The sequence below is a fragment of the Photobacterium proteolyticum genome, from assembly GCF_001939735.1.
Taxonomy (GTDB): Bacteria; Pseudomonadota; Gammaproteobacteria; order Enterobacterales; family Vibrionaceae; genus Photobacterium; species Photobacterium proteolyticum.
This window is the reverse complement of sequence record NZ_MJIL01000089.1, coordinates 1-57,671: the sequence shown is the minus strand read 5'-3', so window position 1 is coordinate 57,671 and position 57,671 is coordinate 1. Positions and strand designations below refer to the sequence as shown.

The 57,671-nt window shown below is 47.4% G+C and carries 46 protein-coding genes, 1 tRNA gene and 3 pseudogenes (1 of these 50 running past the window's edge); 30 read left to right on the top strand and 20 right to left on the bottom strand.

Translation table 11 applies throughout. From position 1 onward, the window contains the following. On the top strand, nt 1-1,290 hold the 3' portion of the coding sequence (locus tag BIT28_RS20165) for a TonB-dependent receptor (RefSeq protein WP_075766742.1). Its footprint begins 873 nt before the window's first position; only the last 1,290 of its 2,163 coding nucleotides appear in the window; its start codon lies off the left edge, out of view; its stop codon occupies nt 1,288-1,290. A gap of 301 nt (nt 1,291-1,591) precedes the next feature. On the opposite strand, the gene BIT28_RS20160 is transcribed toward BIT28_RS20165, so the two are convergent. The 9 genes from BIT28_RS20160 to sctN form a co-directional block, all read right to left on the bottom strand. Beyond that, nucleotides 1,592-1,939, bottom strand: coding sequence for a DUF6404 family protein (locus tag BIT28_RS20160; protein WP_075766741.1), 348 nt, complete (start codon nt 1,937-1,939; stop codon nt 1,592-1,594). A gap of 152 nt (nt 1,940-2,091) precedes the next feature. Beyond that, nucleotides 2,092-3,126 carry a type III secretion system export apparatus subunit SctU gene (gene sctU, locus BIT28_RS20155; RefSeq protein WP_075766740.1) on the bottom strand — a complete coding sequence of 345 codons (1,035 nt, stop codon included), beginning with the start codon at nt 3,124-3,126 and terminating at the stop codon, nt 2,092-2,094. Then, nucleotides 3,123-3,899 carry a type III secretion system export apparatus subunit SctT gene (sctT, locus tag BIT28_RS20150; protein WP_075766739.1) on the bottom strand — a complete coding sequence of 259 codons (777 nt, stop codon included), beginning with the start codon at nt 3,897-3,899 and terminating at the stop codon, nt 3,123-3,125. Before sctT ends, sctU begins: the two co-directional genes overlap by 4 nt. Before the next feature lie 12 nt (nt 3,900-3,911). Continuing rightward, the gene (sctS, locus tag BIT28_RS20145) at nt 3,912-4,178 is read right to left on the bottom strand and encodes a type III secretion system export apparatus subunit SctS (RefSeq protein WP_075766738.1); all 267 of its coding nucleotides are present in this window, start codon (nt 4,176-4,178) and stop codon (nt 3,912-3,914) included. A gap of 24 nt (nt 4,179-4,202) precedes the next feature. Beyond that, entirely contained in the window at nt 4,203-4,859 is a 657-nt protein-coding gene (gene sctR / locus BIT28_RS20140; protein ID WP_075766737.1) for a type III secretion system export apparatus subunit SctR, read from the bottom strand. A gap of 3 nt (nt 4,860-4,862) precedes the next feature. Beyond that, nucleotides 4,863-5,951 carry a hypothetical protein gene (locus BIT28_RS20135; RefSeq protein ID WP_075766736.1) on the bottom strand — a complete coding sequence of 363 codons (1,089 nt, stop codon included), beginning with the start codon at nt 5,949-5,951 and terminating at the stop codon, nt 4,863-4,865. Further along, on the bottom strand, nt 5,948-6,442 hold the full coding sequence (locus BIT28_RS20130; protein ID WP_075766735.1) for a hypothetical protein: 495 nt from the start codon (nt 6,440-6,442) through the stop codon (nt 5,948-5,950). Before BIT28_RS20130 ends, BIT28_RS20135 begins: the two co-directional genes overlap by 4 nt. 100 nt (nt 6,443-6,542) lie before the next feature. Continuing rightward, a complete protein-coding gene (locus BIT28_RS20125; protein WP_075766734.1) occupies nt 6,543-7,013 on the bottom strand; it encodes a flagellar FliJ family protein in 471 nt (156 codons plus the stop codon). Nucleotides 7,014-7,015: 2 nt separating this feature from the next. After that, nucleotides 7,016-8,314, bottom strand: coding sequence for a type III secretion system ATPase SctN (gene sctN, locus BIT28_RS20120; RefSeq protein WP_075766750.1), 1,299 nt, complete (start codon nt 8,312-8,314; stop codon nt 7,016-7,018). 338 nt (nt 8,315-8,652) lie between these two features. Here sctN and BIT28_RS20115 point away from each other — a divergent pair, with 338 nt between their 5' ends. From BIT28_RS20115 to BIT28_RS20060, 12 genes are all read left to right on the top strand, one after another. Next, nucleotides 8,653-9,747 carry a TyeA family type III secretion system gatekeeper subunit gene (locus BIT28_RS20115; RefSeq protein WP_139310498.1) on the top strand — a complete coding sequence of 365 codons (1,095 nt, stop codon included), beginning with the start codon at nt 8,653-8,655 and terminating at the stop codon, nt 9,745-9,747. Next, entirely contained in the window at nt 9,737-10,159 is a 423-nt protein-coding gene (locus BIT28_RS20110) for a hypothetical protein (protein ID WP_075766732.1), read from the top strand. Before BIT28_RS20115 ends, BIT28_RS20110 begins: the two co-directional genes overlap by 11 nt. Continuing rightward, the gene (locus tag BIT28_RS20105) at nt 10,152-10,604 is read left to right on the top strand and encodes a hypothetical protein (protein ID WP_139310497.1); all 453 of its coding nucleotides are present in this window, start codon (nt 10,152-10,154) and stop codon (nt 10,602-10,604) included. Before BIT28_RS20110 ends, BIT28_RS20105 begins: the two co-directional genes overlap by 8 nt. Before the next feature lie 15 nt (nt 10,605-10,619). After that, nucleotides 10,620-10,952, top strand: a complete 333-nt coding sequence (locus tag BIT28_RS20100; protein WP_139310496.1) for a hypothetical protein — start codon at nt 10,620-10,622, stop codon at nt 10,950-10,952. Then, nucleotides 10,949-13,030: a type III secretion system export apparatus subunit SctV gene (sctV, locus tag BIT28_RS20095; protein WP_075766729.1), complete on the top strand. Its 2,082-nt coding sequence runs from the start codon at nt 10,949-10,951 to the stop codon at nt 13,028-13,030. The genes BIT28_RS20100 and sctV overlap by 4 nt, the downstream gene beginning before the upstream one ends. Before the next feature lie 153 nt (nt 13,031-13,183). Then, entirely contained in the window at nt 13,184-13,495 is a 312-nt protein-coding gene (locus BIT28_RS29660) for a hypothetical protein (protein ID WP_075766728.1), read from the top strand. Between the two features lie 28 nt (nt 13,496-13,523). Further along, entirely contained in the window at nt 13,524-14,525 is a 1,002-nt protein-coding gene (locus BIT28_RS20085) for a DUF1521 domain-containing protein (RefSeq protein WP_075766727.1), read from the top strand. Between the two features lie 9 nt (nt 14,526-14,534). After that, nucleotides 14,535-14,813 carry a hypothetical protein gene (locus BIT28_RS20080; RefSeq protein ID WP_075766726.1) on the top strand — a complete coding sequence of 93 codons (279 nt, stop codon included), beginning with the start codon at nt 14,535-14,537 and terminating at the stop codon, nt 14,811-14,813. 12 nt (nt 14,814-14,825) lie between these two features. Next, nucleotides 14,826-15,326, top strand: a complete 501-nt coding sequence (locus tag BIT28_RS20075) for a hypothetical protein (protein WP_075766725.1) — start codon at nt 14,826-14,828, stop codon at nt 15,324-15,326. Between the two features lie 15 nt (nt 15,327-15,341). After that, a complete protein-coding gene (locus BIT28_RS20070; protein WP_075766724.1) occupies nt 15,342-15,854 on the top strand; it encodes a SycD/LcrH family type III secretion system chaperone in 513 nt (170 codons plus the stop codon). Beyond that, the gene (sctE, locus tag BIT28_RS20065) at nt 15,829-16,812 is read left to right on the top strand and encodes a type III secretion system translocon subunit SseC family protein (RefSeq protein WP_075766723.1); all 984 of its coding nucleotides are present in this window, start codon (nt 15,829-15,831) and stop codon (nt 16,810-16,812) included. Before BIT28_RS20070 ends, sctE begins: the two co-directional genes overlap by 26 nt. Before the next feature lie 10 nt (nt 16,813-16,822). Beyond that, nucleotides 16,823-17,599, top strand: coding sequence for a hypothetical protein (locus tag BIT28_RS20060; protein ID WP_075766722.1), 777 nt, complete (start codon nt 16,823-16,825; stop codon nt 17,597-17,599). Between the two features lie 109 nt (nt 17,600-17,708). Here the strand turns inward: BIT28_RS20060 and BIT28_RS20055 are convergent, their stop codons facing one another. Both BIT28_RS20055 and BIT28_RS20050 read right to left on the bottom strand, forming a co-directional pair. Further along, entirely contained in the window at nt 17,709-18,104 is a 396-nt protein-coding gene (locus BIT28_RS20055; RefSeq protein ID WP_175577570.1) for a hypothetical protein, read from the bottom strand. Nucleotides 18,105-18,177: 73 nt separating this feature from the next. Then, nucleotides 18,178-18,993: a winged helix-turn-helix domain-containing protein gene (locus BIT28_RS20050; RefSeq protein WP_075766720.1), complete on the bottom strand. Its 816-nt coding sequence runs from the start codon at nt 18,991-18,993 to the stop codon at nt 18,178-18,180. 1,382 nt (nt 18,994-20,375) lie between these two features. On the opposite strand from BIT28_RS20050, the gene gltS reads away from it, so the two are divergent. The 7 genes from gltS to BIT28_RS20005 all read left to right on the top strand — a co-directional run bounded on the left by gltS (nt 20,376) and on the right by BIT28_RS20005 (nt 35,459). Continuing rightward, a complete protein-coding gene (gene gltS / locus BIT28_RS20045) occupies nt 20,376-21,605 on the top strand; it encodes a sodium/glutamate symporter (RefSeq protein ID WP_075766749.1) in 1,230 nt (409 codons plus the stop codon). Between the two features lie 1,353 nt (nt 21,606-22,958). Further along, a complete protein-coding gene (locus BIT28_RS20040; protein WP_075766719.1) occupies nt 22,959-25,022 on the top strand; it encodes a type I secretion system permease/ATPase in 2,064 nt (687 codons plus the stop codon). After that, complete coding sequence (locus BIT28_RS20035; RefSeq protein WP_075766718.1) at nt 25,016-26,401, top strand: HlyD family type I secretion periplasmic adaptor subunit; 1,386 nt, start codon at nt 25,016-25,018, stop codon at nt 26,399-26,401. Before BIT28_RS20040 ends, BIT28_RS20035 begins: the two co-directional genes overlap by 7 nt. After that, nucleotides 26,401-28,557 (top strand): type I secretion system permease/ATPase, encoded by a 2,157-nt coding sequence (locus BIT28_RS20030; protein ID WP_075766717.1) that lies wholly within the window; start codon nt 26,401-26,403, stop codon nt 28,555-28,557. The genes BIT28_RS20035 and BIT28_RS20030 overlap by 1 nt, the downstream gene beginning before the upstream one ends. 179 nt (nt 28,558-28,736) lie before the next feature. Continuing rightward, entirely contained in the window at nt 28,737-34,097 is a 5,361-nt protein-coding gene (locus tag BIT28_RS29050; protein WP_083651981.1) for a hypothetical protein, read from the top strand. A gap of 182 nt (nt 34,098-34,279) precedes the next feature. After that, entirely contained in the window at nt 34,280-34,582 is a 303-nt protein-coding gene (locus BIT28_RS20010; protein WP_075766716.1) for a PTS fructose transporter subunit IIB, read from the top strand. Between the two features lie 37 nt (nt 34,583-34,619). Continuing rightward, on the top strand, nt 34,620-35,459 hold the full coding sequence (locus BIT28_RS20005) for a PTS sugar transporter subunit IIA (RefSeq protein WP_075766715.1): 840 nt from the start codon (nt 34,620-34,622) through the stop codon (nt 35,457-35,459). On the opposite strand, the gene BIT28_RS20000 is transcribed toward BIT28_RS20005, so the two are convergent. Beyond that, nucleotides 35,428-36,273 (bottom strand): AraC family transcriptional regulator, encoded by an 846-nt coding sequence (locus tag BIT28_RS20000; RefSeq protein WP_075766714.1) that lies wholly within the window; start codon nt 36,271-36,273, stop codon nt 35,428-35,430. The two genes, BIT28_RS20005 and BIT28_RS20000, sit on opposite strands and share 32 nt — an antisense overlap. 453 nt (nt 36,274-36,726) lie before the next feature. Here BIT28_RS20000 and BIT28_RS19995 point away from each other — a divergent pair, with 453 nt between their 5' ends. Beyond that, nucleotides 36,727-38,628, top strand: a complete 1,902-nt coding sequence (locus BIT28_RS19995; RefSeq protein WP_075766713.1) for a PTS fructose transporter subunit IIABC — start codon at nt 36,727-36,729, stop codon at nt 38,626-38,628. A gap of 320 nt (nt 38,629-38,948) precedes the next feature. Then, the gene (gene manA, locus BIT28_RS19990) at nt 38,949-40,148 is read left to right on the top strand and encodes a mannose-6-phosphate isomerase, class I (RefSeq protein ID WP_075766712.1); all 1,200 of its coding nucleotides are present in this window, start codon (nt 38,949-38,951) and stop codon (nt 40,146-40,148) included. Between the two features lie 96 nt (nt 40,149-40,244). On the opposite strand, the gene amyS is transcribed toward manA, so the two are convergent. Next, nucleotides 40,245-41,777 carry an alpha-amylase gene (gene amyS / locus BIT28_RS19985; RefSeq protein ID WP_075766711.1) on the bottom strand — a complete coding sequence of 511 codons (1,533 nt, stop codon included), beginning with the start codon at nt 41,775-41,777 and terminating at the stop codon, nt 40,245-40,247. An 818-nt stretch (nt 41,778-42,595) separates the two neighbouring features. On the opposite strand from amyS, the gene BIT28_RS19980 reads away from it, so the two are divergent. Both BIT28_RS19980 and BIT28_RS19975 read left to right on the top strand, forming a co-directional pair. Continuing rightward, the gene (locus BIT28_RS19980) at nt 42,596-42,970 is read left to right on the top strand and encodes a DUF2784 domain-containing protein (RefSeq protein WP_075766710.1); all 375 of its coding nucleotides are present in this window, start codon (nt 42,596-42,598) and stop codon (nt 42,968-42,970) included. A 4-nt stretch (nt 42,971-42,974) separates the two neighbouring features. After that, a complete protein-coding gene (locus tag BIT28_RS19975) occupies nt 42,975-43,730 on the top strand; it encodes an alpha/beta hydrolase (RefSeq protein ID WP_075766709.1) in 756 nt (251 codons plus the stop codon). On the opposite strand, the gene BIT28_RS19970 is transcribed toward BIT28_RS19975, so the two are convergent. Then, the gene (locus tag BIT28_RS19970; RefSeq protein WP_075766708.1) at nt 43,727-44,959 is read right to left on the bottom strand and encodes an iron-containing alcohol dehydrogenase; all 1,233 of its coding nucleotides are present in this window, start codon (nt 44,957-44,959) and stop codon (nt 43,727-43,729) included. The genes BIT28_RS19975 and BIT28_RS19970 overlap by 4 nt on opposite strands. A gap of 260 nt (nt 44,960-45,219) precedes the next feature. On the opposite strand from BIT28_RS19970, the gene BIT28_RS19965 reads away from it, so the two are divergent. The 3 genes from BIT28_RS19965 (at nt 45,220) to cspE (ending at nt 47,031) form a co-directional block, all read left to right on the top strand. After that, the gene (locus BIT28_RS19965) at nt 45,220-45,768 is read left to right on the top strand and encodes a zf-TFIIB domain-containing protein (RefSeq protein ID WP_075766707.1); all 549 of its coding nucleotides are present in this window, start codon (nt 45,220-45,222) and stop codon (nt 45,766-45,768) included. A gap of 94 nt (nt 45,769-45,862) precedes the next feature. Continuing rightward, nucleotides 45,863-46,528: an SDR family NAD(P)-dependent oxidoreductase gene (locus BIT28_RS19960; protein WP_075766706.1), complete on the top strand. Its 666-nt coding sequence runs from the start codon at nt 45,863-45,865 to the stop codon at nt 46,526-46,528. A gap of 290 nt (nt 46,529-46,818) precedes the next feature. After that, nucleotides 46,819-47,031 (top strand): transcription antiterminator/RNA stability regulator CspE, encoded by a 213-nt coding sequence (gene cspE / locus BIT28_RS19955; RefSeq protein ID WP_075766705.1) that lies wholly within the window; start codon nt 46,819-46,821, stop codon nt 47,029-47,031. A gap of 54 nt (nt 47,032-47,085) precedes the next feature. Here cspE and BIT28_RS29045 read toward each other — a convergent pair. Then, a pseudogene (locus BIT28_RS29045) lies at nt 47,086-47,856 on the bottom strand (IS4 family transposase); the annotation flags it as partial. Nucleotides 47,857-48,583: 727 nt separating this feature from the next. On the opposite strand from BIT28_RS29045, the gene BIT28_RS19935 reads away from it, so the two are divergent. Further along, on the top strand, nt 48,584-50,851 hold the full coding sequence (locus BIT28_RS19935; protein WP_075766703.1) for a hypothetical protein: 2,268 nt from the start codon (nt 48,584-48,586) through the stop codon (nt 50,849-50,851). Nucleotides 50,852-50,902: 51 nt separating this feature from the next. Here the strand turns inward: BIT28_RS19935 and BIT28_RS29355 are convergent. The 3 genes and pseudogenes from BIT28_RS29355 to BIT28_RS19925 all read right to left on the bottom strand — a co-directional run. Further along, nucleotides 50,903-51,055, bottom strand: a pseudogene (locus tag BIT28_RS29355) (DMT family transporter); the annotation flags it as partial. A gap of 27 nt (nt 51,056-51,082) precedes the next feature. Further along, nucleotides 51,083-51,472: pseudogene (locus tag BIT28_RS19930) on the bottom strand (ISAs1 family transposase); the annotation flags it as partial. Nucleotides 51,473-51,846: 374 nt separating this feature from the next. Then, the gene (locus tag BIT28_RS19925) at nt 51,847-53,214 is read right to left on the bottom strand and encodes an aminotransferase-like domain-containing protein (RefSeq protein WP_075766702.1); all 1,368 of its coding nucleotides are present in this window, start codon (nt 53,212-53,214) and stop codon (nt 51,847-51,849) included. Between the two features lie 163 nt (nt 53,215-53,377). On the opposite strand from BIT28_RS19925, the gene BIT28_RS19920 reads away from it, so the two are divergent. Then, nucleotides 53,378-53,986, top strand: a complete 609-nt coding sequence (locus tag BIT28_RS19920; RefSeq protein WP_075766701.1) for a LysE family translocator — start codon at nt 53,378-53,380, stop codon at nt 53,984-53,986. Nucleotides 53,987-54,199: 213 nt separating this feature from the next. Next, nucleotides 54,200-54,290, top strand: a tRNA-Ser gene (locus BIT28_RS19915). 560 nt (nt 54,291-54,850) lie between these two features. Here the strand turns inward: BIT28_RS19915 and BIT28_RS19910 are convergent. Then, nucleotides 54,851-56,329 carry a coiled-coil domain-containing protein gene (locus BIT28_RS19910; protein WP_075766700.1) on the bottom strand — a complete coding sequence of 493 codons (1,479 nt, stop codon included), beginning with the start codon at nt 56,327-56,329 and terminating at the stop codon, nt 54,851-54,853. A gap of 61 nt (nt 56,330-56,390) precedes the next feature. Beyond that, the gene (locus BIT28_RS19905; RefSeq protein ID WP_139310494.1) at nt 56,391-57,587 is read right to left on the bottom strand and encodes a hypothetical protein; all 1,197 of its coding nucleotides are present in this window, start codon (nt 57,585-57,587) and stop codon (nt 56,391-56,393) included. Nucleotides 57,588-57,671 lie beyond the last annotated feature (84 nt).

Genomic DNA, 57,671 nt, shown 5'->3' with positions numbered 1-57,671 from the left:
GAACGCATTATGCTTAGCGCATCTTACGTCGATGAGCGGTTCTTCGGTCACCAGCTGATTGCGGAAGCTTCATACCGTGAGGAAGATCAGACCTACACACCTTACTACCAATCTTCAGGTCAACAAATTACCGATGTTATTTCGCTAAAGACGGCATTGGCGAAGAGCTTCAACAGGTTTAACATTGTTTATGGTGTAGACGCTTATCAAGACAAACTCGATAGTAATCAAGCGCTTTATGACCCAACGATTGCTAATAATTCAGGTAACTTGATCAACAGAACCTATACGCATGTAGGTCGCTACCCAGGTGTTGAAGTGAGCTCTATTGCTGGCTTTGTACAAGCTGACTACGCAATTTCCGATGACTGGACCATTGAAAGTGGTTTTCGCTATCAGTACATGTCTAACAAAATTGACGATTTCGTCGGATATAGCCAGCAGAAGAAAATTGCTGCTGGCAAAGGCAAGACAGCAGACGCTGTCCCTGGTGGTAAAACAGACTACACTGTTGGTCTATTTAACCTAGGCACGGTTTACCACCTAAATAGTGATTCTCAAGTTTGGGCTAATTTTTCCCAAGGTTTCGATCTTGCCGATCCTGCTAAATATTACGGACAAGGCAACTACACGCTTGTTGGCGATCACTGGCAACTTGACGACAGCATCAACGTTAACGAATCGAAAATGTCTGGTATCAAAACCGACAGTTTCGAGCTTGGTTACCGTCTAGATACGGGGGATTTAAAGCTACAAACAGCGGCGTACTACTCACAATCTGACAAGTCAGTGAAGTACAACAAAGAAACACTGCTTATCGAAGAGATCGAAGACAAGAAACGTGTCTACGGTTTAGAGGCGATGGCGTCTTACTGGGTACATGACCACATTCAGCTTGGTGCATCTGGTCATTACGTTGTTTCTGAAGTCAAAGGTGATGACGGCTGGGAAGACTTTACAGCAGGCGAAGCGAGTACTTCAAAAGCCAACGCTTGGGCTGGCTGGTATGACTCAGATCTAGCGGTAAAAGTACAAAGCCAAACTATGTTTGACTATGAAGACGACGCTCAAAACAAGCTTGACGGCTATACAGTGTTTGATTTGGTGGGTAGCTACCAACTACCAGTGGGTAGCCTAGGTTTTGGTATTCAGAACCTGCTTGATAAAGATTATACGACTATTTGGGGTCAGCGCGCTCAAATCTTGTACTCATCTCACTATGATTCAGCCGCTTACGACTACAAAGGCCGTGGTCGTACTTACACTTTGAATTACCAAGTTAAGTTTTAATTAGTGATTTAAGAAAACCGACCCAGAAGGTAACTCAGCTCACCAAAGTGGTGGGCTGTTCTCCGTTTAGTTGAGCTTAGTATTTGGGTGACTATATATGGATGTACCTCCAACAATGTCAGTGCGCCAGAATTTAGTCCTTATAAGCACTATGGCCTAATGCTCGTAGTCGTTGGCTTTACTCGTGTTTCCGTTATTGACGATAACTAGCCACATTAACAGTTCAAATCCTTTACTGAGCAGAACGTGAAATCCAGCCGGTAAGGCCAAATACGATAAGGTTTCGTAGAAATGTGTACATCTATAGCTCGTCCCATCTCGTCAACTTACATTGTTTAAATTTCCAGCTGTAATACAAAGCCGTTGTCAGTCCGTATAGCAGGCCTCCCACCAGAACTGTAATTGTGGTTTCTGTTAGTGATTTCCCGCTTGCCTGCCAACCAAAAAAGTACATCAGTACTCCCCACACCGGTGTGAAAAATACAAATGAGGTGAGAAAATTCGACTGGAAGCTTCGATAGTAAGGAGGGGGTGATTCAACGCCTAACTTTCTTAAAATACGGAACAACGGAGGATTAAAGTTTGATTTCCAGACGCCCGCTTGCTCCAACTCTTCATGTGCTGCTATAAGCTTACCGTGATAAGACATTGAATAACCTGATGTAAATTAACATTGATAATGATTGGGTAAATATGTATGACAAAACATATCCCATCTCATCCTCAACAGTTTATGAGCTTTGTCACAAGTTTTTGATGTGGAATATGCCTGTGTAGTATATATGATGGATTTCGTTACCTTTATTCAAGGCTCTTCATCCAGCGGATCACTTCCGCGACAGGTTCAAATAAGTGGGACGGGATCGTCTCGTACAGTTCGGCCTCGGCATGAAGGGTGCGGGCGAGGGGGATATTTTCCAGTACCGGGATACCTTGTTTTTCGGCCAGCTTTCTGAGCTTTCTTGCCTGAACTCCACGATATTTAAGAGAGACGGCGGGGATTTTACAGTCTTCGTCGTCGTACCACAGACCGACGACCAAGTGGGTTGGGTTGGCTACTACGACCGATGTCTTCTTTAACTGCTTGGGCATTGTGTTGGCCTGTAGCTCGCGATGAAACTCTTTGCGTTTGCCTTTAATCTCCGGATTTCCCTCGCTGTCTTTGTATTCCCGTTTCACCTCGTCCTTGCTCATTTTAAGTTCTTTTTCGTGGTTGTAGCGCTGGTAGAGCAGATCCAGCATAGCGATCAAAATTAACGGTGATATCACGAACAGGCACAGCAACAGAAATAGCTGCCCGGCCACAGGAAGCAATGCCTGAATCGGGTTGTAGGGCAGCAGCAAAATATCTCGGAGGTGAAAGCGCAATACTAGTGTCACCATTAAGCCGAGGATTAAGATTTTCAGCAGAGATATGACAAATTCGACGACGTTCTTGACCGAGAAAATCCGTTTTGCCCCAGATGCGGGATTGAGCTTGTTCAGGTCGATCTTCAGGGCTTCCGAGGCAAATACGGGGCCGAACTGGCCGATATTGGCAATGATCCCGACAACGGCAATTGCCATTAGAAAGGGGGCGAGTAACTCGAAGATCAAGGTAAAAGTGTGTTCAAGAGCGATTTCGGCAGCTTTATTGAATGGCAGATCCAGCAGGCGGGTAGGCAGCGTGAACAAGGCTTCGAGCTTGCCCATGATCCTGCCATGGTCAATGACCAGCCACATCATAGTGACCAGCATGATTGCCAGCGATGGGATCTCCTTGCTCTTGGCAACCTGTCCTTTCTTTCGGGCGTCGCGAACTTTTTTGGGAGTCGGTTTTTCCGTTTTTTCGCTCATGGTAGCCAGGCCTTAAGTTGCTCGGTAAGCAGGAAGATATCGGCCAGTTCGAGCAAGAAGGCATCAAAAAACAGGCTGATGTAGAGCAGCAGAACCAGCAGGGCAATCCCGCTTTTGATTGGCATCGCAAGAAAGAAGACATTCATTTGTGGTGTGAACCGGTTCATTAGGCCAAGGCCGAATTCACTCAGGAACATAGTGATGACAGCCGGTGCGGCCAATCGCCAGGTGATATTCATTAGTTCTGAGAAACTCTCGAAAACCAGTGTGACAGAGTGAAAAACCAGCTGTGGCGGGAAGTCGGTCATGGGCCAGAGCAGAAAGGTTTTGTAAAAGGCGCTGAGCCACAACAAGACACTGCCGGTGATAAAAAACAAACTGGTACCGGCATGGTTGAAAAGGATACCTAGCGGCGAGGTTTGGTCCCCCGAAAGCGGGTTAAGGGTGCTGGCCATCGAGGCGCCTCGCTGGTTGTCGATAACAAAGCCGGCACTTTCAATGGCCCAGAACGGTATCGCACTGATGAATCCGATAAAGAGGCCAATAACGGCTTCTTTGGCGATGAGTCCGATCAGCATGGCGTTGGATTGCACCTCGTCAAGATGGGGGATCACGCTTGGCAGCAGCGGGAGGGCAAGTGCTGCGGCAATACTGTTACGTATAACGGCCCCACCGAGCAGTTGTTTGGCAAAGCCGGGTATTAAGATCAGGGCAACAAAGAAACGTGGCAGGCAGAGGCTGAAAGCCAGGATCAGATCGGATAGTCCATTCATAGCCAGTTATCTCTAGAGTACATCGGGAAGGGAGTCAAAGAGATGGAGGCTGTACTGATAGAGCTGTCCGCCGAGCCAGTGTGCCGTGAAGAACAACACCATGATCACTGCGATCAACTTGATCACAAACGACAGCGTCTGTTCCTGTACCTGAGTCAGCGCCTGAAGGAGGGCGACCAAGGTGCCCACTAATGCGGCTGCCACAATAGGAGGCAGTGAGAGCAGCAATACCAGCTGAATCGCCTGCGCCGTCATTGCAACTAATTCAGCTTGTCCCATGTTTTTCTCCTCGCATGATTAACATCAACTCAACTGGTAGCTCAGAACAATGCCGTGAGTCAGGCGGGGCCAGCCGTCGAGCAACACAAACAGCAGCAGCTTAAAGGGCAGCGAGATGGTCATCGGGGAGACCATCATCATGCCCATTGCCAGCAGGATGTTCGAGACGATTAAATCGATGGCAATAAAAGGCAGATAGAGCAGGAAACCAGCCTTGAAGGCGGCGGTAAGCTCGCCGACGGTATAGGCCGGGATCAGCACCAGAAAGTTTTGCTCGGTGATCACATCTTGCTGATTGGCGGGCCACAGCTGCTTGGCGGTATCGGCAAAGAAGCTGACTTCCGACGGGCTGACTTTATTGAGGAGGAACTGACGGTAGGGTTCAAGTATGGTGCCGATGGCACCTAAGGCCTGCTCGGTATTCTCCCAGTCGACAGTGAGATCTAACGCTTCGTAATAACACTGGTAGCCGACCGGCGCCATGATGAAGATAGTCAGAATAAGGGCCAGACCGTGCAGGGCCATGTTAGGCGGGACCTGTTGTACCCCCAGCGCATTGCGGATCAACGAAAAGATGACGACCAGTTTGACAAAGGAGGTGGCCATCATGGCGATAAACGGAACCAGCCCCAGCATTGCCAACCCGGCAATCAGAGTAAAGGGATCAGGTATATTGAGCATCTGTCAGCTCCTTGTTGTTCTGGCTAGTGGATACCATTGGATGAGCTGCAGAGCTAACTGACCACCATACTCGACGATTTCGGCCTGCCCGCAGTTTTGCTTATTGGTGCCTGAAACCAGGTATAAATCCACGACGGTTTTTGGGCGTGAGTGATTGCCATGAAAGGGAGGAATTCCTTGAGTCTCTGAGGTTAACCCCTCTGCTTGCTTGGCTGTTAACAGCAATGACGCTGACTCCATGAGCAGCCAGTAGCTGTCTGGCTCCGGGGGGCTCAAGGAGAGATGAGAGAGATCGAGTACTTGTATGTTTGAGCTGCCAGACTGCTCTGAAACTAAGTACCCTTTGTAGTCCCTATCGTTGTTGGTTTTATTATCTCCTTCGATGCAAATAAGAGGCTGCGGGTAGAAGTACACTCCTTGGCACAATATGGCTCCGGCGTGTAGCTGCTCACATTCATGCTGTGTGAGCCATTGATATCCGGCCAGTAAGTTGGCTCGAACCGGAGGTTGAGGATGATCTGTGATAGGTCGAGGCGGCCAGCCTGAAAACAGCGCCGTTAACAATGGGTTGGTGTTTACCTCATCAGGCAAAAAGAAAAACTTCGCGGTGCTCGTTTGTACATTAACCGAAGTGTCAGTATTCAGCAGGGAGGCAGACAGGCAGAGAAGTGAATCTGTTGTGTCGCCGCTGAGAGACAGGCATGTTTCAACGATGACAGACTGTGGCTCCGATTGGGCCGGGACTGAGACTGAGGCAGGGTTAGTGACGGTGGCTGTCGCAGTGGCACTAAACCAAACCTCGCAGGCTTGCTGTACCAATAACATCTGAAATGCCGTCGGCAAGGCGGTGAACACATCATGAGTGACGGCGGGCTTGATAAAGCTGAGCAACGCTTGCGGGTCGCAATGAATTTCAAAGGCTGCGTTATTGGCTGATCCGCTGACCAACCAGCATGGTGATTGTTTTGCTATCGAAAGCTGCCAATGCCACTGAGAGCCACTTGATGTGATTTCGCTGTAATAGTTTTGTGTATATTGCCCGATCCACTGTTTGAGGTGTTGTTGGTTATTGCGATGAGAGAGCTGACTCATACCTGTATCTCCTCAATATCATCTTCTGACGATAGCGAAGAATCATAGGCAGGCGGCTGTTGGTATAGCCCTTGGTTTAGCTCCTGGTCTAGCTCTTGGTATTTGATGCAGGTTCTGACATGTTGGAGGCCGGGCTTGCGATCCAGATGACGTTTCTCTGCTCGCATCTTGTCGGTGAATGCCGGGTCGGCACAGTAAATCGTAATATTGACGAGTCCTTGCTCAACGGCTGATTTGACTGTGACTGGTGCCGAGCCAATCGATGTTGTCAGTATCAAATTATCCCGCTGTGCATTGAGCCACAGGCGATCAGCCCATTGCCTGATTTGTTGAATGCCCTGATTTTCTTTTACCGCTTGATTGGCTGTTAGCGCGGGTTCTGCTTCACTTCGAGCGTTTGCCACAGGTGTTATTGATTGTGGTGTCGTCACGCCTTCTGGACTATTGATCAGTCGCGAAAAAAGGCCGACATCGGCAGGGTGATTGTCCATTGCCTCACTCTTTTTGTCGTCCCGGTTCTCATTATGTTGCTTGGCATCACATTGCTTTTGGTTATATTGATTTCCCGGTTTTTTGGAGGCTGCTTTTTGACTAGCTCTCGAAGCCTGCTGAGCGTCGGCGAAAGGTGAGTTCGTCGAGGGCGTTGTCTTCCTGCTGGCGTTGCTGGGCAATATCGGCATTTTCATATAGCTGTTTGATCTCTTTTGATTTCTCGAGCTTAAATTGAGCTTGTTGGTAATCAGCCCGACGCTGGTCTAGCTGTGTTTGCAATCGGGAAATCTGCTGCTGCTGTTCACTTATCTGTTGGGTAAGCGCATTAATATGTTGTTGCTCAATCGCCAGTTGTTGTCGCCAGTTATCAAGGGCGTGCTGCGACATCAAGGCTTGTTCGCTGAACGGGGCAACGGCCAGTACCTGATAGCTCTGCTGTAGTTGTGATTTCTGTTGCTCAAGTACTGCGAGGTTTGCCTGGGCCTCTGTAAGTTGGGAGGTCGCTTGGCTAACCAATAACTTGGCGGCTTGTTTGCGTCGGTTTTTGATATCAACAAGGGTTTGCCACATGCTTAGCGGCTCAGATTGAGTAGCTGCTGCAGGCTATCGGTGAATGAACTGCGCTCATGGGTGGCCTGACATAACAAGCTCCGAATATCGGGTTGTTTGCTTATCGCCATATCGGTAGCAGGATCGGTACCGCGTTGATATTCACCCAGTCGAATTAATAGCTCGCTCTTTTCATAGGTCGCCATCCAGTGTCGAATTTTCTCGGTTGCCTGGCGGTGCTCTGGCGTGGTGATTTGGTTGATCACCCGGCTGGCACTTCGTAGTACATCAATTGCCGGGTAATGGGCTGCGGCAGCGAGTTCGCGAGACAGGATAATATGCCCGTCAAGGATGGAGCGTGTTTCGTCAGCAACGGGCTCAGTCATGTCGTCGCCTTCGACCAGCACGGTATACAGCGCGCTTATTGACCCTTGCTCTGTGTTGCCGGGACGCTCTAACAGCAGCGGCAACTGCTCAAAGACTGAAGGTGGAAAGCCACGTCGTGTCGGGGGCTCGCCTGCCGCCAATCCCATTTCACGCATCGCTCGGGCAAATCGGGTGAGTGAGTCCATCATCAATAAGACTTTTCGCCCTTGCTCGCGGTAGTGTTCGGCAATGGTTGTTGCAACAAGCGCAGCCCGGGCTCGCTCCATGGAAGGGCGATCGGAGGTTGCAATCACCAAAACCGCTTTCTTCCGCACCTCTTCACTCATGTGTAACTCGACGAATTCCCGGACCTCACGGCCACGTTCCCCAATTAAAGCCAGTACGATGATGTCGGCCTCGGTGTTGGCAAGAATCATCGAGAGCAGCGTACTTTTACCCCCTCCGGCAGCGGCAAACAGCCCCATTCGTTGTCCTTCGCCCATGGTGAGCATGGCATCAATCGCCCTGACCCCTAAGGCGAGCGGTGCTTTGATAGGGGGCCTTGTCATCGGGTTGGGCGCGGCATTAAAAACCGGGCGCCATTGGCCGTTGGCATTGAGGCTTGAAGGGGCATGATGAAGTGAGCTGCCGTCCATCGGCATACCGAGCCCATTGAGCATTTTTCCCAGTACGGCATCGCTGACCCAAATTTCATGCTGGCGTTTTTCATTGATGACCAGGGTTTGATTCGATATCCCTCGTGATTCACCTAACGGGGTCAGCAGGGCATAAGGGGATTGGATCCCGACAACCTCGGCATACAGGGTTGGTTGATGTGGTGTTTCAAGACGGCACATATGACCGATCGCAGCATCGGGCAGCACTGAGCGGATGATATTGCCGGTTACCCCCGTTACTTTGCCTGCGCTCTGGCAAGAGTAGGGACGCGTAACAATGTGGCGAAGAGATGCGAGTTGTTCAGCAAGGGTCTTAGGTAGCTTGTCTGTCTTTGTTTGCTCTCTTGGTAAGACACTCGGCTGCTCTCTCGGTATCGCACATGGTAATGAGTTTGTCGGGTTCTGGTGGTTTGGCAATCGGTGATCCCATCAACAAAACGTGGTTCTTGGACGCGATTGTGGCTCAGTTGGAAAATAGAGTCTTAATAAAACTGTGAATCACTCCTGAAGCGCAATAACAGTGATTTTTGAGGTTTTTTTTAGGCTTTTTACCTGCTTATTTCATACAACATGGAAGTTATGTAGAGGATATTGTGTAGATTGAGCAAGGGGTTGGCGTGGCAGACATTTCAGGACACATGCCGGGTAATTTTGCTGCTGGCGGTGTACAGGCCGGGCAGCAGAGGGCTGTTTCCGGTAATCAGGCACCTGCTGGCAGTGTCGCGGTGTTAGCAAACACTAGCCTGGCTGACTCGGCTGAAGAGTTGAGCTTTGCTCTGGCGGAAAAACGCCCCAAGTCGATGGCGGAAAGAAAGTCGGATAAAAACGATCAGGCGCGTCTGGCTTGGATACAGAAAATTCAGCAGTATCTGGAACAAGCCCCCGATTTGCAAAAGCAGCATAAGTTGGTGGATTTTGTTTCTGCCAATCTGGGCCGCTCGCAAACGACAGAATCTTTCATTCAAAGTCTCAAGTCATTCAGCCAAGATGAATCGCTGCAGTATTTGGCCGGTCAGGTGCTGGTCGAGGCCAGTGATCCTCAAGATAAAGAGCATTATGAAAATGCCCTCAGTGAATTCAAGGCTAAAAATGCCAAAACCATCTTGGCTGGCCTGAATACCTCTCATGTTTTCTCCGAGGCTTTACCGGTGGAGCAGCTGTCTTCAGCGAGGCAGTCGTACCGGGAGCTTATTGATTACCAGAGCCACGGTAAGGTGTGGCGTCAGCTTGTCGGTATGATGAAGCAGTACGGCACCTTTGACAATGCTGTCGATGTTCAGCAACGGGCCTTGTCGGCAGATTACCATGCGCTGGAACCCAGCCAGGAACGAGGAGTGCTGGCTATGGTGATGCAGAATCTCAATCAGCTAAAACAGCTAAAGGGGATTTTTGAGCAGGTGAGTGATTTGGCTCGCCAAGTACAAAATCAGTTTTTTTCTCCCATAGAAGCAGAGCAACTGATGGAGCAGGTGCTTTCTATTCCTGATAGCCAGTTTGTAACAACCCGTCAGATGGATCAGGCGATGCAGCGTCTGAATGTTGCCTCTTTGTCTGCACAGGTTGTGATGCAACAAGGTATCAAAGCACTCGCCGCTGAATTGCCGGATGCCCTGTACCCCTCGCAAGAACAGCGGAGTCGGGTTATGGACAGTTTGCAGCAGTGCATCGACGAGACCATAGACAAAGAAGAGATGTGGTTGGATGGACAGTAATGCTCAGCTTGCAGTTAAGGAGTTTCTGGCTGGATTGGAAAATGTCATTCCGGATCACCAGTCTGCACTATTCGATCAGCCCTCGGGCGTTCTTAGTATCACACTGCCTGATAGCTACTCGACTTGCCCTTCGGTCAATAATCATATCGAACTACGTTGGGAGCAGAATTGGCTGTCTCTGCTGGCTCCCGTCAATGACAGCGGACCGGAAAAGAAAGTGGCAGATTTACTGCTCTTGCTTGCTGCTTCACCTCTGCCTGTCCAGGTTGTGATCGACAGGCAGGAGCGACTGTGGCTGGTAAGCCAACTTCCCTTAATAAACTTGCGTACTAGCTTCCTTTGTCGCCATTTCCAGTGGCTGACAGAGAAGGCTGCCAGTTTGCAGAACAGGTCACACACGACGTATGGTTAACTTGCCTCTCCGGTTCCGTTTTTTCCGTTCAGATGCGCCTGGGCAAGCCGGGCAAAGTGTACCAGTTGGGCAAGTTGATTCAGTTGGACAAGGTGGAGCAGGCAGACACGATCGAATAAAGACGTTACCTGTTTCCCGCATGCCGTCTGCAGTCCGTCTTACTTCAATTCAAACTCAAGGACAAGTTCAAAACCAGACTCAAGGACAAGTTCAAAACCAGGCCAAAGTCCTCTCTCCGTTGTCCAGTATTGCTTTGGGCCAATGGTACCGGGCAGAGCAAGACACAACCCCTGCCACGATCAGTGCTTTGCATTGTCAGCAGCTTGGTCAGTTTCTGACAACCCAGACCACGCCAGAGGCCAAGCAGGCGCTTGAGGTTGTTCAGGCATTATGGCTTGTGCAACGAGAAATCCACTTGATCAAATCTGGCTTGATGGGGCCTTAGCTAATGGGAGTTAACGTGGTCACCAGTCAAATGGACGTTGAACAAGCAAAGTCTGCGATGCAAACCTTGCTGACAAACTTTCTCGAGCAGCAGCAATGGGCGTTGGCGATGCCTGTTGCGCATTGGTTAGCCGCTAATGGTGATGACATGGCCTGTGCCTTACGTCCACAGCTCCATAACTATCTTGATGAGTATGAGTCGGCGCTGGAAGCCTTGTCTGTGGTACCTATTGCCTTGCGGCATCGTCTTGTGGTTCGCAGGGCTGAAGCTTCTGCCCTATATGCACTGGGATATCACCAGTTGGCCAGAGAGGTATTGCTTCGTTGTCCCCCTGAGGAGCTGTTGTGAAAATTCTGCTTAGCCGCCTGACCGGCCGTAATGATCTGCTGTTGGCACTGCTGTTGATAGCCGTGGTCTTTATGATGATCCTGCCAATGCCAACGGAGCTGGTGGACGTACTCATTGCTATCAACCTGGGCATTGCGGTTATCTTGATGATGATGGCGATCTACATCCACACCCCGCTGGAATTTACTGTCTTTCCATCACTGCTGTTGCTGACCACATTGTTTCGCCTGTCGCTTTCAATTACCACCACACGATTAATCCTGCTACAGGCGGATGCCGGGCAGATAGTCTATACCTTTGGCAATTTTGTGGTGGGTGGCAATCTGGTCGTGGGCGCGGTGATCTTCTTAATCATCACGATTGTGCAGTTTCTGGTGATCACCAAAGGGGCTGAGCGGGTTGCCGAGGTGTCGGCACGTTTCAGTCTGGATGCGATGCCGGGCAAACAGATGAGTATCGATGGTGATATGCGCGCCGGGGTTATTGATATGGAGGAGGCCCAGCTTCGGCGCAATCGAGTAGAGAAAGAATCGCAGCTATACGGCGCTATGGATGGTGCCATGAAGTTTGTTAAAGGGGATGCGATTGCCGGTTTGATTATCATTGTGGTGAACTTGCTCGGCGGGATCACGATTGGTGTCGTGCAGCGTGGTTTGCCTGCTGGGGAAGCCCTGTCAATATATGCCATTTTGACCATAGGTGATGGCTTGATTTCACAGATACCGGCGCTGTTTATTGCGATAACCTCTGGCATGATTGTGACTCGGGTATCGGCTGAGGTATCGGCTGATCTGGGTAAAGACATCGGTAGCCAGATCACCAATCAACCCAATGCCCTGATGATTGCCAGTATCATCTTGCTGTTGTTTGCGCTGGTGCCCGGCTTTCCTACCGTCACTTTTCTGGTATTGGCGGCCGGGCTGGGAGTGGCGTCACAATGGCTAAAAAAACAATCAAAAAACGCTCAAAAGAGTGGCCAACAGCTATCCTCTTCAGCACCTGATTCACCTGCCAATGAAAGTGGTCAAGAAGGCTTCTCCCTGACCGTGCCACTGTCGCTATCTATTGTTGAACTTGAAGGCCATGGGTTTCAAGCTGATGCTCTGTCTTCCTCACTGGCTGAGTTGCGTCAAAACCTGACCAAGGAACTCGGCGTTCCTTATCCGACCATTCATTTGTATTGCCAGCCCGGCATGGTCGCCGATAATGCTCCCGATGAAGGTGTGAGGTCCAAAGGCGAGTTTCAACTACATGTGCACGAGATCCCCGTTTTGTCGGGAGAGTTACTGGGCGATGCGGTGCTGGTATATGCCGAAGAGCAGCAACTGCAGATCCTCGGCCTGAATTATGAACAGGCGCGGTTTAACCGCCGGCAGTTATTCTGGATAAAAGGCAAAACAGACCAGGAAGTGATTGGTCTTGGGTTGGTCAGCGTGTCGGTTATTGATGCTGTGCTGGCTGATATTCACCAGGTGTTGATCAAGCATGCGCAGGATTTTATTGGTGTACAGGAAACGCGTCAGTTGCTTGAGCACATGGAAGGCGAATTTGAGGAATTGGTGCGTGAAGTGCAGCGTCAGTTGCCGGTATTCAAACTGACCGAGATCCTGCAGCGGCTGGTGTCAGAACAAATTTCGATCCGTAATCTGCGGGCCATATTGGAAGCTGTGGTCGAATGGAGTCAAAAAGAGAAGTCGGTGATTCAGCTTACCGAGTATGTTCGTATCTCACTGAAGCGCTATATCAGCCATAAATACAGTAATGAACAAAATATGCTGCCCGCTTTTATGCTGACGCCGGAAGCCGAGGAAACTATTCGCGCGGCAATTCGTCAAACATCTGCCGGGAGTTATCTTGCGATGGATCCTGCGCAGTCGGAAACCCTTACCAATAACCTCGTAACCATTATCGGCGATCTGCAATCCCGCCCTCACATGCCGGTGGTCATCACAGCGATGGATATTCGCCGCTACGTAAAAAAACTGATTGAACCTAAGGCCTATGAGCTGCCAGTGCTATCGTTTCAGGAACTCAGCGATAGCGTCAATGTTCAGGCTTTAAATCGAATAGGATTGTGAGCAGATTAATTCCTCAAATTTGCTTTTTTTCATGTTTTTCATTTCCCGATTCTGCACTGTTCTCATGACTAAATACCTTTTGCGTCATTGATAAGTAAACCCAGATAAGCAAATCCAGATAAGTGAATCCAATTGATTTCAGGGAGGCCGAGAATGCCAATTGATGGGGCCAATTTTGAACCCGAACCGCTGGCTTCCACCTTAACCAGTAGTGAGAACTTGCTTGCTGAAGCTGCCCAACAGCTGAGGCAAGGGGAAAGGGTTGTGGCGAATTGTCCGGTGACGATTTCGCGTGCAACCCAACTATTAAACACTCACACCGCTTCGAATGACTTGCAACAGGCGACAGCACAGGTTGATGCAATGGCTGGTACTGAACCTGTCAGCGCAATGCAGCAAAAGGCAGACTCGCAAAAGCCTGTTCGTCAACGCTGTGGACGAAGTGGTGCGCGAGTGTTTATCTAATATTTCCATCTATAAAAAGGAGCACAAAATGGCAACTGTAAATGCCCTTGCTGGGGCGCAGTCCGTCAGCATGTATGCGAATGAGCAAAAACCGGAACTGAATGATTTGATGATGGCGGTGATGATTGACCGGACCAATATTTTGGACGGCCAGATCCGCGACGGGATCAGCAATATCAACGATCAGAACCAGAAAATGCGAGAACTACAGCAGCATATGGCTGAAGCACGTCAGGCTCAACAAGGTACCAATATTGTTGAAAACCCGACATGGTCGGTCGATGACAAAACCATCAAGCTGGATAACGGCTATGAAATTTCTCTTAGCGGGGCCAGGCAGGAATGGACAATCAAAGATTCGGCAGGTAACTCGACCCGGATATGGGGCGACCCGCATGTGGCTGAAAAAGATGGCGGTAATTGGGACTTTAAGGATGGCGTGACGTTTGCCTTGGGTGATGGCACCAAGATTACCGTCGGTACCACGGGTGACAATAACGGCATGACTTATTCGGATACGCTGACGATCACCAAAGGCAACCAGCATATCCAGGTAACAGGAATTTATGAGAATGCCCCCCAAATATCGGGCCCTAGCCTTGATGGGTTGAGTGTCGATAGAAATACCAATGACGGCACCGTCTTCTATGAAGCCGGTAATGCCAGCGATTGGAATACCAAAGCTGGTACGGAAATTACGTCGGATCAGGCTATGGCCGGGCGTACTGTCATTAATGAAGACACATCAATCGGGGCATCGCCGCAAATGAGTGAAGCAATGAAGAGCTTCCTCGAGGCAAACAATATTGAGATCCCGACCAATGAAGATGGCTACCTGAGCAAAGATGACTGGAAAAATGTCCTGAGCTCCATGCAGTCTTTCGGTGACAGTCTGACCTCTGTATCACAGCTGGATATGGCCAAGCTGCAATCCTCGATGAACAAGTATAACCAGTCGTACGACATGCTCTCTAACTTCACCAGCAAGTATGCCTCAAGCATTGATTCACTGGTTGGTAATCTTCGTTAAGGTCACAACATGATGGAAGAGACACGTTCAATTGATGCTTTTCTCGCCGATCAAGATGCTAAATTAGCCGAAATAGCCGATACCCTGCAACAACACCAGACTCTGGTCGAGCGGTACAAGCTGGATCGCCTCCAGGCCATTCTTGATGGGCAGTTGACAGCCAAGCAGAAAAATCAGCGAGAGGCCGAGCAACGTCAGTTCTTGCAACAGCTTGAAACGACAACGGTCATTTCAAGTGCTCAATCTACTAATCATTTACCGCGTCGTATGCGTGGTATTTCAATTTAAGGAAGAATCAATATGACTGCGATTACACCTACGTCGGGCGTTACCGGCAATACATTCAACCCGTCCGAAGCCTCGTTGGATTCTTTGATGATGATGGTAATGATGGATCGCTCGAACCTGCTCGATGCCCAGGTACGTGAAAAAATCGAGAACATTAACTCGAAGAACAAAGATCTTCAGGGCCTGAACGGCATTATGACTAAACTCCGCAACGATATGAGTAAGGTTGGTACCAAGGACGACGATACCGGCTCAATGAGCCCTGAAGTTGTGTCATATCTGGAAAACAACTTCGCCAAGTTTGAAACCAAGGATAGTTATACCCGTAAGGACATGGAGCTACAGCTTTCCAACCTGAAAGACAAGGCCGAGAGCCTGACATCATCGTCTCAGCTTGATATGGCTCAGCTGCAATCGACGATGGGCAAGTACAACAACAGCTTCGAGATGCTATCTAACTTTGTGTCTAAGTATGGCTCTTCTATCGATTCTATTGTCGGTAACTTGCGTTAATTCGAGGTGAGTGAGATGACGACAGCAGCTGAAACAAATCAGGCCCTGCTTGGCGAGATCGAAAAGTATCTGAGCGGAGGTGGCACCTTCGGTGAGATATATGACCTGAGTCCGGAAACTATCGAGACGTTCTATCAGGTGGGCTATGGCTTGTATCAAGGAGGAAGCTATTCAGAGGCGGAAAAAGTCTTTCGTTTTCTGTGCCTTTTTGATCATTACGGCCTGCGCCATTTTATTGCGCTGGGCTCATGCCTTCAGATGCAGAAAGAGTATCAATTGGCTATTGAGTCATATAGTTATGCCGGTCTGCTGGATGGCAAAGACCCAAGATCGCCGTATCACGCTGCCGAATGCTATTTGGCTCTTGGACAGCGCGAGAAGGCAAGCAGCGGCTTTTATGCGGCTAGTCAGTTATCAGAAAAGCACTCGAAATTTGATGAATTGTGCAACAAGGCTGCCACGATATATCAGCAGCTAAGTGCATCACTTCAGGAGACAGAGAATGAATCCCATGAATCCGCTGAGTGACAAGTTTGCGGCTCCGGGGTTGCAAACCAATCAACAAGCATTGGTTGAAAACCTCAAGCAAGCGGTGACTCAAGCATCTGTACCCCAGGCCGTAGAGGTGAGTAGGGGAACGGACAAGGCGCAGGCTCCCTCTGCGACCCGGCCGCCCATACTTGATATGCCACTGGCCGATCAGGAAGACGTCAGCCGCGCGCTGATGGAAGTGCAGATGAAACTGCAAGATCAACAACTCAAACTCAGTACCAACGATATCAAAGGTATGCAGGCCAAGAACAAGGCCATGCATGAACAACGTATTGAAAAGCTTCAAGAGTCTATTGAAAAAATGGCTGAAGCGAAGAAAGGCGGTCTTTTCGCCAAGATTTTCGGCTGGATTGCAACAATTGCAACAGTCATTGCTTCGGTTGCCCTGATTGCAACGGGAGTGGGTGCCCCTGCAGCGGCGATGATGCTGGCAGGTGCGGCATTGATGCTGACACAGCAAATTTCCTCAGAGACAGGGAATTGGATGAACGATGCTGTGGCAGAGGTATTTCAGGCGTTTGGTATGGATGAGAAGTCGGCACAAATTGCGGCCAATGTGGCAATTATGGTTGCTGGTATTGCCCTGAGTCTTGGCGCGGGGGCCACAACAGCAGCGGCTGCAGCCACGACGACGGCGATGAAAGTTGCCAAAATCGTCAGCCAGGGGGCCAAGATTGCCGCCGGGGTGTCGGCTATCGGGCAAGGGACGGCGCAGGCTGTTTCGACAGAGGCAAAATACCAGTCCGATATGAGCAGAGCCGATGCCAAAGAGATCAGTGCCTACCTCAAGCGTTTGCAGCTTATGATGCAAGAGGAAATGGACCGGGTGCAGGAACTCCTTCAGAAAATGCAGGATAACGTTTCTGACGTGATGGCGATTTTATCCAGTGGTCAGGATTCAAGGTCACAGATGGCGCGCTATATCAACGCATAAGGAGGAAGGTATGATAACAGCAGTAAATACACAGAGCCCAAGTCTCCATCAGCAGGGTTTGGCTCTTGATGAGACAGCCTCCTTAGCTGGCAGTAGTACGGCTAAGGCGGCTAATACAGCACCTGTTCTTTTGCAGCACACAAGCACGGTGACAGCAAACCGGCCAAATGGGGCTGTGTCGCTGGAGTTGCCAGTAGCGAGAAACGATGCTGACTACTCGATGGCTATCAAGGATATAAGCAGACTGGATCATGAAGATACGATGGTCCAGATCAGTGATATTTTGACCTTGATGCACCAACTTGCGACGACGCAGCGTCAGCAGGCACGCGAAAGCAGGATGACTGAACGAGAGGCGGCCGTCGGTAGTATTCTGGGGCAGGCTGATAAGATACGCGAACAGGCTGAGTTAGAGCGCCTGTCAGGCTGGATCTCAGCCGGTATTTCGATTGCTTCTGGTGCAATGCAGGTGAGCGGCGGTGTGAAAGCACTGAAGATGGACATTTCTGATGCAAAGCTGCAGACGGTGAATAGCATTCAACAGGCTAAAACCCAGATCCTGACCGGCGTTGGCCAGTTACTGACGACGCAGATTGATTATCATGCCAAGCAGAAACAGGCTGACGGCAAGGTGTTGGAGGCCGATCAGAAGGTGCATGAGACGGCAATGGAAGATGAAGGCCAGCAAATGCAGTTCTACCTTGATGTCATCCGGGATGCCCGTCAAAAGCTGGAAGAAGTCATGCGAAGCCAGCAGGAATCGATGAAGAGTATCGTCAGAGCATAAAGTGGCTTATTTACCAAGAAGTTGGTGAGTAAGCATTGATAATACTATGTGACAACGTCACACAAGACACCTCATTAGAGGTGTCTTATTTTTTAGGCAGGTTGTTCATCTAGTTGACTTGGTAACGATTCAGCGCCATCAAGTGCCCGTCACCATGGTTGGTTGCAATCACAATGTAGTTCTCTGTTGATTCCACCACCTTCCACTTATTATGGCCTGGAAGCTTCCTTGCAGCACTGAGTAAGTCATTATACATGCGGATGTCACTTGCAGAGGCAATCAATCCTTTACTGTAGTTTTCATCGGTAATGCTCATTGAATATTGGCCATTGTTGTCCTTTGTGATGGTTCCCTTCGTATGCACTTCTACGATGTTCTTTAGCCCTGACTCTGAGAATATCGTTGTAATATCGATATTCTGATCTTCAATGAACACTTCGATATTTTTTTTTCCGTGGTAAGAGCTGCCTGTAGATTTTAAGTCATAGGCCCCACTGTATGCCATCGCTGGCTTCTTATTCATGAAATCCCAACTACTGATACTAAATACTGCCATTGAACTGGCAAGGAAAAAACTTTTAAGATACAAAACGATCGACCTCTTTAATTGTAAGATTTTCTATTTCAGATATAGATTCGTTGTTTTCAAGAAGGATAATCATATTGTGTGGTAATTTATTATTATCAATAATTACGATTGATAGATAGTCTTTCTTCAACATTAAATAAATTGACTTTGGTCGTTTATTATTTGATGTTGAAATTAATATATTATTAATAGACTCTGAAATATTATTGGTGAACTCATCGTTATCTGAATAAATGTTTAATATGCTATCCGAATAAACTTGCTTAGGTGTTATGGACTTACTAGGCTTAATCTCACTAAGATATGGTAAGTATGGAGCATCTCCTAATAAATAAAATGAAACCATGAAAATAAGAGAACCAGAAAAATACGGCCATTTTTTCTTTGCTATATTAAATGGCTCAATTTTTAATTGTGATGAGTATGTTTTTATAGGAGAAGCAATAGCTGAACTATCGTTATTTTTATCTTCGCAAGTCTCCTCTTTTGAGATGTCTTTGACTATTTCGCTCTCGAGTTTATATCCTACTTTGGCGATGGTTTTAAGCCACTTTTGCTCTTTGCCGTTATCACCTATTAGAGTACGTATGTTACTGATAGCCTGAGTGATAGAGCTGTCAGAGACTATCTTCCCTGGCCATGCCTTTTCAAGGATTGTTTCTTTAGAAACAACCATGCCAGCTTCAGAACAGAGTGCCAATAAGACTAGAAAGTCATGGCTGCCAATACGCTTTTCTTCATTGGTCTCGGAATGGCGCAAAAGTGATGCATCTTTGATGAGAATCCAATCTTTTATTTTATACATTAAAGCTCTCACTTCTTGTTCAAGTCGCAACGTAAGAGTTACTTTTTGTTGCTTTATTAATCATATGCCAACTGACTTGTTTGGTAACAAGAGTGTCCAACATTACCATTATTAAATTAGTTTGATTGCTCCTTGAATCATAATTGTTAATTTTATCATGTTTTTTTGACACAAATAGGAGTAGAGTAAAAACTTCATTTCGTTAGGTGTCATTGTTATTTGAGCTTTCTTATTCATAAAATTGGCTTGTTCAAACGTTTTAGTTTGAAATTTTGGTAACTATGATGCATATAAGATAGATTCATAAGTCTTACTAAGTGTTCAATGAAAGTGCTGTTTTTTTGAGTGAGTGTCTTATATTAGCAAGTGCAAATATTAGCGTTTCATCATTTATATTACACAGGTAGTTATCGCTGGTAGGTGAAGTGGAATAGCACTGTCGTTCTTTTATGTAGAAAATGAATACATTTATAAAAATTGAATTTATTAAAGAAAGTGAATAATAATATATTTTTTTGATGTCAATGTGATTTTTAGCTTGATAATATTTTTAACTTTTAATTCTTTAATACCATTTTATTGTACTTGAATGTATATGCTTTAGCTCAAGTATATCTATGAAAAGTGTGTTGAATCCATAATGTTTTTGTGATTTAAATCAGCCTCAATAGTTGAGTTGAAATTAGTCGGATATGCGTATTGAGAGTAAATGTAGTACGTCATCACAAGGATGAATAATGGTATGTCTCTATGCGCGATCGGAATATGTTTTTATGCTCAAGTTGCAGTGCTTCATGTTGCTATTATGAAAATAAATTAATTAATGCGCATGTATCCCGGCATATCCATACCTTGAAGCTATGAATTAAAAAAGCCCGGCAGACGGAATTAATTTGAAGTCTGAATTAATTATAACGTGCATATTATTTAAATGTTCGTGTCTGATAAATCAGACTAATTCACCCTTGGTTAAGCTCTTGTAGTTAATAATTGAACAGTGATTTTCTGTTTAATTGATTTTCATTGGCTAATGTTAGTGATGGGAATTGTTGTCAAAGAAAATGTTACTTGTTAGCTGTTATACCCAAGTTACCTCAAGATGCAGGATTCAGAGTGAGACCAGCGCACTCAGTTCAAGGAAAATGACGGTAGGAATGGTATTCCCTTTCAACGTTATTTGACACAGAAATGGGCGCGCTGGCTCACTCCCAAAGGGCGAGTTTACTTGGCTTCTATGCGTTGTTACCGATTATTAATTTAGAGCCACTAGATTTTCTAATCGGTGCCTAGCCTACAAGCCAAGTAATTCTCGCTGAAACGAGCATCTTGAGGTAGCTTGGGTATATCAACTAGATGCGAATTAGGGTGGGTGAGTAATGGAAATGGACTGGGCCAATGGGGTCTTAAAGCTAAGTTCTTTTTTTGCAGTGACGATAGGTATTCTTGTTCTTTTTGTCGGTCGTCGCCTCAACAAGATGTTCGCGCCGCTGCGCGAGTTCAGTATTCCCGAACCAGTTACTGGCGGGATCCTTTTTTCAATTTTGATCGCGCTAGTTTACGTCGTCGCTGATATTGAAATTGAATTTGATCTGATGGCGAGGGATATCCTGCTGGTGTACTTTTTTACCACTATCGGTATCAATGCCAGCCTCAAGGATCTGCTTAAGGGCGGGATCCCTCTGGTTGTTCTGCTAGCTATCACGATTGGCTACATGCTGGTCCAGAATTTTACCGGGATCAGTGTTGCCGCTATGTTTGGTCTGGATTCTGCCGTTGGTATGCTGGGCGGTAGTGTTTCTCTGATCGGCGGTCATGGGACGGCAATAGCCTGGGCTCCCCGCATTTCGGAAGGGTTTGGCGTTAGCAACGCGATGGAGATTGGTATTGCCTGTGCGACCTTTGGCTTGATCCTGGCAAGTTTGATGGGGGGACCAATCGCGAAATTCCTGATCACTCGCTATGACCTCAAGCCTGATCACAAAGAGCAACTGGATGTCGGTGTTGCTGATGAGTCGCAAAATGGTGACGGAACAATTACCGGCTTTGATTTTCTCGATGCGATTTTTGCAATTCATGTCTGTGCTATCTTGGGATTTATACTTAACGAAGCCATTGCTGAATTAGGTCTGCAGCTACCATTGTTTGTCACCTGCTTGTTTGCCGGGATAGTGATCACCAATCTTATTCCCGATGCTTACCCTCGGATCTCCGGTACTAAGTGGCCATCACGTAAACCAGCAATAGCCCTAATTGCTGATGTGTCGTTGGGTACATTCCTGTCAATGTCGCTTATGAGTATGCAGTTGTGGACTTTGGTGGACTTGGCAGGGCCAATTTTTGCGATTCTCGGTGCCCAGTTCATTGTGGCGATTGTGGTTAATATCTTTATCGTATTCCCTGTCATGGGTAAAAACTACGATGCCGCCGTTGTATGCGCGGGCTTTGGTGGTATTTCGCTTGGTTCGACCCCGACGGCAATGGCCAATATGTCGGCGGTGTCTCAGCGTTACGGTAACTCGCATCAGGCGTTTATTATCGTGCCTTTGGTGTGTGCATTCTTTATCGATTTGGCCAATGCGCTGATCATTCCGTACTTCCTGGCGAACTTCTAATTTTGCTCTAGGAAGACTAGGTAAACAGCCAGTCCATTTTCGTTGGAGTGGCTGTGTGCCTAGCTAGCTGGGCTTTTTTGCGGCTTTTTAGAGGAGCCTTGAATAAGGAAAGGTTGATTGCTTATATTATTTTCAATAAGGGTAAAGTCAACGCCTAACCTTATGGGGTTGATATAACTTTATAAAAACACATTTTATTGAGTGTTATCTATATGGTTAATTTTTTCGATGCATACTTCAGGTAGCGTAAAAATGGAGCTGTACTGCAACCAAAAAAAGTGCTGTTCTGTTGCTACTCACTACTTCTAAGGTGTATGGCTCGCTACTGCATACTTTTATCGTGAAAGAGTAAAAGGTGATATGACAAGAAGAATAGAATGATAATCTTAATCCAAAGTTTTTAAGTTGGGTATTCTTCTTTAAAAAACAGGTGTTATTTATGCAACTTTTAAGGCGAAGCCTGATGCTAATTTATGTCTCATATATATATATGACAGAAATGGGATGCTCAACACTGAATCAACAATTTTGGTTAAAGCAGGAGCGCAATTTCATTTTGATAACATTCTATTTATATAACAACAATGAAGCGAACAGAGGCACTTAATACTTCAACTTATACTTTTATTTTATAACTCTTATCTTGACAGATATTTAAACTTATCTGCAGCAGTTCCTAATACTCGGTGCGGTGCTCCCCAAAGCTAACCTTGAGATTTGTTAGTATGCCAGCTGGTAAGAGGCTGAACTAAGGTGTCAGCTGATAGTGTAAACAAACGGCCAGCTTTTGATTTTTGTTTGTAAGTATCTAATAAGAAAAGACAAAATCATATTCAGCAATATGCATTAACAGGATTGCATATATGGTGGCGGAAATTTAACGAGTTGACAGGGTTAATTCGAATATTACTAAAAGCTTTATAAGTAATAGCTAAAGTTTGAAGATGATTTTATCTTGTATGCATAGTGTGATGCTCATCTTATTACTGTCGTACTAATATATACATGCGATTATTTGCTGTTATATTTCTGTAATCTACTATTTGTGGCTGATTTGAAAGATTTCCTCGAAGATATAATTAACTAATAATTTATAATGTTTATCGAACTGACTTTTAGCTATATCTAAACTCCTGATTTCTTCGATTAGGTGGTGATAATAGCTACATGAAAAATACTCTTATAGCTGAGGTATATCATTTCAATCGCTGTATTGAGAGCTTGCACATCAACCTTACATCTTCAAAATAATGTAAGGTGATTTATAAAATATAAGTATATATACAAATGAAAAAGCTATTTGGATCATCGCATGACTCAGAATGTTTATATTCTGCTTTAGCTTGTAGTCGAATGTTGATACTGCTTTCTGGTGGGACTCCTTCAGATGTTGTTTTTGATAATTCTCAGACAAAAATACGAAAAGCAATAAATGAGTATGGGAAAGAAAACGGTGTTGAGCTTACATTAGGTCAACTTAAACTGAGTCAGCTAACACCAGACAAATTACCGCTAGCCTATAAAAACAAACAGGGAGAATTTGCTATTGCTGCCCGCATTTCTGGGCGAGAGGTGTTGGTTCAGGAGACCGAAAGTGCTTCACCGAAAATCCTTTCTCTAACAGAGCTGGAGGAGCAGTGGTGTGGTGAAGTGATCCGTGTGCAGGGACCGTCACTTCGGTTTGATGTCTCCTGGTTTATTCCCGAATTTGTTCGTCACCGTCGCTTGTTTAGTGAGGTGTTGTTGTTTTCCTTGATGCTGCAATTGTTGGCGCTGGCAACGCCGCTTTTCTTCCAGGTGGTGATGGACAAGGTTCTGGTGCACCAGGCGTTGTCGACCCTTGATGTGCTCGTGGTGGTGTTGGTTGTCGTGGGTATCTTTGAAGTCGTGCTCAAGGGGCTTCGCGAATACCTGTTTGCACACACATCCAACCGGATTGATATCGGATTAGGTATTAAGTTATTTCGCCATCTGCTGGGCCTACCGTTGCTCTATTTCAAACACCGGCAGGTCGGCGCCATTATTACTCGGGTACAGGAACTCGATAGCATTCGTGAATTTTTGACCGGTTCAATGCTGACCTTGTGTGTCGATGTAGCGTTTACGTTTGTGTTCTTCGGAGTCATGGCCTGGTTGTCGCTGCCACTGACTTGCCTTGTTCTTGTAGTGCTTCCTTTTTACTTCCTTCTGGCATGGCGCAGTACTGGTCGGTTGCAGGCATGTATTGAAAAACAGTTTCAAACCTCGGCGCTGAATACGTCTTTTCTGAATGAGTCAGTCAGCGGAGCCGAAACGATTAAAAGCCTGGCTGTTGAACCTCGTATGCAGCGTCGCTGGGAAGCTCAGACAAGTGATATGGTGGAGGCGGGCTTTAACACCCAGAGCATTAATAATCTGATCAGCCACGGGGTAATGCTCCTGCAGAAGATCACCAGTGTCGGGGTGATCTGGTTAGGGGCAAATATGGTGATGTCACTGGAACTAACCATAGGCCAGTTGATCGCCTTTAATATGATGGTTTCCCATGTCAGCCAGCCTATCACCAAGTTAATAGAGCTGTGGCAGCAGTTTGTCCAGGTACGTGTTGCGGTCGATAAGCTCGGCGATATGCTCAACCTGCCTGTTGAGCAAGAGCAGGGCAATGTTCTTCCGGCTTCCCCGCTTAAAGGCGACTTACAAATCCGTAATTTGCTATTTCGCTATCAGCCGAACTTAAATCCTGTCCTTCAGGGCGTCAACCTGCATATCAAGCCCGGCGAAACCCTCGGGATCGTCGGTCCTTCCGGCTCGGGGAAAAGTACCCTGACCCGGATCCTGCAAAAGCTGTACACCCCGGATGAAGGGGAAGTGCTTATCGACGGTAATTCGCTATATAGCCTGGATCCCGGTTATCTGCGCAGCCAGATCGGCGTGGTACTGCAGGAGAATTACATGTTCAACCGCAGTGTACGCAATAACATCGCGATTAAAGATACCACTGTACCGTTAGAGGCCGTCGTTGAAGCAGCAAAACTGGCCGGTGCCCATGACTTTATCCTGCAGCTCCCCCTTGGTTACGACACCGTTTTGGCAGAAGGCGGCAGCTCTTTGTCTGGCGGTCAGCGCCAGCGTATTGCCATCGCCCGTGCGTTGATGGCTGATCCGAGGATCTTGATCTTCGATGAAGCAACCAGTGCGCTGGATGACGAATCCCAGGCGTTGATCCAGGCCAACATGGCGAAGATTGCCCACGGCCGAACTGTCATCACCATTGCCTATCGCCTTTCAACTGTCCGCCATTGTGACCGGATTATTACCCTGGAGCAGGGGCGGATAACTGAATCAGGCAGCCATTCGCAGTTATTGGCCCTGAAAGGCTGTTATGCCCGCCTCTGGCAGCTACAGCAGGAATTACGTAAGGAGTCTGCCGCATGTTAATCAAGCATTTCAAAACTGCCCGAAAGGCATTGCAGCAGGAGCGTCAGGCACCGTCGGCATTGAAGCGTTCGCGGGACGAATATGAGTTTCAGCCCGGGTATCTGGAAATCGTCGAACGCCCGCCTGCTCCGTGGACCCGGCGGACGGCGATGGCATTGACGCTTCTGTTGGTTATAGCGTTGTTCTGGTCTGTTATCGGCCGGCTCGATATCCATGCAAGGTCCGCAGGACGGTTGATCGTTTCCAGTCATTCCAAGGTGATCCAGTCGCTGGAGTCAGGGGAAATTTCAGCGATTAATGTCCGGGATGGTCAGCGAGTTAGGGCCGGTGACATCCTGATCACCCTCAATCCCATCGGCGTCGAGGCCGAAGTACGTGAGTTGCAGGAGAAGCTGGTTTTCCGCCAGCTCGAACAGTCACGGCTGCAGGCTTTGCTGACAAGCGATCCGCTAGCGTCATTCAAATTACCGAACGGTGTTTCTCCGGTTCAGGCACTTACTGCTCATGAACACCTTCAGAGCGAGTGGCTGGAGGTTACCAATAACCTCGACAGCCTCGATGGTGAAATGAGTGTCAACCTGGCCAACCAGCAGGCTCGGCGTGCCGATATCGCGGGGTTGGAGATGCTGATGACAAACATCCGTGCTCGCCTTCACGCTCGCCAGACTTTGGCGGCCAACAAGCTGATCCCCCGAATGGAGCTTCTGGAGCAGGAACGTGAACAACTGGAAACAGAGCGCGCCCTCTCCAAGCAACATGCAGAGATTGATGTGTTGAAAGCGCAATACCTGAGCCTGAAGGAACAACGTGAAAGCTATCTGTCCAAAATTCGTCGAGAGTACTACGACAAACTGAATCAGGCGCAGGGTGCGATAGCCGAGATCAGGCAGGAACTGGTCAAGGCGAATGAGAAACACCGGCTGCAAACCCTGCTATCGCCGGTGGATGGTGTGGTTCAGCAGCTGTCAGTTCACACCCTCGGGGGCGTTATCCAGGCTGCCCAGCAATTGCTGGTGATTGTACCGGATGATGCCGCGCTTGAGGCAGAAGTGATGATATTGAACAAGGACGTCGGTTTTGTTCAGGCCGGGCAGCCAGTGGAAATCAAGGTGGACTCGTTTCCATATACCCGCTACGGCACGATTAGCGGGGAAGTGGCCCATGTGTCGCGAGACTCAGTGGAAGATGAGCAGATGGGGCTGGTCTTTCCTGCCCGGGTAAAGATAGATCGCCATACGATTGCTGTGGATGACAAAGAAGTCCCGCTACAGGCGGGGATGAGCATCACCGCAGAAATTCGTACCGGTGACCGGCGAGTGATTGACTACCTGCTGAGTCCTTTGCAGCAGTATCAGTCTGAAGCTATGAGGGAGCGGTAATGGCTGTAGCAGAAACGATTGAGACAGATGCTCTGGCTGTGAATGCTGACCGAGCAACAGGGGATCCGGCGCTACTTGCCTTGGTACGGGCTGCACGTTGCTTTGATTTAGCGGTAGAGCCCGAGCAGTTGGTACATCAGCTTGGCCGAAGCGAGGGGGCGGTGGACAGCCTTGATCTTTGCCGGTGTGCGCGTTGGATAGGGCTTCGGGCGCGGTGTATTTCCACTCAGTTGGAACGCTTGTCGGCACTGCCGTTACCGGCGTTGCTCAATACCGAGCAGGGTTGGGTTGTGCTAGAGGCAGTTACAGACGATATGGTTACCCTGTATCACCCTTCTACCGATAACAGTCGGAGCTACCCGATTGGTGTGTTTGGTCAGCACTGGCATGGTGAAGCCCTGTTGCTGGCCGATACCGAGGAGCGGCCCAAAAAGCAAAAGTTTGGTTTTGGATGGTTTGTCCCCTCCATTCGCAAACATGTGATTCAGTTTCGACGGGTGCTGCTGGTGTCGCTGATGTTGCAGCTGATCGCCCTGGTGACTCCGATATTGTTTGAGAACGTGATTGACAGGGTACTGGTCAGCAGAAGCCTTTCCAGTCTTCAGGTGCTGGGGATTGCGATGCTGGCGCTGGCCGTGTTCGAGCCCATTTATGGCTTCCTCCGATCCTGGCTGTTTGCCAACCTCGCCAGCAAGGTCAATTCAGAGCTGTCCAGCCGCTTGTACGAGCATTTAGTTGCCCTTCCTCTCGGTTATTTTCAGCAGCGACAGACCGGGCAAATTATCGCCCGAGTGAGAGAGATGGGGCAGATCCGTCAGTTTCTTACCGGATCGGCATTAACCATGGTGCTGGATCTGGCTTTCATCAGCTTGTTTCTTGCCGTGATGTTCGGCTATGCCCCGAAGCTGACCTGGCTGGTACTCGGTTCGTTGCTGGTTTATTTCTTTTTCTGGCTGGTTGTCGGCCCGGTACTGCGAGCCCGGGTGACCCGGGAGTACGAATTGGGCGCGGACAATACCGCCTTTCTGGCCGAGTCTGTCACCGGGATTGAAACCATCAAGACAACCGCTACGGAGTCCGGCTTTCTCCATCAGTGGGAGCGCCAGCTGGCGAGTTTCGTGAAAGCTTCGTTCCGGGCCAAGGTGGTCGGGATTTGGGCCGGGCAGGGAATCGGATTGATCCAGAAGCTGACGTCGGCACTGCTGCTGTGGTGGGGCGTCACCCTGGTGATGGACGGCCTGCTGAGTCCGGGCGAGCTGGTCGCGTTCAATATGCTGTCGGGTCATGTTACTCAACCTATTCTGAGGCTGGCACAGGTCTGGCAGGATTTTCAGCACACCCTTATTTCCTTGCGCCGGATTGGCGACATTCTTGACGAGGATGATGAGGACGGCAACGACGGATTGGCCTCCGTTCCCAAGCTGCGCGGTGGTGTGTGCTTTAGCGGCGTGCGTTTTCGCTACAGCGAAGATAGCCAGGAAGTGCTGCGCAACTTGAATCTGGAGATAAAGCCCGGCGAGTTTGTGGGGATCACCGGCCCTTCTGGATCAGGAAAATCAACGCTTACCCGTTTGTTGCAGCGTCTGTATGTGCCCCAGCATGGACAGGTTTTGGTGGATGGTATCGATTTGGCCATCGCCGATCCGGTGGCATTGCGCCGCAATATGAGCGTGGTGCTGCAAGAAAGTCTTTTGTTCTCGGGTACCGTAGCCGAGAACATCCGTCTGTGTTGTCCGCAGGCGACTGATGCCGAGGTGGCCGAGGCCGCAGCCCTGTCAGGGGCCGATGAGTTTATCCGCGAGTTGCCGCAGGGCTATGAGACCCAGGTTGGTGAAAAGGGCGGGCGTCTATCTGGCGGCCAGCGCCAGCGTATTGCCCTCGCCCGGGCGCTATTGACTGATCCCGGTATCTTGCTGCTGGATGAGGCCACCAGTGCATTGGACTACGAGTCGGAAGCGGCGGTGATGGCAAATATGGAGGCTATCACCCAAGGTCGCACGGTGATCAGTATTGCCCATCGACTCAACACCTTGCGTCATGCTGATCGCATCCTGGTGATCGATGGCGGACAGATTGTCGAGCAGGGAACCCATGATTGGCTATTAGAGCAAGGAGGCACCTATGCCCGGCTCTGGAAGCTGCAGGTAGCTTCATAGCTGCTCTTTGATGTGGGTGCCTGATCTCGCATCCATTTCGTCTACTGAATGTTCTCATCACTGCGTATATCTGTGATGGGCCATGCCTTACCTTGGTTTTAAGGTGAGGGTCACCTGCCTCAGGTTGAAGAACAGGAAGCAACCGGGGTGCAAACTTAACAATAAGAGGATTGAGCACGATGGAGCAAGTTACTTCATTCGGTAATGCAATCAACAATACAGGCGACAGTATAAATAACGCGATGCAGGCCAACTTCATGGAGGGCTTTACTGAGTACCTGGCAACGGCAATTCGGGGAATGGTATCAGGCCAGGGAGACAGCTCATCCCTGAGCCCGACAGATATGGCTGATGTGGTGGCGGAGGCTGCTCGAAAATCAGGCGCGGATCCTGAGGTTGTCAGCCAGCTTAAGAGCCTGGCAACGGATCCTGAGATCTTGTCTGCGCTGACGGCTTTTGATCAGGGGCTGGAGGGTACAGCTGACATGGCTGATGTCGGAGCTTCTGGTGAGCTGCTTCCCGATTTTGAGACAGCGATGCCGAATCCAAACCCAGGCCCTACCATTGATCCCGGCCTGAATGGCAACGTCAAGACCCTCAACCAATACAGTGATTATATCTCCGGAGCAGGATCGACCTTCGGAGGAACTATGGTTGGGCTGCCTTCCGACCTGAATGATGGGGCTTCCATTGTTCTCAATGGAATGCTGCTTAAGCACGATAACCTGGTCAATGAACTGGACGGGCACCTGAAGAAGTACCCTACGTCAGTAACGGCTCATAATTTGCTGAAAAACGCTGTCAACGAAAGTACCGAGTTAAATAGCAGTCGTCTTTCAGCTCGAGGTGTATTGAACAACATCGGAACCGGTACCACGGTTGCCGGCTCTTTGTTCAGCGTGGTACATGGCGGCATTAATATCGCAGCCGGGGCAGATATGGGGAAGGACCTGCGTATTGCCGGTGGGACGATCGGCATGGCAAAAGGGCTTTACTCCCTAACCAATGTCGTTGCGACTCAGGTTGCCAAGAGAGCAGGAGGAGGGACAGCGAAAAATGTAGCGACCTTCCTGAGTAAGACCATGGTGGCGAAGGAAGTGGCAGACGTGGGGCTGGATGCTGCTTCTGGCCTGACTAAAGCCGGTGTCGGCTTTGCTATTGGTGTTGGTAGTGCATTGGCTATCGGTATGGGGGCTGTCAGTATTGCAAAGAATGCGATGGTCGCCGATGAGGCACGTCGTGGCGGGAATCATGGCCGTGCCGCGATGTATGGTGTGATGGCTGCTCTTGACGGCGTTGGCATGGTACTCGATGTCGTTAGCTTGGTGTGTGACTTTATCCCTGTGATCGGTAACTTGGCCTCCTTGGTGCTGGATGTTGTTAATTTCGGCTTGAGTCTGATTAACACTGTGTTGGGATTCTTTGCGGACATGGTCGATACCCGTACGCCAGAGGAGAAACTGCAAGCGGACTTCGACAGCTATCTGGACTCCGATGCCTTCAAGGAGTTTATGACCAAGCAAGGTGAGTTCTACAAAGAAAAAGGCTACGACATCTTTAAGTATATGGTGGATGCCGAATCTGCTGGTCTTGGAGAGGAAGGTGTTGATGGTTCAAGCATCTGGAAGGAAGAGACACGTGCGCTGACTGATCAGGCTAAGAAAAACCTGGAAGATCAACAACTGAGAATTGCCTTGATTGATGGCTCGAGCATTGGGCGTACCTTAAACGGTCGGGAAAACGACGATTACCTGGATGGGCGCAGTGGCAATGACATCATCAATGGCCATGGCGGCAATGATATCCTGATGGGTGGAGCCGGGAATGACGAGCTCAATGGTGGCGACGGTAACGACAATTCCAATGGTGGCAGTGGTGACGATACGATCAACGGCGGAGAGGGTAACGATACTGGACGTGGTGGTCTTGGTGCTGATGTGATCAACATGGGACCAGGTGATGACGATGTCATCGGGTTGCTGGGTAGCGATAGTATCGATGGCGGTGATGATACAGATACTTTGTATACTGAAGATTTGTTCAAGAACCTTGAGTCCCGCGAGTTGAATCCGGATTGGAAGTCTTCTCAGGATCAGCTTGCCGAAAAGGTGGCAAATCAATCCAACTGGTCGGCCTATGCGCCGGACCACGAGCCTGCAATTGGCTATAACGTTGATCTACAGGCTGGAACAGCGTCGGGAAATCCGAATCAACAAGCGATCAGCGCATTGGATGCCGGGCTGTATAACACTTCTGTCTTTGCGAAGAAGGATGGTGCCTGGAATGATTATCACCGTGATTTTTCCAGCCACTATCTACTGGACAGCCTGCCAGATATTTCTGTGATGACCCAGCTCCGGGAAAACTCGGTCGAGAGCTATATCGCCTATAACCATCATGACAGTTGGAATACCTACCTATTCTCCAATAACCCAGACCCGCAGATTAAGTCCGCTTATGACAGTTTTGTGCGTCAGGCGAAAGAACAAGGGCGTGAGGTTTATCTGCTAGGGGAGGCTCTGACTAAATTTGATCCAACCTTCGGTTACATGAAAATGGAAGTGCTGACCGATGGTAAAGAGGTGATGCTATTTGATCCTGTTATGGGCTATGTGAAGCTCGATGCATCCAATTTACAGCAGATGTTGGGGGGTGAAGAAGGCAATTACCGTTCAGCAGCAGGATTCTTCCTTTATTTGATGGAGAAAGTCGGCGCGAATGCAACGCTGACGGGAATGGAGAATGTCGCCGGGTCGGAGTTCGATGATGTGTTGAAGGGAGACGACAACAATAACCAGTTGTTTAGTCGAAACGGTAACGACAAGTTGTATGGCCGCGGTGGTAACGATTTGTTGGATGGCAGCGGTACCGGTAACAATACCCTCGATGGTGGTGAAGGTACTGATACTGCAAGTTATGCTGTTCATAATCAGGGAGTAACAGCGAACTTGCAAAGCGGCCAGGCTCACAAAGGCAGTAATAATACCGACACTCTGGCTGGGATAGAAAACCTGATTGGCTCTGCGCATGGCGATACGTTGACGGGTAATGACTCAAATAATCAGATTTTTGCCCAGGACGGAAATGACACGGTACGCGGCGGTGGCGGCAACGATCTGATTGATGGTGGTAAAGGTGCCGATGACTTAGATGGCGGAGACGGAGTCGATACGTTGGCCTATACGGATCGTGTCGGAGTAACAGTTGATCTTGAAACTGGCGAGAACAGTGATGGTGATAGCCTCAAGGGGTTTGAAAACCTCATGGGAAGTAACGGTGCCGATACCCTCAAGGGGGATAATGAGAGCAATATTCTGTTCGGTAACGCTGGTCAGGATACCCTAGAAGGGCGAGGTGGTAATGATACCCTGATTGGCGGTGATGGCGCCGATACGTTAAGAGGTGGTAGCGGCAATGATCGTATCTCGGCGGGTGACGGGGTGGATGTCATCGATGGCGGCGAAGGCGCTGATATTCTGGACTATAGCCTAAATGGTCAAGATAGTAAGAACACTCTATATGTCGATCTTGCAGAAGGGATCTCTTATGCCGTTAAAGATGGACAGAAAACCGTGCTAGACCGTTTCAGTCATATTGAAGGGCTGGTCGGTGGCGAGATGGCAGATACTCTCATTGGTGATGACGGCAAAAATGTGCTCTATGGCGGCAAAGGAAACGATATTCTGCGCGGCGGCGGTGATAACGATGTGCTGGTGGCGGATGGAGATGTAGATCACTTGTTTGGCGGGACAGGTAAGGATATCTACCAAATCAAAGTATCAGAGGGTGGCAGCGCGATTATTGATGACACGGACGAAGGGAATGCCATTATCCTCGAAGGGATCAGCAAGGCCGATGTTGGTTTGAGGTTTGACGGGCAATCACACCGGATTCAGTTGTTTGATCGTCGCAATGGTCAAACGTTGGTGGAAGATGTTGCCTCCGGGGACCAATTAACCGAGTGGGGTGGTCAAGCGTCCAGCGAACAGACGGTCGAATTACTGAGTGGTTTCATTCGTCGCTTCTCAACAATCCGTATTGGCGATCGGGTGCTTTCGAGCCAGCAAACGATTGACTGGTTGAGCAGCCAGTTGATTGAAGCACATGCAGGGCAAGCGGATTCCACCCTTCGCGGTAACGAGCTGTCGAATATACTGACTGCTGGCGTTGCCCTGACCAGTATCAATGCCGGAGGAGGAGATGATCAGCTACTAATCGGTGCGGGAACGCCGGAGGTTCATACTGGTAGTGGCAACGATTACGTTGATTTCAGCGGTAATACTGATCTGGCATCTGCGCCTCAGACGGGAGAGCGCTTTATCGAACTGCTAGATGATCCTAATTCCCTGAACGGCTGGCAGGTACAAAATGGTGGTAATGGTTTTGCGGTTGATGCTAACGGCCTGACATCCTCTTACGGTTGGTGTAGTCGGACTCGTCGTTTCGATATTTCTAATCTGGTTAGTACTTATGGTAACAATGCCATCAATATCAAGGAGACTTTCCGCAAGATCGGTTATACCGCCGATAGCTATAAGTTGACGGTGAGGCTGCTGGACAGTGATGGTAAAGAGTTACATCAATGGAGCACCGGGGAGCAGACGGTTACCGATGTAGCCGAGGTGAGTCACACATTGCAAAACTACAGCAGTCAGACTCACTATGTTGAAGTGACGGATGCTGGTAAAGATCAGGAATATTGGGCTGGTCAGTGGGGAGCGCGTCTCGAAGGGCTGTCATTACAATTCGATTCTGGTGCTACTAATCAGGCAAAAGTTTATATTGAAGGCTTCGATGCTATCGAAGTGGATGCAGGAGCGAACCTGGAGGTGCTTAAGTCAAAGCCTGATGCAACTTTCTCCTTGGTACTCAATGCCGATCTTAACGAATGGACTCCGGGACAAGATGGCCTGTCACTTATCCATCAAGACGGCGGTCAACTGACGTTGCCGCAAAAACCAGAGAGTCTGATTTTTGAGGACAACGGACGCCGAATATTAGTTAAGGATGTGAATGCTTACTATGCGGCAAGAACCAAGGGTGAGGCGTTCACTCACCGCTGGGAACTGACGCCGGATAATAGTGCGATCCTGAACTTAGCTGGCGTCGATGCAGCATCGGTGACTGTTCATCAAGGCACTGTGGAGGGTAAAAAGTATGTCCGCCTGCAGGCTGGTAGTGACGTGCTATTCTCTGAAGCGATACCTACAGCCAGTGACGGTAACCCACAAACTGCGGGTCAATACCTGTCAGGCATCCTCGCTGGAGTTCGCTTTGGTGATGTCGGGCTTCACGGCGATGATCTGGCTAACTTTATCGACCATGGTGAGTTACCTGGTAATAACGAGGGTAGCAGTAATGCCTTGCTCTCTGAGCAGAGCGCGAGCGTAGCGAATAGCGATGCTGATAGCATTCGTCTGGCCAAACTGACTGGAGCTATGGCTGCCTTTGATAGCAGCAATGACGGGACATCGAGTGGCAACGAAGTGCTGGATGGCCGTTATAATTTGCAGCCGGAACTAACCGCTGCAGTTGTATAACTAGCCTATAGGATAATGGGGAGGCTTGCCTCCCCTGCATTTTAGTGACAAACATAACTTGTTCAAAATAGTTGTGCGCGAGATGACTTACTACAGAGATATATGTTTTTCCTTTCTGATTCCTTGACTATCTTCACCGGATCGAGACAATCATCCTAAACACCGTTATCTATAGAGAATTTATGAGAATTGTTGCGGTTACAGCTTGCCCGACCGGGATCGCCCATACTTACATGGCAGCTGCAGAGCTAAAGAAGGCGGCGCAGCCATTGGGTATCCAGATCATGGTTGAAACACAAGGCGCGATGGGGATAGAAAATCAGCTGAGCTTTCAGGATATTGGCCGAGCCGATGTAGTTCTGATTGCCTCCGACATCGAAATTGAACACCGTGCCCGCTTTACCGGCAGCAAGATCCATTGCGTTACCATTGAAGAAGTGCTGACCGATCCGGCGAGCGTGTTGCGCCGTTGCCAAGAACTTTGATTAAAACTCCTGACTAACAAGCTATGATTCAAGCGTTATGATCGAACGTCGTATCACCTTCATTATTGGTGATGAAGGTATTCCTTCCTGGAAACTCAATCAGCTGAAAACCTTGGCAGGGTACTTTCGTGCCGTGGTGGTGATGCAAAATGTCACTCGTTTGTGCCAGGCTAATGCCGAGCAGCCAGTTCGAATCATGAGCTTGGGTTGTATGCCGGGAGATCTGTGCCAGCTGGTTATTGAGGGCTCTGATGCCGAACTGGCCTACATGGTGCTAACTGACTTTGTCGCCGAGCAATTTCTGTTGGTGAAAACCAGTGGTAAGAAAAAGAACCGTAATGCCTGCAGTGTCGATAGCCGTGATAAGACCAATACGGCCTTTTATTTGCCGTTTGAACTGGTAATTTCAGCCCGTGATTTGTCAGTTAAGGAGTTAGGTCTCGTACAGTCAACAGAAGCAAAAGAGATGGTTCTGGCCCGGATTTGCCGGATGCTTAATCCGGCAAATCCGGACTTGTTGCTTCAGTTGATGCAAGAGCGTGAGCGCGTTTCGTCGACCTGCATGGGGAACGGAATTGCATTGCCTCATATCATGTCATCAGAAATCAAGCAGCCTGCAATGGCGCTTATTCAGTTACCGCAAGCCATTGAGTGGGGCTCAAATCGTGGGCCGGTGACGAGAGTGATCGCCATGGCCTTACCTTATCCTGCTCAGCGACCACATATCGAGGCGTTTGCGCATTTTTCACAGGCGTTATTGGCTCCCGAGTATTGTCGTTTGCTGACGGAAAATATTCAGGCCGAGGCGTTGAAAGCACTGTTGCTGCATACCTTATCTCGCCCGTTTACAGCGAACTGCGATACTCCGAAGGAGTAAGTCCTGTTTTGTTCTTAAATACCCGGTAGAAATAGTTCACATCTTGAAATCCGCATCGGGTAGCCACTTCGTGTAATCGGAAGGTGTATTTCTTTAGCATGAACTTGGCTCGTTCGATCCGTACCCAGGTAATATAATCGGCCAGTCGCATGTGTCCCTGTTGACGAAACAGGCGCGAGAGGTGATTGGGGCTGATATTGAATCGGGTGGCAATGCTGTCACGGCTGATTGCCCGGTGAAAGTTTTCCTGGATGTAAATGCAGATCCCCTGATAGAGATCCTCGCTACGCTTTTTAGTCGAATTTTCCGGAACCGAAAGCATGCTCTGGCAATAGCTCATCAGGGCCAATAGCAAGTGTTCGTCCATTGGTTGCTGGAGTGGTTCTTTGGACAGGGCATTAAGTGCAGACAGTATATGGTCAATCGCATGGCCGGTACGTGTCTGGATGCTGTGCTTTTGAATATCATGAAAGTTGGTTTGATCTTTTGCCTTACTAACCAAGCTAAAGCCTAGCTGGCGACGACCGAATAATAGACTCAATACTGAACAATCCGTATCCCAATTGGGCTTGTTCCAGCTGTTTGGCGGGATATAGAGCGCATCACCAGCCATGATTTTGACTTCTGTGATCCCAAGCTCCGGATCTTCCAGCTCGTTAATGTACTCACCGTTAATCACCAGTTCCAGGCGCGGGAAGTTAACCTGATAGCTAAACGGGGGCGGCGTGACCTGATCCCCGGCAAACCAAATGCGGTTGAAGTGCTCCCGTTCGGAAAGCAGGGTATCGATAAGGTCATGGAATACCTTGCCCATGGTAATGGTACCTCCTGGTGGGATTGGCTCAGCGAATAGGTTAGGTCATTGTCGGCATTATTATTCATTGTCCGGTGTAGAGTTACTACCCGTAAAATAGAATTGAATATTATCCGTGAGCTGGGTCACGTAAATTATCCGGTCGACCTCTTTTTCATGGTTACCACTGTCTAGTGTTCATTGTTTTTGACGTAATGGCAATTGGCGTTTTTGCTGTGAAAAATAGATAAATATGCCTTTAACTCATTAATTAATAAGGAATATCATGTCATTCCCATTAATGTTGAACTGAGGTTGGTGAGGTGAGGGTTAGATCACAAAATGGTTTTGATGTTACAAATATCCAGTAAATGCCTCTCTGGTACACTATAAGAGTGGAGCCGGATCGCTGAAAATATCCCCAACGGCAACACGAATGCTGAACTTAAAAGTATAAATACAGGGGGAACACTCATGATCACCAACTTGATTAATGAGCAGTTGATTTGCCTGAACCTTCAGGCGACGACCAAAGAAGAGGTTTTTGTCGAAATGATCGACTTGCTGCACAAGCAAGGCCGAGTGAACGACAAGGACCAGTTTTTAGCGGATATCCATGCACGTGAAGAGCTGGGGAACACCGGTTTTGAAGAAGGTGTTGCGCTGCCTCATGCCAAAAGTGGTGCGGTGTCCGAACCTGCGGTAGCGATTGGTATCAGTCGCAGCGGTATTGAATATGGCGCGGAAGACGGCCTGCCATCCAAACTTTTTTTCATGATTGCTTCTCCAGATGGCGGCGCAAATCACCATATTGAAGTGCTGGCCGAATTGTCTTCGAAGCTGATTGAAGACGGATTTATTGATGAATTTATGTCGGCGAAAAGCGCGCAGGAGGCACTTGGTCTGTTGCTGGCAAAAACAGAGCCGAGTGAAACAACTCCGGTAGCTGACAAAGGGTTGCTGATTGGTGTGACTGGCTGCCCTGCAGGTGTTGCCCATACTTACCTTGCTGCGGAGGCGTTGGAAAAAGCCGCTGCCGAGCTTGGTTATGAAATGAAAGTCGAAACCAATGGTTCGATTGGTGTAAAGAACAGCCCAACAGCCGAAGAAATCGAGCGCGCAGAAGCGATTATCGTCAGCTGCGACAAGCAAGTAGATATGACCCGGTTCGCAGGCAAAAAGCTGGTTAAAACCGGTGTGAAAGCGCCGATCAAAGATGGCAAGGGGCTCATCAACCAGGCTCTGCAGGCTGCGACTTACCAAGTTTCGGGAGAGGATGCGCCTGCACAGACTGAGAGCAAAGTCTCTCAGGCTCGTTCAGATTTATACCGCTATTTGATGAACGGGGTTTCGCATATGATCCCGTTCGTGGTTACCGGTGGTCTGCTTATTGCTTTGGCATTAGCCTTGGGAGGTCAGCCATCTGAAGCGGGAATGGCTATTCCTGAAGGCAGCATGTGGCAGAAAGTGCTCGATGTCGGTGTGGTGGCCTTTACGCTGATGATCCCTATCCTGGCCGGCTATATTGCCTACGCGATTGCCGACCGACCTGCATTGGCCCCGGGCCTGATTGGCGGCTGGATCGCTAATAACGGTTCGTTCTACGGTGCCGAGGCGGGTACCGGATTTATTGGTGCGATTGTGGCTGGTCTGCTGGTGGGCTACTTTGTTAAGTGGCTAGTGAGCATCAACTATCACAAGTTTATCCAGCCTTTGGTGCCAATCATGATTGCACCGATTGCAGGTAGCCTGTTTATCTCCAGCCTGTTCATCTTTGTTATCGGTGCCCCGATTGCCAGCTTGATGGATGGCTTGAACGCCATGCTAACCAGCATGAGCACAGGTAACGTGGTTCTGCTGGGTATCGTACTGGGTGGTATGGCTGGTTTCGATATGGGTGGTCCGTTCAACAAGGTGGCCTTCCTGTTCTCGGTCGGCATGATTGCCAGCGGTCAGACACAGTTCATGGGTGCGATGGCGTGTGCTATCCCGGTTGCACCGCTGGGTATGGGCCTGGCAACCATTATTGGTCGTAAACTTAACTTGTTCGAAGAGTCTGAACTTGAAGCCGGTAAAGCGGCAAGTGCCATGGGCTTGGTAGGTATCTCGGAAGGTGCGATTCCGTTTGCCGCGCAGGATCCGATGTCAGTGATCCCGGCCAACGTACTGGGCTCGATGGTAGCCGCAGTAATGGCATTCTCTTTCGGTATAACAAACAGCGTGGCGCACGGTGGTCCGGTTGTGGCCCTGCTGGGTGCGATGAATAAACCACTAATGGCTATCGTGTGTATGATTGCGGGCTCTGTGGTAACGGCACTGGTAGCAATTTCCCTGAAGAAAATGCGTCAGGCTAAAGCGCAGGCGGCTCTGGCCTAAGTCAAGATTCGCGTAAGTCAATAAAGAGAAAACAGATAAAAGTGTAATAAGAGCATGCCAGTACACTGAGTGATATGTACTTAACCCCCGTGCTGGCATGTACGCTCCCTTCTTTCCTCTCTTAATGGGGCAAGAAGGGCGTTTTTTATCTGGTAATTTACTCGGTATGAGTGCTCAACAATTGACAGACAAATCCCATTTCAAAATCATCAGATTCTGCTAAAATTTCGCGTTGCTTAATAGCGCTGTAAAATAGCGACTGATACTGATTCCATGAGTAATTGTACTGATGAAATCAGTATTTAACGTAAGGTAAAACAATGACCGTTTCCACATCTCCTTGTTTTTTCCGTATGCACAATGTTATCCAAGATTATGCATGGGGAAGCACGACATCCATTGAATCCCTGTTTGGGATTGCCAATCCTGAGGGTAATCCACAGGCAGAAATCTGGATGGGTGCTCATCCAAACGGTTGTTCCCAGATAGACGTTGAGGGTGAGACTACCCGCCTTGCTGATTTTATCGCAGCAGATAAAGCCGCGACAATTGGCGTGGAGACCGATGACCAGTTTGGTGAGCTTCCGTACCTGTTTAAGGTGCTGGCTGCCGAGAAAGCGCTGTCGATCCAGGTTCACCCAAGCAAGGCACAAGCCGAGGTTGGTTTTGCCAAAGAGCAAGACGCTGGCATTCCCCTGAGCGCTGGTCACCGTAATTACAAAGATCCTAATCACAAACCTGAGCTGGTCTATGCTTTGACGCCGTATCAGGCAATGAATGGCTTCCGCGAGATTGGTCAGATTGTTAGCCTGTTCCGTTGTCTGGACATTGCTGACTTGCTCGAGTTGGTTGTAGCACTGGAAGAAAACCAGAATGAAACCGGTTTGCGCCAGTTCTTCGAGGCAATGCTCTCGCTTCAGGGGGAAGTGAAAGAAACGGCTCTGGCTGGACTGTTGGCTTACGCCGAGCAGAATAAAGACGATGAACTGTTTGCTTTAATCTTGGAACTTGCCGGGCAGTACCCGGGCGATATTGGTCTGTTCTCGCCGCTAATGCTCAATGTGTTGACCCTACAGCCGGGTGAGGCAATGTTCCTGCATGCCTGTACGCCGCATGCGTATATCAATGGCACGGGCCTGGAGATCATGGCGAACTCTGATAACGTATTGAGAGCAGGACTAACGCCTAAGCACATGGACATTGCTGAGCTGGTCACAAGCACACGTTTTGTTTCTATGCCGGAAGATAAGTTACTTCTGGCTCCGGAGCACTCTGAAGGTGGTTTGCATTACCCGATCCCGGTTCCTGACTTTAAGTTCAGTGTGTATCACAATCAGCAGGATCTCACGTTGACGACTAGTAGCGCTGAAATTCTGTTTGCGATAGACGGGGCTGTGACTGTTGGACATGTGAACGGTGAGACTCTGACTATAGAGAAAGGGGAGTCTGTGTTTATTCCGACTTATGCTGACGGTTATACAGTAACTTCTACTGGACGATTTGCCCGCGCATACAATTGACTTTTAGAAGATTCTTAAATCAACGATTTAGTGCTTAGGTGCCAATAAAAGCCAGTCACAATGACTGGCTTTTTTCGTCTGTCATTCAGGCTTTTCTTACTGACTTACCCATACCGATACGGATCCACCGTTGACCGGGAAATACGCCCAGCCATCGCTATTGGTCCAGACACTTTCCGTTCTGTTCGAAAGGTGATCTTTGAATTCGGTACTTGGTTTACCGGCATACATCCATTTGCCGCCACCTGCTGCATCGGTCATGATAACAGCCATCGATTTAGGATGTTCAGCATTGCCTTCACGTGTCCAGCCGATGATGTTTGGATCATCCATGTAGCTGTGTTGTTTGCCGTACGCATAATTCTTCCTGGCTGTGATGAGCTCTTTTAAGTGTCGTACCGGGGCCATATTAATGTCGTGCCCCTTGTCGGAATATTGCGCGCCGTAATAATCGGCGTAGAAGACATTCGGGTATCCTTCCTCCCTTAGCAGGATGAAGGCGTAGGCTAGCGGTTTGAACCACCAGTCAACCGGTGACTCTAGTGCTTGTAGTGGCTGGGTATCATGGTTTTCAACAATTGTGACAGCCTTGACGGGGTTGTCTTTCATCAGGGTGCCATCCATCAGTCGTCTCATATCATAGTGACCGCCGGAACGTGATGCCTGATAAAAGTTCATGTGCAATGGTGCATCAAATAACGACATTGTACCCTGGGTTTTACTGATGAAGTTGTGCAGGTTGTTGACGTCATAGTTCCAATATTCACCGACGGTGAACAACTCTTTGCCCGTCTTGCCTCTGAGGTATTGGATCCACTCCTGTAAATACTGATATTTAATGTGCTTAACGGCATCTAGCCTAAAGCCATCGACGCCCGTCGTATTGAGATACCACTCTCCCCAGTCTTTAAGCTCCTGTTTTACTTCAGGATGGTCCATATCTAAATCGGCATACATGAGGTAATCATAATTGCCTTTCTCGGAGCTGACATCCCAGTCCCACGCCTTGCCGATGCCTTTAAATTTGAAGATGGCTTTCTCTTTACCGGCATCATCCCAGTCTACGCCGTCAAAGTGATACCACGTCCAGTGGAAACTTGAGTATTGGTCGTTTCTTCCCGGGAAGGTAAAGTCGACCCAGGCCTCGATCCATTTATCGCCTAGTTCTTTGTTTCTGTCATCCCAGTCGACCCTGACGGTATCAACCCAAAGCTTTTTGTCAGCGCCACCACGGTGGTTGAAAACAACGTCACCATAAATTTGAACATTGTTATTGTGTGCTTCGTTAATGGCTGCAAGGTATTGCGCCTTGGTGCCGTATTTGGTGCGTACCGATCCTTTTTGGTCGAATTCTCCAAGGTCATACATATCGTAAACCCCGTAACCAACATCGTTACTACCGCCTGCGCCCTTGTATGCAGGGGGCAGCCAAAGTGAGGTGATACCATTTTCAGAGAGTGAAGCGGCATTGTCTTTAACCTCGTTCCACAAGCTACCATCATTGCTGTTGTACCAATGGAAGTACTGCATCATGGTGCCGTTTTGTGATGCACAGGCGTCATGAATATTTAGCGATAGCAGTAGGGTCACGGATAGGGTGAGGCCGTGTTTTATCTTAAAGCATGTCATGTTCTATACCTTTGTTTTTTATTATTAACGTGCTTTATAGGCCATCGTTATTTCCTTGAATATATTGCCACGAGGAATACTTGATGGGGTATGCATTCTGTGAGGGACTTGAAAGCAAGCTTTTGATCTTAGTACAAATTTTGAACCGTCTGTTGTAGGGCTACAAAGCGTGATATCTGTGTGGAAGCTAGTCGTTCACTTTCTTGTCGTGAGCAAGCTTTGAGATATCACTCTGAATGTGGTTAAAATTCACCTCAAATAGATCTTGATCACACTTTTAAGCTCGTATATAGTTAATCTGTAACTTAATTACGGAATTGAGTTACAAAATTGAACTGTTAAGTGATAATGCTAACCAGTTTGAACTATTAGTTACAGATTAATACTAGGAGCTTAAAATGAAAAAACTACGTAACTTCATGTCACTGTTTTCAACTCAGCTTAACTTTGACCGTAGCCAGTTTGCGGTTCGTGCGAACAGTACATTTCAGCAATAGTATCCCGTTGTATTTCTACTGTTTCTGATTGAACACAGAAATAGTAAGCCGTCAGGTCAGTGAAAACTTGATTCAGTAAATGCCCAGCATAGAAGTGGGGGGTTTATGATCAAGGTTTTCATAGACTTGATGAAAAAGCTTTCTTTCCCCTATCTCAATTTCTCCTTTATCTGATCCCAGATAATCTATCCCCAGCTTCTGTTGATAACTCACGAAAGCCACGAGTTTAGGGTCGGTATAACTTTTACCGCTCAAAGTCTAAGTGGATAACGTTATGCCTTTAATAGGCTATGTTTGACCTAAGGTAAGAGGTCGTTATTCATGGTCTATCGCATATTGGCTGATCTGGTTGTTATCTTTCATCTCGTATTTATCGTCTTCGCGTTATTGGGTGGGTTGCTGGTGATCTGGCGAGGCTACCTGTTACTTTTTCATATTCCTGCCGCGCTGTGGGTTGCAGTGATCAGCTTCAAAGGGTGGATTTGCCCATTAACGCCGTTGGAAAACCGGTTAAGGTACTTAGCTGGTGGCGAGGGATATTCTGGAGGCTTTGTCGAACATTATTTGATCCCCATTATCTACCCGGTCGGGCTGCGTATTGATGTTCAGGTTGTACTGGGTGTTGTGGCTGTCGGGATCAATATTGCAATCTACTTGCTCGTCTATTATTGCTATATGAACAGGCGAGCTGGGTAGGGGAATGAAAAGTATATTGCTAACCGTTGTGGTGCTCTATGCACTTTTCGCTCTCACTTTCTGTTCCCTGCAACGGAAATTTCTGTATTTTCCTCAGCCTGCCAGCAATGTATATGGTGAGATGAATGTCAGCTTTGTCGTGGATGGGGTACAACTCAGTGGCTGGGCGTTAAACAAGGGCCAACCGAAGGCATTAATCTATTATGGCGGAAATGCCGAAAGCATCGAAGCGAACATCCCTTTCTTTGAGGCGGTAGTACCTGGTTATACCGTTTACCTTATCCCCTATCGAGGCTACGGCAGTAATGCCGGGAGCCCTACTGAACAGGTGCTATACAGTGATGCTGTTCATATTTATAAGACGGTAAAGAGTCAGCATGACTCGGTATCTTTGATGGGACGAAGTTTAGGCTCCGGTGTCGCAACATATGTAGCAGCAAACCGGCAGGTAGATATGCTTATTTTGGTGACCCCGTTCGACAGTATTGAGAACGTAGCAAAGGATATCTACTGGATGTTTCCTGTCTCTCTGATGATCAAAGACACATTTCGTTCAGCGGATCGAGTTAAGGATATAACGGCCCAAACCTACATCTTTATTGCCGAAAATGACCGGGTGATCCCCCGTGCCAGAACCGACCAGCTAATCGCTCATTTTGGCGATCAGCTGGTGGAGGTAGTTATTGTGACCAATGCAGGCCACAATACAATTTCTCAGTTCCCTGATTATGTATCAGGGCTTAAGCGGGCGCTGGACTAGCCTTCGGCATGTTCCGTAAGGGCTTTTTTTGAAGCCTCGACGTCAGGTGCAGCTTTTTCCGGTGTCACAACAAGAAACTGTTTGAGTAGCCTTTCACACTGACTTTGGCTCAAGTAACCCGGTACAGGGTAGGTACCATGGGCTTCGGCTAATGCCCGTTGACTGATAAGTGTTATATCTTCGGCCTTTAATTCAGGAAATCCATTCGGAATGTTGAGTTTTTTATTGAGCTCAACCACCGCATCAATGAACTCACTGCCGTTGTTTAGGCCTATGACATTCGCCAACTCTTCCAAGCGCGCCTTACAGTATGGATGCAACAAGCGTAGTACTTCGGGTAGTAGGATCGCGTTCGCCTGTCCGTGCGGGATATGGTACATACCGCCGAGCTGGTGGGCGATAGCGTGAACATAGCCTACAAATGCGCGGGTAAAGGCACAGCCAGCCTCATAAGATGCCATCGCCATTTGCTCTCGCGCTTCCAGATCTTGGCCATTGTTATAGGCTTTAGGTAGGAACTCGAAGATTTTCTCTATTGCCTGCCTGGCATATTTGTCACTCAGAGGCGTGTTATACGTACCGATGAATGCTTCTACTGCGTGGGTGAGTGCATCCATACCGGTTGCTGCTGTCATATCTTGCGGCAGCCCAATCATCAGCTTGGGATCGATGATTGCGTAATCAGGCAGCAATGCAGGATCGACGATCGCAAACTTTTGCCGTGCTGCTGGATCGGAAACAACTGCGGCGACAGTGGCTTCCGAGCCAGTGCCAGCCGTGGTTGGAATCGCAAGAAATGGCGGTAGTTTTCTTCTGATTTTGAGTTTTCCGGCCATGGTTCTCACTGGCCTGTCTCTGACCACTTTAGCTCCGATCACTTTGGCGCAATCGATGGGTGATCCACCGCCGAGGGCGATAATTGAATCGCAGTGAAACTGCTTATAGAAATCGGCACCGGTTGCCACTGTTGCAATTGTTGGGTCGGGCATCACTTGGTTGAAGATAGCGTAGTCGATGCCATGTTCATCCAGTGAGTTGCAAAGTGCAGGAATAATGGCTGCAGAACTGCTCCTGCCGGTGACAATCATGGCCTTCTTTGCCCCTGCTATTGCCATGAGCTCGCCCGCTTTATTGAGGCTGTTTATCCCAGCTTCAAGGTGAGGGAAGGGGATGGTGACGAGTTTGTTGAGCTGTTTGTTGACGCTTACCATTGCTTTATATATCAACATATCAAAATCCTTTTAAACAGACGTTTGAATTATAGGGAGTAAGCATATCTTTGTATTGGATCTGGTTCATATAATTGAGCAATGGCAATAACGAAAGTCACCTGGGCTCGATACAGTGCCAGAGGAGCTGGTTTTTATAATAATCATTGTCTGGTACTCATAAAAGCGTGACTAACCGCGCTGATTTTTATGCTGAATTGTTATATAAGATTTTGAAAGTAGAGTGTTTTTGAAATCAGTTAGTTTAGGCGTTATTTATAATGAAGTGTACAAGCTGCAAAGTCGGTGTTTTATCTCCAAGCTTTATTGATGATTTATTCCGTGCTCATACCTGCACGCATTGTGGTGGTAACTGGGTACTTGTTGAAGACTACGTGTCTTGGAAGGAAAACAACCCCGAGTTTAAATTCTCTGACAGTGTTACTTGTGAAGCCGAGGATACCGAGTCTGCGTTGCTTTGCCCGCAGTCGGGTAAAATTATGCGTAAGTTCCGTATCACATCGGATAGTGCTCACCGCCTAGACTATAGCGCCAGTGTTGGCGGTGTATGGCTGGACAAAGGTGAGTGGGACCTGATGAAAAAGAGTGGACTTGCCGGCTCATTGAATGCCGTGCTGACTGCTCAGTGGCAGAAGAACATCCGGATGAACACGGCTAAAGACAATTTTGCCGATCTGTATGCTGACAAGTTTGGCAAGGAATCTTATGAGAAGGTGAAAGAGATCCGCCAATGGCTCAGTGAGCAACCAAACAAGGCCGATCTGAGAGCCTATCTTTTGGCAGAAGACCCGTATTCGGCAGAGCGGTAACTTCGAGAAATATCTGTCTCGAACAGTTCCTTAATGAAACCACATATGGCAGTTGTACTATTATGTGGTTTCATTCCTTTCTAAAAGGCATTCTATGATTTTAATTACAGGTGCAAGTAGCGGCTTGGGCGCGGCATTGGCTCAGTTGTATAGCGCAGAAGGAAACCCGCTGGTACTGACTGCCCGTAATGAGCAGCGGCTTTCCTCCGTGGCTGATAATTTGCCGGGGCAAGTGCAGGCGGCACCGGTTGATCTTACCGTTCCGGAAAAAGTGGCTGAGTTATTCGACTCACTGGCTCAAGTGCCAGAGACTGTCATACACTGTGCAGGCAGCGGATATTTTGGGCCGATTGAAGAGCAGGAACCAAGCGAAATCAATAAGTTGATTGAGAATAACGTCACGTCTTCGGTTTTCTTGCTGCGCGAATTGGTTGCACGCTACCGTGAGCATAAGGTTAACGTGGTAGTGGTGATGTCGACGGCGGCACAGTTAGCCAAGGCGGGAGAGTCTACCTATTGTGCGGCTAAATGGGCAGTACGCGGGCTTGTAGAATCGGTACGCCTTGAGCTGAAGGGAAGCCCGATGAAACTGATTGCTGTTTACCCTGGCGGTATGGCGACAGATTTTTGGAAAACCAGTGGCAAAGCGCTTGATACATCCTCATTTATGACGGCGAAAGAAGCCGCAAAAATGCTTAAACAAGCGCTGGTGGGCACGGAGCATGGCTTTGTTTCGGATATTACGATCAACCGGAACTAGTTAGTGCGTTGATTTTAAAGTTATTTGCTGTTGCTGCATTGAGTCTCAACGATAGTTTTTGTGAGTAAGATCAAAATATCGCTGTACAAAAAATAAACAGCTGGTATTATCTTGGCCAGTTCTACAGAGAGTTATTGAATGCAACATCAAGTACAAGTTAAACCTTCAGCTACTTATACGCTGGCGTATAGTACCTATGTGTTTCCTTATATTTCTCGTAACATTAGATAATTCAATAGATTAGCATATCGCTTTTCGCGATTAATTCATGAATATATAAGGGGCATCATATGTCTAATTCAGCTACTGGTATCGTAAAATGGTTCAACGAAGAGAAAGGTTTTGGTTTCATCACGCAAGATAATGGTGGTGCCGATGTTTTTGTTCACTTCCGAGCAATCGCTTCGGAAGGTTTTAAAACACTGGCTGAAGGCCAGAAAGTTTCTTTTGACATTGAGCAAGGCCAGAAAGGTCTTCAAGCTGCAAATGTTGTAGCGCTATAAGTCTGAAAGCAAAGACAATAAAAGGTCGCCATTGGCCTGTCTCTTGATCACATCTCAAAGATCAAGAGACTGGGCTAACAGGTAACCTTCAAGGATGGTTTGCAACATGAACCATCCTTCCCACAGCCTTTCCCAGCCAACCCGGCCATTACGTTTTGAGTCATACCACCCCGCAAGCTTTCCGAGATTAATGTACGCCCAGTACAGGCTAGGGGCTTTCTTTGGCGGCTTTGATTTACTCTGTTTTGACCACAGGAGTTTCTACGCAAGTGGGCTTAATACCGTCTCACAGCTCTGTTTTTCTGCCTCTTCTTTGTTGAGTCCGAGGTAGCGCAGTTGGTGAAGCCGTACCGCGATGAAGGCTAGTACCACCACCATCCGCTCTAAGTTTTCCCTGCTCTGCATGGAGCGAACAACAAAGCGCTGATGGTTTGAGACCTTGTAGGTCAGGTACTCGATAATGTCAGCCTCCCGGTCACAGACCGAGATAATTCATTTCATGTCAGGACCGAGACGAGTTTTCATGGCACGTGAGGCACGCTCCCATTTATAGCTCTCTTTCTCTTCGTAAGACCGGCTTGCATGGCGTTGATTTTGCCCGTAGGCCTGAAGGTCTCTCGTCCAGCGTTCCTGCTCGATCAGCCCGACTACATGTTGCTCGGCCGGCGCAAACAGCAAGACGGAGTGCGCGTGCATGCCTCTGGAGCGCCTGTTCGATGCGGTATGCCCCATCTCCCCCCGCACTGTACGGTGGGTGAACTCAAGCGAGGTCGTGTCTTCAAGAGCGAGCAGGCAATCATAGCGCCTTGCCTGCTCGGCAGTTGCTGCGACCTTTATGAGTGAAGTTGGAACAGGTGAGCAGTTCCATATATGGTCTAGTGCTCATTGAATTACTCCTTAGTTAATTTAAACAAGAAGTCTTGACTCAATGGTTATCCGTGATACGTTGAAATTATGAACTGTTGCAATGCACCTATTGTATTGAATAAGAACCAAGTTGACGCTTGGTTTTTCTTGTTTTTGTCTCTATGTTTTATCGCAGTTCGAGAAAACTTCAAGAGCTGAACAGCAAAAAAATCCAGAAATATTATTCTGCTTTTTGAGCCATTGTGTAATCCAATTACACCGTTTCTAAAAATCTATCTTTCGGTTTTTACTGGATAATTTCACCACCCTGACTGTTTGCCAAGGCGGTGAATAAATCAGGTTTAGGTTTGAGCTTCGTTTGACTTACCTAAGCCTTTCATCAATACATCAACCCAGCAAAGCCTTTCGCAACAGCCTTATTAGTCAGTAGTTTCATCGCCATTTCGTTATGAACATCCATACTATCGATAATGGCATTGCTGATTGACTCAGGGAATTACCCTAACATCGCATTTTCTTTGGTGTTGCTGCGAAGCTGCTCCATTACTATTTCATTTTCTGACTCTACAAAGCACTGTTTACATTATTAGTAAAAGTTACGCACATACTCAACAATGCTCACTTGACTTGGTTTCGTATCATGATACGTTTTTTTGCTGCCGTAGTTTCATAAATGGAAATGGAAATGAAAAAAAAAATATTAGCTACTTCAGTGATTGCACTTTTGGCCGGTTGTGGCTCAGATAGTGACAGCTCTTCGCCGTCAACCCCTTCGCCGTTAACCCCTTCGCCGTCAACCCCTTCGCCGTCTGGCTATACGGTAACTGGCTTTGATGGATACCTTCAAAATGCGGTTGTTTACATCGATAAAGATGGTAGCAGTAGCTTTAGTGATGCCTCTGAGTTTGTTGGTTTAACCGATGAATCAGGTACATTAACGCTCGATGAAATGCCTTCTGAACAATTAGCTTTGCAAACGCTAGTTAGCGGAGAGCCTGCACAACAAGTGCTTGCTGGAATGGACAGTAAATATGAAGCGGTTTACACAACCGACTCAGATCGCCCTTCAATGCCACTCGATGCCGAATATACACTTCATACCACTGAAACTGCGGAAGTGATCTCGCCATTGACGGATCTTATAGTGCTAGAGATGAAGAAAAGCGGAACGGATGCAGATACCGCAATTGCCGTTGTTCAGGGAGCACTTGGGCTTGATTCGGATTCAGATCTATACGTTGACTTCGTTGATAACGGAGATGAAAAGCTTCATAAAACAGCCCAGATTTTGGTAGACTCTAAAGCTGAAAGCCCAATCGCTTATGAATTAGATCCAATCGAGTTCGCAACGGATACAAAAATAGCCGTTGACCAAATTCCAGCTGATAAATTATCCGACCCGAATTATCGCATGATCGTAGACGGTGATACGGGTACGAATGACACAATTCCAACTGGTTCAGATACTTACGTTAATCCTACGGTTTTTAACACCGTACAAGCTCAGTTTGATGCGTTAGATCTCACATACGGTTACTCTGTTGGGACGCCGATTACTTTATTCGAAGCAGACTTAACCGATCTATTCAAAGACTCGGATAATACAGGCAAGTTAACTAATTTCATTCATGTATCTAATACTGCTTCAAACTACGTCGTACTTGATAAGTACAATGAGAAAACAGGCCTCGTTGCTTATGTAACTAACGGGCAGATGCGCGTTGGCATGAACTCAACAGATGCCATTAAAGGCTCTGGCGATTACATCGTTGTTGTGCAGTACGAAGGAGAAGATTTAGATACAAGTAAAACGAAAGCTCTTTTTTCGTTTAGTATCAAAGTAGATGACTCAACCCCGCCTGTTTTGATTTCAAATGAAGCAAACTTAGCCCAAGCGAAAGTATATGATACACCGATGGTGGTCGGTATCGACATTGACCCAATTGAGTTAGACCTAAATAGTATTTTTAATTCACACGGAAAGGACATCGAATTCTCATTAATCCAAAATACGATGAATGGGCTAAACCTGTCTTTGAATGGTTCGATGCTAACGATTGACGGTGTGCCTTCTGCTGGTGCTGAAAAAGATGCATACGCACTAGAAGTCGTCGGTAAATCAGGTAGTGCGGAAACGACACTTTCATTGGATTTGCCTGAAATACTTCTTGTGCCAAATGATATTGCAACGATGGAAAACCAAGTTCTTTATCGTGCAGTATTGAATCTACACGCTGATATTCGTAAATGTGAAGCCATCCAACTTATCAACGGTCAAATCTATTCCATTCTTGGTGACAACAAGTCTGATTGTCCAACAGGTGTGCCAAGCGATATTAATGGTGACTTGGTAGGTAATTACAGCATTGAAAATGGCCGCTTACTTGCCTTCAGTGGGAAAGTTCCAGCGGATAATGCAACGCCTAGATACTTGCTCTCAACGTTAATAGCTAACGATTCAGATGACGGAAAAGTTACTCGTTATTTAGTGCAAGAAGGTATCACAGCAACACCAGAAACCTATTCTGTCGAGTTTTATGATAAAAAGCGCAATGTAGAGAAAATAGTAAAAGATCGCTCAGTCGGAAGTTGGGCTGAAAACTCAGTAGCGAGCTCAATTAATATTAATGGTGAGTATGTGACCACGTATTTGATGGCTAATTCTGGTTCTCGTATTTATCTTCAAATTGATGGTAACCCGGATATGTTCTGTAAAGATTTGGCGGGTCAGTATAGTCACTATGAAGTTGGAATTATGTCTAACAACGAGTTCCAATCGCTATCATATCAACCAATCTACGATGTGTGTGAAGAAGACTCATACAATCCAACAACCATTGATGTTGGAGTTGATTTGGGACTTGGTAATCAAAAATATGTTCACATCTTACATCCACACAGCACTTCAAATGCGCCTTATATACAGCGTGAGTGGATTGAGACTCGAGATTAATCTGTAGTCATTAGAAAATACTTAATAGCCTCTATGATTTAGAGGCTATTTTCATTGAATTTTCTTCTTCATCTGCTGAATCACCAAACCAGTGATAATCAATACCAAGCCAATCAAGGTGGTTGTGTGGATCTCTTCACCTGTGATGGTGGCGAGGAGCATCAATGAGATAAACGGTGAGGCAAAGATCAGATTGCTGATTTGACAGGGCGCGAGCATACTTTACTTAATTTATAATCCAAATAATACTTGCGCTCTGTAATCGTTACACCAACCAGCTTTTTTCAGTTTTTGTCTTTGACTTGTAGCGCCACACTCACATTGTTTGAGCATGTTCATGACGAAGCGTCTAAATAAGGTAATATTTTCCACAGCACCATCTAAACAGATTCGTGGACTGTCTTCTTTAAAAACAACATCTAAAACATAGTGTTAGCTGCTTTCGGTTCGCCAGTATTGGCGGATATAATGACCAAGCAGTTTGTGGCTGTGTGAAAGCGAACTGATATAATACGAGGTATCTACAGTACCTTTCCCATTGATCGTACGATGACGTTCTACTGCAATAATACTACGTATTGTTGGCCACTTTTCCGCGAGTTCCTGCGGCAGCTTTGCTTTGTGAGCTTACGGGAAGGTAGCTTGATTTAGAGGTATGGGCGGTTCCAGCCGGAGCCGGAACCTGTTAATCAGATATGAGGTTGGTAGTTCCAGGGGAGGAACCGTTCGGGGGCGGCCCTGACTTCGCTTTGCAGCCGCTGCAATGTATTAAAGTAATCCAGCACATTGATGCCTGCTCGGCAGTTGCTGCAAAGCCAGCTTCCGCAAGGTTTACCTCAACGCGTGGTTTCTTGTTGAGATCAATCAGGCAGATAAAGGTTCAAAAAAATCCCCCCGACTGAGTCGAGGGATTTGTGTAGGAAAGCCAGGCCATTGGCGGCTTTTTCTGTTTCTGGTCAATCTAACATCATGAAATAACAATGTTTCCTTCTAGTTTAGTCCTCTGTTCTCAAATCAATTTCATACCTGATAATCTCCAGTCCAGTTTTTAGCTGGTTCCGGCTGGTGGGCCCGGTCAGCGAAATCCGTATCGCCGCTGGGGGCGGGTATCGACCGACTGTAAACATTTCGGCCTCGCGCACGTGAACGCCTTTGTCCTGAAGCCGTTGGCTGAAACGGTAGCCGGTCAGAGGCTCGGGTAGGGGAATCCAGCTGTTGAAGCCCGGTACGACATTGTTACTGTGCTGAGGGAAGTACTGGTTCAGCAATCGGTGCCGGGCATTGAGTTCGAGGGCGATTTCCTTGTCGACGTGCTGCATAGCGCCATTGGTTAGCCATCGGCATACCAGATCTATCATGAGCGGACTGATATGCATACAATTTGCCCGCAGTGCTTTTTGCATTTCGCCTCGTAAAGAGAGTGGCACGATAAGGTAGCCGACCCGCAAACCGCCTGCGAAATACTTGGAGAAACTCCCGACATATAACGTGATATCAGGAGCGATGGCTACAAGTGGTGTTTTACGGTGGCTTGGCGGGCAGTAAAGGACATCATCTTCGATGATCAGAACATGGTGGCGGCGACAGATTTCAATGATTTTCAAGCGACGGCTGTCACTCGTCTGTATCCCTGTCGGGTTTTGAACCGCAGGGGTCAGGTAGAGCAGTCGAGGCTTGTGGCGTTTGCAGTGAAGTTCTAAATCTTCAGGAATGATCCCCATTTCATCAAACTGAACGGGCACCAGTTTGCGCTCGGATTGCTGGCAGGTATGGACGAATTCGGCGTAACACAATCCTTCGACCAATATGGTTTCTTTTGGGCGCGTTAATGCGTGAACAATAATCGCTAAGCTATGTTGCCCGCCGTATGTCCAGATAAGACGACGATTATCAATATCGCATTGTAGGCGCTTTGTGAGCCATTGCTGCAAGGTGTGGTTATGCCCTTTTAATCCTTCAGCACTGTAATAATCCAGAACGGCTTTTTGTGCCGTCGGTTCATCGGACAGATCTTGTAAAATAGCGGAAAGATGCTGTTGCTGGCTTAATAACAGTGGTCGGCAAATGGCAAGATCGATGCCCTCACGGTTTGTGATCGGGTGGTAGAAGGTGTCTTGTTCTGCTTGCCGGTCTTTGACATAGGTACCGCTGCCGACCTTGGGCTCTATTAGTCCTCGTCGCTCAAGCTCTTGATAGGCACGAGTGATTGTCCCTACCGTAACCCCCAGTCGGTACGACAGAATTCGCTGCGGCGGGAGCTTGGTGTTTGCCTTTATTTCATTGCTTTCTATAGCTTCGGCAAATGAGTCGGCCAGGGCGATGAACTTGGGGCCGGAGCGGCCAGAGAGATCGGGAATGAACATTGTCACCTTCTTTAGGGGTACATTTACCTGTTGAATACAGGATAGATAAGGGCTGCGAGAAGGAAATAAAAGAATTGTCATGGTGACGCATAAACAATAGGCATTAACGCGATCCTCTCGTTACGCTGAGTACATTGAGTGACACAGTGTGAAGGATAATAAGATGGATTCTGTATGGGAGTTGCTGCCAGCAATGAGTTTGTTTGCGTTTGTTACCGCGATGACACCGGGACCGAATAATTTTTTGCTGGCGAGTTCAGGGGCGCAATTTGGTATCCGTCAGTCAATGAAGCATCTTGTCGGGATTCGGTTTGGCATTGTTTGTTTATTGCTACTGTGTGCGGGGGGAGTTGCAATTGCGCTGGAACAACACCCGACGTTATATCGCACATTACGTTACCTGGGGTTGGGGTACATGTTGTGGTTGGTAGCAAAATTGATAGTGCTCAATAGCGTGGCGAATAGTCAGGAAGGAGGGCGCCCCTTGTCTTTCCTGCAGGCAATGTTTTTTCAGCTCGGCAATGTTAAAGCGTGGATGGCTTGCTTGGCATTGGTTACCAGCTATAGCTTACCCGGTAACTATTGGCTCTCTGTTTTTATGATTATTATTGTGTTCACGGTATTTGGTTTTTTTGCCAATAGCTGTTGGGCACTGCTCGGGCGCTGGATAAAAACTCACTTAGACACCCCTGGAAAACAACGTGTTTTCAACCTTGGCATCGGTTTGCTGACGATTGTTTCGCTTGCTCCGGCCTTCACGGCTGGCGTATAGAGTGGTTAATGACTGTCTAAATTCGCGATAACTGTTTGAAGGTTCGGCAGTTGGAAAATATATGCAAAATTAGACCTTTACAAGCTTAAGTTAGCTNTGGTTAATGACTGTCTAAATTCGCGATAACTGTTTGAAGGTTCGGCAGTTGGAAAATATATGCAAAATTAGACCTTTACAAGCTTAAGTTAGCTCCGTATCATTCGCCGCACTTACGGAGAGATGGCTGAGTGGTTGAAAGCACCGGTCTTGAAAACCGGCATACGTTTGTAGCGTATCTAGGGTTCAAATCCCTATCTCTCCGCCACATTCAAGAAAACCGCTGATAATTCAGCGGTTTTTTATACCTAAAATCGAGGGTTCAAATCCGCAATTCCCTCGAAGCACTCCGCCACATTAGAAGGCCCAGCAGAAAATGCTGGGCTTTGTCGTTTAGGGTGTTTAATTTTGATAGGGATTTGAAAATCCCCCTATACCTAGAGCGCTCCGCCGCATTCAAGAAAACCGCTGAACTATCAGCGGTTTTTTTTCGCGTAAATTTTGTAATTTGAGATAGGGTGCAGAAACCTAGAGGGGCGGACGGCCAGTCTTCACCTGAGCGAAGCGAAAGCACATCGGCTCTGCCGATAGCCCGAAGGGCGCGAGATTGCGAGCAGTAAATCCCTATCTCTCCGCCACATTCAAGAAAACCGCTGAACTATCAGCGGTTTTTTTAGGGCAAGACACAAGCTTCATCTGGAATTACATACCGTTTCATAGTTACTTACCACAGCCATTCATGCTGTGGTAAGTATAGGAACCTAATTGAGGAAGTGCCCTAGCTATTTAGTGAAAAGTAAATACCTAGGGATAGATGAAGTTTAGTGCTTATTTGGCATCATAGAGATAGGCACTTGCTTGTAATAGAACGACGATCATAGCCTCTCGTAGATCTTCTAAATTGTCATAATCTGATTTTAAGAACAAAAGGCCTATGCGATCACCTACATAAATGGTTCCGCATGTTTTAAATCTACTTTCTGTTGATATCTTTATTCGGCTGTAAGGGTCTTCGAGGATACGAGTGATCTGCTTCTTGGTTAGCGAATAAAGCTTACTCACTGTAGCTTTCTGCTTGTTATACACTTCGGCCACCAGTTCGTTACTTTTCACCTTGTAAGTCGTCACTGTGGATGTGTTCATCAGAACAAACCCCGAGTGACCAACAATGATGTTGTCATGCTCTTCTCGGTATACGCATAGTGTATGGGTTAGCGTATCTGGTTCATACTCTTCAATTTTATTTCGATTGCCCCAACCCGTTAACCCAAGTCCACGGTGCAGTCTAACCACTTCCCACCTGTTAACGACTTTGTAAGCTTCTACTGGGTATGCTGCCACATCTTCTTTTGATGCTAAATGATAGCTGAATGGGTAGAATCCACTGTCATCGCCCAACACCTTTATAAAACGTGGATGGTCTGCGATTTCATTACGGCGATCTAGAAACTCTGCAAACTTGTACAAGCCATCTAGTATTGAGTGAGTTTCTTCATGAATATATTCCTCGATTTCTACAGTGACTTGTTCATTTAAGAAAGACTCTATGTCTGACAGACATTGTCGCTGTTTTTGTTGAAGCTCATGAATCGCATTGGTTGCCATCCCACAAAATTGCTCAATATAACTCAAAAATCCAATTTGACGGCTGAACTCTTTGCGTCTGTCTTCAAACTTAGCCAGCAGTGCTTTTTGGTTCAACAGCTCTTGGCTAATGACATCAAGTTTTCTCTCACATTCCGCGTGTTCTTTGAGTGAGTGTTTTAGCGCTACCTGATCATCACTTAGTTTACTCTCGATGATGTCTAATTCTTGCTCATAAGAACTGAGCTGCTTTTTGAGCGAGGCCATTGCAGCACTAATACCGCCAAATACAACCGGCATAAAGAACAAGGACCACTTAGATACTTTCAGTTTTTTAATCGCTTTCTGCTTGCTCTTAATTTTATCTTTGAGCTGTTTGATTCGTTTACTGGCATCGGCTTTGAACTGCTTGGTATCTTTTTCATATTTAACGCATTTTTTTAAAATTCCGTTAAGTTCAATAAAGTCGGACTCAATTTCTTTTAATCGTTCATCAGTACCACCAGCCAACTTAATTATGGCTTCTAAATCACTTTGGTTGTATTCGTTGATTGTACGCACATAATTCAGATAGCTTTTTGCAACCACTTTTATGTATATGAGGTTATTAGATACTTCACTCATCGATATTTTAAATTCAGAGAGTGGCTTATCATTTGAAGCTTTGACAAGTTCCATCAAAGCGACCAAAGTTTTTTGGGTTATTTGGGTGTAAGAATTCATATTTACTCCTTAGCAAATACAAAAAAGCGAAGTAGTTCACTTCGCCTATGTACAGAAAAAGTTAGTTAGCGGCAGTTAAAACATTACGCTCATCATCCAGCTCTTGTAGTCGAGCATCTTTTTGTACTAACTCAGATTTAGCACCATCAATAATGCCGTTAGCCAGTTCTTTGACCATGCTGTGCGATTCGGAAATGCTAGGTGCTAAGGCAATATTCGTAACAATGCTTGCGTGTGTTGCCAAGCAAGCTTTCTGATACTTGTTGCAAATATCAGAGAGAGCTTTCCATTTTGCCAAGTCGTGAATAGCATGAGATCGGAATTCTTCGTCTGTTTCGTAGAACTCTTTACGCTCATCGATATCCATCATTTCTTTGAGTTCTTTAATGAGATCTTTAACCTCAGATTTAGACATGTATTTACAATACTCACCCATCGAGGACCAGAACAAACTCAGAGTTGAGAGTGAAGCGACAATTTGCGCTAGGGCGCGAATTGCTAAGGCTAAAGACATAACAGCAGTTTCAGCGTAGTTTTTCTGCAATTCACTGTTTTTTAGAGACTCAGTGAGTTGAACAAGTTTAACCGTCGCATCGCGCTGTTCTCGCTCTAACTCATGTTTACAGTTGAGGATTATCATCTTCTCATTAGCGATGCTGGTGGCTTCATCAATCGCTTTGCTATGAACATCATCTGCACTCTTAGAAAGAGCTTCCAAAGCGCTAATAGCGGCGTTTAGCTTGTCAACACTTTTAGAGTACGCCTCTCTTGCTTTATCAAGCGTTTTCTTCGCAGCCTCGATCTCAACATCTTTATCTTTTATATCAGTATCATTTTTTTCTTTTTCAGTACCTTCCGCGGATGCTGATTGATCGACAAGTTTAGCTCTATCATCAACCAAGGAATCATGTTTCTTTTGGCAATCGTCCAACTCTTTTTTCGCTGCTTCAACTTCCGTTTCAGCATCTACTTTTGCAGTCTCTTTCTCTAGGCGCTCTTTAGTTGATGCTGCCACAGAGTCATCGGCTTTATCACCCGAAGACTGGCTGGGTATTGCGGGTTGCGCTGCACCACCAGAAGTTGTTGTATAAGCGTTAAAGCCACTACTTGCCGCTTCTAATACCCCTTTGACAATAGAAGAGATAAAAGCACGTTTGTTAGCTGATTCTTCACGCTTAATCGCACTTTGATAATCATCGTTGATACTTTTAACTGCATCAATCAATAATTGCTGTTTGCTTTCAAGCGATTTCATCATTGACTGCGTATTCCGGCGATTGTGATCTAGGATTCCGTTTTTTTTCGATCACCTTTTTACCCTCTTTTTCTCTACCCTTATTTT

Bases quoted from the DNA above. Each gene is read 5' to 3' on its own strand.
- BIT28_RS20160 (WP_075766741.1), bottom strand. From the start codon at position 1,939: ATGTCTTATCACGGTAAGCTTATAGCAGCACATGAAGAGTTGGAGCAA.
- sctU (WP_075766740.1), bottom strand. From the start codon at position 3,126: ATGAGCGAAAAAACGGAAAAACCGACTCCCAAAAAAGTTCGCGACGCC.
- sctT (WP_075766739.1), bottom strand. From the start codon at position 3,899: ATGAATGGACTATCCGATCTGATCCTGGCTTTCAGCCTCTGCCTGCCA.
- sctS (WP_075766738.1), bottom strand. From the start codon at position 4,178: ATGGGACAAGCTGAATTAGTTGCAATGACGGCGCAGGCGATTCAGCTG.
- sctR (WP_075766737.1), bottom strand. From the start codon at position 4,859: ATGCTCAATATACCTGATCCCTTTACTCTGATTGCCGGGTTGGCAATG.
- BIT28_RS20135 (WP_075766736.1), bottom strand. From the start codon at position 5,951: ATGAGTCAGCTCTCTCATCGCAATAACCAACAACACCTCAAACAGTGG.
- BIT28_RS20130 (WP_075766735.1), bottom strand. From the start codon at position 6,442: ATGGACAATCACCCTGCCGATGTCGGCCTTTTTTCGCGACTGATCAAT.
- BIT28_RS20125 (WP_075766734.1), bottom strand. From the start codon at position 7,013: ATGTGGCAAACCCTTGTTGATATCAAAAACCGACGCAAACAAGCCGCC.
- BIT28_RS20110 (WP_075766732.1), top strand. From the start codon at position 9,737: ATGGACAGTAATGCTCAGCTTGCAGTTAAGGAGTTTCTGGCTGGATTG.
- BIT28_RS20105 (WP_139310497.1), top strand. From the start codon at position 10,152: ATGGTTAACTTGCCTCTCCGGTTCCGTTTTTTCCGTTCAGATGCGCCT.
- BIT28_RS29660 (WP_075766728.1), top strand. From the start codon at position 13,184: ATGCCAATTGATGGGGCCAATTTTGAACCCGAACCGCTGGCTTCCACC.
- BIT28_RS20085 (WP_075766727.1), top strand. From the start codon at position 13,524: ATGGCAACTGTAAATGCCCTTGCTGGGGCGCAGTCCGTCAGCATGTAT.
- BIT28_RS20080 (WP_075766726.1), top strand. From the start codon at position 14,535: ATGATGGAAGAGACACGTTCAATTGATGCTTTTCTCGCCGATCAAGAT.
- BIT28_RS20075 (WP_075766725.1), top strand. From the start codon at position 14,826: ATGACTGCGATTACACCTACGTCGGGCGTTACCGGCAATACATTCAAC.
- BIT28_RS20070 (WP_075766724.1), top strand. From the start codon at position 15,342: ATGACGACAGCAGCTGAAACAAATCAGGCCCTGCTTGGCGAGATCGAA.
- sctE (WP_075766723.1), top strand. From the start codon at position 15,829: ATGAATCCCATGAATCCGCTGAGTGACAAGTTTGCGGCTCCGGGGTTG.
- BIT28_RS20060 (WP_075766722.1), top strand. From the start codon at position 16,823: ATGATAACAGCAGTAAATACACAGAGCCCAAGTCTCCATCAGCAGGGT.
- BIT28_RS20055 (WP_175577570.1), bottom strand. From the start codon at position 18,104: ATGGCATACAGTGGGGCCTATGACTTAAAATCTACAGGCAGCTCTTAC.
- BIT28_RS20050 (WP_075766720.1), bottom strand. From the start codon at position 18,993: ATGTATAAAATAAAAGATTGGATTCTCATCAAAGATGCATCACTTTTG.
- gltS (WP_075766749.1), top strand. From the start codon at position 20,376: ATGGACTGGGCCAATGGGGTCTTAAAGCTAAGTTCTTTTTTTGCAGTG.
- BIT28_RS20040 (WP_075766719.1), top strand. From the start codon at position 22,959: ATGTTGATACTGCTTTCTGGTGGGACTCCTTCAGATGTTGTTTTTGAT.
- BIT28_RS20035 (WP_075766718.1), top strand. From the start codon at position 25,016: ATGTTAATCAAGCATTTCAAAACTGCCCGAAAGGCATTGCAGCAGGAG.
- BIT28_RS20030 (WP_075766717.1), top strand. From the start codon at position 26,401: ATGGCTGTAGCAGAAACGATTGAGACAGATGCTCTGGCTGTGAATGCT.
- BIT28_RS29050 (WP_083651981.1), top strand. From the start codon at position 28,737: ATGGAGCAAGTTACTTCATTCGGTAATGCAATCAACAATACAGGCGAC.
- BIT28_RS20010 (WP_075766716.1), top strand. From the start codon at position 34,280: ATGAGAATTGTTGCGGTTACAGCTTGCCCGACCGGGATCGCCCATACT.
- BIT28_RS20005 (WP_075766715.1), top strand. From the start codon at position 34,620: ATGATCGAACGTCGTATCACCTTCATTATTGGTGATGAAGGTATTCCT.
- BIT28_RS20000 (WP_075766714.1), bottom strand. From the start codon at position 36,273: ATGGGCAAGGTATTCCATGACCTTATCGATACCCTGCTTTCCGAACGG.
- BIT28_RS19995 (WP_075766713.1), top strand. From the start codon at position 36,727: ATGATCACCAACTTGATTAATGAGCAGTTGATTTGCCTGAACCTTCAG.
- manA (WP_075766712.1), top strand. From the start codon at position 38,949: ATGACCGTTTCCACATCTCCTTGTTTTTTCCGTATGCACAATGTTATC.
- amyS (WP_075766711.1), bottom strand. From the start codon at position 41,777: ATGACATGCTTTAAGATAAAACACGGCCTCACCCTATCCGTGACCCTA.
- BIT28_RS19980 (WP_075766710.1), top strand. From the start codon at position 42,596: ATGGTCTATCGCATATTGGCTGATCTGGTTGTTATCTTTCATCTCGTA.
- BIT28_RS19975 (WP_075766709.1), top strand. From the start codon at position 42,975: ATGAAAAGTATATTGCTAACCGTTGTGGTGCTCTATGCACTTTTCGCT.
- BIT28_RS19970 (WP_075766708.1), bottom strand. From the start codon at position 44,959: ATGTTGATATATAAAGCAATGGTAAGCGTCAACAAACAGCTCAACAAA.
- BIT28_RS19965 (WP_075766707.1), top strand. From the start codon at position 45,220: ATGAAGTGTACAAGCTGCAAAGTCGGTGTTTTATCTCCAAGCTTTATT.
- BIT28_RS19960 (WP_075766706.1), top strand. From the start codon at position 45,863: ATGATTTTAATTACAGGTGCAAGTAGCGGCTTGGGCGCGGCATTGGCT.
- cspE (WP_075766705.1), top strand. From the start codon at position 46,819: ATGTCTAATTCAGCTACTGGTATCGTAAAATGGTTCAACGAAGAGAAA.
- BIT28_RS19935 (WP_075766703.1), top strand. From the start codon at position 48,584: ATGAAAAAAAAAATATTAGCTACTTCAGTGATTGCACTTTTGGCCGGT.
- BIT28_RS19925 (WP_075766702.1), bottom strand. From the start codon at position 53,214: ATGTTCATTCCCGATCTCTCTGGCCGCTCCGGCCCCAAGTTCATCGCC.
- BIT28_RS19920 (WP_075766701.1), top strand. From the start codon at position 53,378: ATGGATTCTGTATGGGAGTTGCTGCCAGCAATGAGTTTGTTTGCGTTT.
- BIT28_RS19910 (WP_075766700.1), bottom strand. From the start codon at position 56,329: ATGAATTCTTACACCCAAATAACCCAAAAAACTTTGGTCGCTTTGATG.
- BIT28_RS19905 (WP_139310494.1), bottom strand. From the start codon at position 57,587: ATGATGAAATCGCTTGAAAGCAAACAGCAATTATTGATTGATGCAGTT.